The organism is Balneolaceae bacterium (assembly GCA_034521445.1).
GTDB lineage: Bacteria > Bacteroidota > Rhodothermia > Balneolales > Balneolaceae > JAXHMM01.
Map to the genome: position 1 here is coordinate 1 of JAXHMM010000007.1, position 57,671 is coordinate 57,671.

General features: G+C 61.6%; 46 protein-coding genes and 2 tRNA genes (1 of these 48 running past the window's edge). 21 read left to right on the forward strand and 27 right to left on the reverse strand.

Translation table 11 applies throughout. The annotated features are described in order from the left end of the window. Positions 1–24: 24 nt before the first annotated feature. The 15 genes from U5K31_10875 to uvrA all read right to left on the reverse strand — a co-directional run bounded on the left by U5K31_10875 (position 25) and on the right by uvrA (position 16,144). Positions 25–98: transfer RNA gene (locus tag U5K31_10875), tRNA-Pro, on the reverse strand. A 93-nt stretch (positions 99–191) separates the two neighbouring features. Continuing rightward, positions 192–596, reverse strand: coding sequence for a methylmalonyl-CoA epimerase (gene mce / locus U5K31_10880; GenBank protein ID MDZ7773223.1), 405 nt, complete (start codon positions 594–596; stop codon positions 192–194). Positions 597–648: 52 nt separating this feature from the next. Continuing rightward, positions 649–2,235, reverse strand: coding sequence for a phosphoglycerate dehydrogenase (serA, locus tag U5K31_10885; GenBank protein ID MDZ7773224.1), 1,587 nt, complete (start codon positions 2,233–2,235; stop codon positions 649–651). A gap of 34 nt (positions 2,236–2,269) precedes the next feature. After that, positions 2,270–2,860 carry a ribosome biogenesis GTP-binding protein YihA/YsxC gene (gene yihA, locus U5K31_10890; GenBank protein MDZ7773225.1) on the reverse strand — a complete coding sequence of 197 codons (591 nt, stop codon included), beginning with the start codon at positions 2,858–2,860 and terminating at the stop codon, positions 2,270–2,272. Continuing rightward, positions 2,860–4,359, reverse strand: a complete 1,500-nt coding sequence (gene purF, locus U5K31_10895; protein ID MDZ7773226.1) for an amidophosphoribosyltransferase — start codon at positions 4,357–4,359, stop codon at positions 2,860–2,862. Before purF ends, yihA begins: the two co-directional genes overlap by 1 nt. Before the next feature lie 94 nt (positions 4,360–4,453). Beyond that, positions 4,454–6,172 (reverse strand): solute carrier family 26 protein, encoded by a 1,719-nt coding sequence (locus U5K31_10900; GenBank protein ID MDZ7773227.1) that lies wholly within the window; start codon positions 6,170–6,172, stop codon positions 4,454–4,456. Positions 6,173–6,314: 142 nt separating this feature from the next. Further along, positions 6,315–6,386 (reverse strand) — tRNA-Gly (locus U5K31_10905). A gap of 39 nt (positions 6,387–6,425) precedes the next feature. Then, positions 6,426–6,908, reverse strand: coding sequence for a cupin domain-containing protein (locus U5K31_10910; GenBank protein ID MDZ7773228.1), 483 nt, complete (start codon positions 6,906–6,908; stop codon positions 6,426–6,428). A 26-nt stretch (positions 6,909–6,934) separates the two neighbouring features. Next, entirely contained in the window at positions 6,935–8,080 is a 1,146-nt protein-coding gene (locus tag U5K31_10915; protein ID MDZ7773229.1) for a RuBisCO large subunit C-terminal-like domain-containing protein, read from the reverse strand. Then, the gene (locus tag U5K31_10920; protein MDZ7773230.1) at positions 8,055–9,335 is read right to left on the reverse strand and encodes an adenylosuccinate synthase; all 1,281 of its coding nucleotides are present in this window, start codon (positions 9,333–9,335) and stop codon (positions 8,055–8,057) included. The genes U5K31_10915 and U5K31_10920 overlap by 26 nt, the downstream gene beginning before the upstream one ends. A gap of 66 nt (positions 9,336–9,401) precedes the next feature. After that, positions 9,402–9,746 (reverse strand): STAS domain-containing protein, encoded by a 345-nt coding sequence (locus U5K31_10925; protein ID MDZ7773231.1) that lies wholly within the window; start codon positions 9,744–9,746, stop codon positions 9,402–9,404. 38 nt (positions 9,747–9,784) lie between these two features. Beyond that, positions 9,785–10,693, reverse strand: a complete 909-nt coding sequence (secF, locus tag U5K31_10930; GenBank protein ID MDZ7773232.1) for a protein translocase subunit SecF — start codon at positions 10,691–10,693, stop codon at positions 9,785–9,787. 53 nt (positions 10,694–10,746) lie between these two features. After that, a complete protein-coding gene (secD, locus tag U5K31_10935; GenBank protein MDZ7773233.1) occupies positions 10,747–12,564 on the reverse strand; it encodes a protein translocase subunit SecD in 1,818 nt (605 codons plus the stop codon). A gap of 87 nt (positions 12,565–12,651) precedes the next feature. Then, positions 12,652–13,182, reverse strand: a complete 531-nt coding sequence (locus U5K31_10940; GenBank protein ID MDZ7773234.1) for a hypothetical protein — start codon at positions 13,180–13,182, stop codon at positions 12,652–12,654. Positions 13,183–13,288: 106 nt separating this feature from the next. Further along, positions 13,289–16,144 carry an excinuclease ABC subunit UvrA gene (gene uvrA, locus U5K31_10945; protein ID MDZ7773235.1) on the reverse strand — a complete coding sequence of 952 codons (2,856 nt, stop codon included), beginning with the start codon at positions 16,142–16,144 and terminating at the stop codon, positions 13,289–13,291. Positions 16,145–16,386: 242 nt separating this feature from the next. On the opposite strand from uvrA, the gene U5K31_10950 reads away from it, so the two are divergent. From U5K31_10950 to U5K31_10965, 4 genes are all read left to right on the forward strand, one after another. Further along, a complete protein-coding gene (locus U5K31_10950) occupies positions 16,387–17,769 on the forward strand; it encodes a 3-deoxy-7-phosphoheptulonate synthase class II (protein MDZ7773236.1) in 1,383 nt (460 codons plus the stop codon). 249 nt (positions 17,770–18,018) lie between these two features. Beyond that, positions 18,019–18,447, forward strand: coding sequence for an Hsp20/alpha crystallin family protein (locus tag U5K31_10955; GenBank protein MDZ7773237.1), 429 nt, complete (start codon positions 18,019–18,021; stop codon positions 18,445–18,447). Positions 18,448–18,645: 198 nt separating this feature from the next. Then, on the forward strand, positions 18,646–20,160 hold the full coding sequence (locus U5K31_10960; GenBank protein MDZ7773238.1) for a Do family serine endopeptidase: 1,515 nt from the start codon (positions 18,646–18,648) through the stop codon (positions 20,158–20,160). Between the two features lie 246 nt (positions 20,161–20,406). Continuing rightward, positions 20,407–21,429: a J domain-containing protein gene (locus U5K31_10965; protein MDZ7773239.1), complete on the forward strand. Its 1,023-nt coding sequence runs from the start codon at positions 20,407–20,409 to the stop codon at positions 21,427–21,429. A 1-nt stretch (position 21,430) separates the two neighbouring features. Here U5K31_10965 and U5K31_10970 read toward each other — a convergent pair whose 3' ends face one another. Beyond that, the gene (locus tag U5K31_10970) at positions 21,431–21,817 is read right to left on the reverse strand and encodes a DUF2784 domain-containing protein (GenBank protein ID MDZ7773240.1); all 387 of its coding nucleotides are present in this window, start codon (positions 21,815–21,817) and stop codon (positions 21,431–21,433) included. Between the two features lie 132 nt (positions 21,818–21,949). On the opposite strand from U5K31_10970, the gene U5K31_10975 reads away from it, so the two are divergent. After that, the gene (locus U5K31_10975; GenBank protein MDZ7773241.1) at positions 21,950–22,720 is read left to right on the forward strand and encodes a S1/P1 nuclease; all 771 of its coding nucleotides are present in this window, start codon (positions 21,950–21,952) and stop codon (positions 22,718–22,720) included. 6 nt (positions 22,721–22,726) lie between these two features. On the opposite strand, the gene U5K31_10980 is transcribed toward U5K31_10975, so the two are convergent. Beyond that, positions 22,727–23,266, reverse strand: coding sequence for a macro domain-containing protein (locus U5K31_10980; GenBank protein MDZ7773242.1), 540 nt, complete (start codon positions 23,264–23,266; stop codon positions 22,727–22,729). A gap of 182 nt (positions 23,267–23,448) precedes the next feature. Here U5K31_10980 and clpB point away from each other — a divergent pair, with 182 nt between their 5' ends. Next, complete coding sequence (clpB, locus tag U5K31_10985; GenBank protein ID MDZ7773243.1) at positions 23,449–26,082, forward strand: ATP-dependent chaperone ClpB; 2,634 nt, start codon at positions 23,449–23,451, stop codon at positions 26,080–26,082. Positions 26,083–26,339: 257 nt separating this feature from the next. On the opposite strand, the gene U5K31_10990 is transcribed toward clpB, so the two are convergent. The 4 genes from U5K31_10990 to U5K31_11005 form a co-directional block, all read right to left on the reverse strand. After that, entirely contained in the window at positions 26,340–27,446 is a 1,107-nt protein-coding gene (locus tag U5K31_10990) for an aminopeptidase (GenBank protein ID MDZ7773244.1), read from the reverse strand. A 118-nt stretch (positions 27,447–27,564) separates the two neighbouring features. Continuing rightward, the gene (locus tag U5K31_10995; GenBank protein ID MDZ7773245.1) at positions 27,565–28,770 is read right to left on the reverse strand and encodes a translocation/assembly module TamB domain-containing protein; all 1,206 of its coding nucleotides are present in this window, start codon (positions 28,768–28,770) and stop codon (positions 27,565–27,567) included. Next, entirely contained in the window at positions 28,727–32,089 is a 3,363-nt protein-coding gene (locus U5K31_11000; protein ID MDZ7773246.1) for a hypothetical protein, read from the reverse strand. The genes U5K31_10995 and U5K31_11000 overlap by 44 nt, the downstream gene beginning before the upstream one ends. A 3-nt stretch (positions 32,090–32,092) precedes the next feature. Then, entirely contained in the window at positions 32,093–33,979 is a 1,887-nt protein-coding gene (locus U5K31_11005; protein MDZ7773247.1) for a BamA/TamA family outer membrane protein, read from the reverse strand. A gap of 196 nt (positions 33,980–34,175) precedes the next feature. Between U5K31_11005 and U5K31_11010 the strand changes: the two genes are divergently transcribed. Genes U5K31_11010 through U5K31_11025 form a run of 4 tightly spaced genes read left to right on the forward strand, consistent with a single transcriptional unit; the run spans position 34,176 to position 37,557 of the window. Beyond that, positions 34,176–35,477 (forward strand): M14 family metallopeptidase, encoded by a 1,302-nt coding sequence (locus U5K31_11010; protein ID MDZ7773248.1) that lies wholly within the window; start codon positions 34,176–34,178, stop codon positions 35,475–35,477. 36 nt (positions 35,478–35,513) lie between these two features. After that, positions 35,514–36,461, forward strand: coding sequence for a cation diffusion facilitator family transporter (locus U5K31_11015; protein MDZ7773249.1), 948 nt, complete (start codon positions 35,514–35,516; stop codon positions 36,459–36,461). Continuing rightward, positions 36,458–37,066: an SCO family protein gene (locus U5K31_11020; protein ID MDZ7773250.1), complete on the forward strand. Its 609-nt coding sequence runs from the start codon at positions 36,458–36,460 to the stop codon at positions 37,064–37,066. Before U5K31_11015 ends, U5K31_11020 begins: the two co-directional genes overlap by 4 nt. An 8-nt stretch (positions 37,067–37,074) precedes the next feature. Beyond that, positions 37,075–37,557 carry a copper chaperone PCu(A)C gene (locus U5K31_11025; protein ID MDZ7773251.1) on the forward strand — a complete coding sequence of 161 codons (483 nt, stop codon included), beginning with the start codon at positions 37,075–37,077 and terminating at the stop codon, positions 37,555–37,557. 21 nt (positions 37,558–37,578) lie between these two features. Here U5K31_11025 and pafA read toward each other — a convergent pair whose 3' ends face one another. Next, entirely contained in the window at positions 37,579–39,225 is a 1,647-nt protein-coding gene (gene pafA, locus U5K31_11030; GenBank protein MDZ7773252.1) for an alkaline phosphatase PafA, read from the reverse strand. Between the two features lie 243 nt (positions 39,226–39,468). Between pafA and arsM the strand changes: the two genes are divergently transcribed. From arsM to U5K31_11050, 4 genes are all read left to right on the forward strand, one after another. Beyond that, positions 39,469–40,326, forward strand: coding sequence for an arsenite methyltransferase (gene arsM, locus U5K31_11035; protein MDZ7773253.1), 858 nt, complete (start codon positions 39,469–39,471; stop codon positions 40,324–40,326). A 205-nt stretch (positions 40,327–40,531) separates the two neighbouring features. Beyond that, positions 40,532–41,563: a hypothetical protein gene (locus U5K31_11040; protein ID MDZ7773254.1), complete on the forward strand. Its 1,032-nt coding sequence runs from the start codon at positions 40,532–40,534 to the stop codon at positions 41,561–41,563. Between the two features lies 1 nt (position 41,564). Continuing rightward, complete coding sequence (locus U5K31_11045; GenBank protein MDZ7773255.1) at positions 41,565–42,164, forward strand: choice-of-anchor V domain-containing protein; 600 nt, start codon at positions 41,565–41,567, stop codon at positions 42,162–42,164. Beyond that, positions 42,157–42,786 carry a methyltransferase domain-containing protein gene (locus U5K31_11050; GenBank protein MDZ7773256.1) on the forward strand — a complete coding sequence of 210 codons (630 nt, stop codon included), beginning with the start codon at positions 42,157–42,159 and terminating at the stop codon, positions 42,784–42,786. The genes U5K31_11045 and U5K31_11050 overlap by 8 nt, the downstream gene beginning before the upstream one ends. On the opposite strand, the gene U5K31_11055 is transcribed toward U5K31_11050, so the two are convergent. Then, on the reverse strand, positions 42,773–43,720 hold the full coding sequence (locus U5K31_11055; GenBank protein ID MDZ7773257.1) for a hydrogen peroxide-inducible genes activator: 948 nt from the start codon (positions 43,718–43,720) through the stop codon (positions 42,773–42,775). The two genes, U5K31_11050 and U5K31_11055, sit on opposite strands and share 14 nt — an antisense overlap. 319 nt (positions 43,721–44,039) lie before the next feature. Further along, positions 44,040–44,708, reverse strand: coding sequence for a metal-dependent transcriptional regulator (locus tag U5K31_11060; GenBank protein ID MDZ7773258.1), 669 nt, complete (start codon positions 44,706–44,708; stop codon positions 44,040–44,042). A 173-nt stretch (positions 44,709–44,881) separates the two neighbouring features. Here U5K31_11060 and U5K31_11065 point away from each other — a divergent pair, with 173 nt between their 5' ends. Continuing rightward, positions 44,882–45,439 carry a thioredoxin fold domain-containing protein gene (locus U5K31_11065; GenBank protein ID MDZ7773259.1) on the forward strand — a complete coding sequence of 186 codons (558 nt, stop codon included), beginning with the start codon at positions 44,882–44,884 and terminating at the stop codon, positions 45,437–45,439. A gap of 4 nt (positions 45,440–45,443) precedes the next feature. Here the strand turns inward: U5K31_11065 and U5K31_11070 are convergent, their stop codons facing one another. Then, positions 45,444–48,101 carry a SpoIIE family protein phosphatase gene (locus U5K31_11070; GenBank protein ID MDZ7773260.1) on the reverse strand — a complete coding sequence of 886 codons (2,658 nt, stop codon included), beginning with the start codon at positions 48,099–48,101 and terminating at the stop codon, positions 45,444–45,446. A 165-nt stretch (positions 48,102–48,266) separates the two neighbouring features. On the opposite strand from U5K31_11070, the gene U5K31_11075 reads away from it, so the two are divergent. Then, positions 48,267–49,049, forward strand: coding sequence for an NRDE family protein (locus tag U5K31_11075; protein ID MDZ7773261.1), 783 nt, complete (start codon positions 48,267–48,269; stop codon positions 49,047–49,049). A gap of 9 nt (positions 49,050–49,058) precedes the next feature. Here the strand turns inward: U5K31_11075 and U5K31_11080 are convergent, their stop codons facing one another. Next, the gene (locus U5K31_11080; protein ID MDZ7773262.1) at positions 49,059–50,882 is read right to left on the reverse strand and encodes a Na+/H+ antiporter NhaC family protein; all 1,824 of its coding nucleotides are present in this window, start codon (positions 50,880–50,882) and stop codon (positions 49,059–49,061) included. Between the two features lie 158 nt (positions 50,883–51,040). Between U5K31_11080 and U5K31_11085 the strand changes: the two genes are divergently transcribed. From U5K31_11085 to U5K31_11095, 3 genes are all read left to right on the forward strand, one after another. Next, entirely contained in the window at positions 51,041–52,660 is a 1,620-nt protein-coding gene (locus U5K31_11085; GenBank protein MDZ7773263.1) for a M14 family metallopeptidase, read from the forward strand. A gap of 11 nt (positions 52,661–52,671) precedes the next feature. Then, entirely contained in the window at positions 52,672–54,423 is a 1,752-nt protein-coding gene (locus U5K31_11090; protein MDZ7773264.1) for a M14 family metallopeptidase, read from the forward strand. Positions 54,424–54,653: 230 nt separating this feature from the next. After that, a complete protein-coding gene (locus U5K31_11095; GenBank protein MDZ7773265.1) occupies positions 54,654–55,097 on the forward strand; it encodes a hypothetical protein in 444 nt (147 codons plus the stop codon). A 119-nt stretch (positions 55,098–55,216) separates the two neighbouring features. On the opposite strand, the gene gltX is transcribed toward U5K31_11095, so the two are convergent. Then, positions 55,217–56,701 (reverse strand): glutamate--tRNA ligase, encoded by a 1,485-nt coding sequence (gene gltX / locus U5K31_11100; protein MDZ7773266.1) that lies wholly within the window; start codon positions 56,699–56,701, stop codon positions 55,217–55,219. Between the two features lie 183 nt (positions 56,702–56,884). On the opposite strand from gltX, the gene U5K31_11105 reads away from it, so the two are divergent. Beyond that, the gene (locus U5K31_11105; protein MDZ7773267.1) at positions 56,885–57,559 is read left to right on the forward strand and encodes a WbqC family protein; all 675 of its coding nucleotides are present in this window, start codon (positions 56,885–56,887) and stop codon (positions 57,557–57,559) included. Positions 57,560–57,573: 14 nt separating this feature from the next. Beyond that, positions 57,574–57,671 carry the 5' end (the start) of an aminotransferase class V-fold PLP-dependent enzyme gene (locus U5K31_11110; GenBank protein ID MDZ7773268.1) on the forward strand. It continues 1,090 nt past the right edge of the window, so only the first 98 of its 1,188 coding nucleotides appear in the window; its start codon is at positions 57,574–57,576; its stop codon lies off the right edge, out of view.

The following is a 57,671-nucleotide window of genomic DNA, read 5'->3' on the forward strand; positions in this document are numbered from 1 at the left end:
GACTATCAGAAGGCTTTTTCGAAGTCGGGACGACAGGATTTGAACCTGCGACCCCACGACCCCCAGTCGTGTGCGCTACCGGACTGCGCCACGTCCCGATGTAGTGGTGTAAACTTCCTGACGGGGGCGGGTTTGTCAGGAATCCCAAAGATAGGGCGCAGGGGCTATAAACTCAACTGAAAAGCGCGCACTTAGCCCCGGTCCTGGCACAGTTCCACCAGTACTCCGTGGTTGTCCTTCGGGTGCACAAAGGCCACCCACTTGTTGTCGGCACCCTCCACCGGCTCCTCGTTCAACAAGGTGAATCCCTCCGCGCGCAGGCGCTCCAGCTGGGCGTGAATGTCCTCCACCTCGAAGGCCACGTGGTGCATGCCCTCGCCCCTCTTCTCCAAAAAGCGGGCCACGGGCGAGTCGTCCGCCGTAGCACCCAGCAGTTCCACCTTCGAGTCGCCTGTGGCGAAGAAGGCGGTGTCCACCTTCTGACTCTCCACCTCCTCCCGCTTGTAGCAGGGCGTGTTCAGGAGCCGTTCGTAACTATCGATGGCCTCCTCCAGGTTGGATACCGCGATGCCTATATGCTCAATTTTCAAGTCCATATGTCTGACAGGTCTGAAGGTTCAACAAGTCGAAAAGTCCGGGCGCCGGCGGTCAGAGTTGCACATAGCGCAGGGCACGGACGCCGTCGAGATCCCGGATCGACTGCTGTTCACCGTCGTCCAGGGTACGATCCACCGCCACGGCCGTGATGGCCTCGGATCCCTTGCGGGCTCGCCCGTTGCTAAGGGAGGCGATATTGATGTCGCGCGCCGCAAGGGCACCGCTTACGGCCGCCAGCATGCCCGGACGGTCCTCGTTCTTGTAAATAAGAAAATCGCGTCGAAGTCGCAGTTCGATACCGAAGCCGTCGATGTCCACAATCCGGCTGTCCCCCTCACCAAAGACCGTGGCGGAGATGCTGCCGTAGTCCTCGGCTCCCTCCAGCTTGACGGTCACCAGGTCGCTGTAGGTGCCGGGACGCGAAACGGTGGTCTCACGTATGCCGAAGCCGCGCTCCCCGGCGTAGTGGCGCGCGTTGATCAGATTTACCGACTCGCTTACATGCTGCAGCAGCATGCCCTTCAGCAGGGAATCGGTGAGCACCTCGGCATAGCGCGCGCAGGTCCCCGAATATTCGAAGGAAAATTTGTCGGTGTGTTCAGGGGCCAGCTGCATGGTCACGCTTCCCAGCCGCTCGGCCAGCTCCAGGTAGGGCTGCACCTCGCTGTTGGTGGTCAGGGCGATGGACTTGCCGTTGAGACTGCCCTTGAAATCCTTGCGCTCCAGGGCGTCGGACATCTGCAGGGCAATATGCCGGGCCACCTTTTCCTGGGCCTCTTCGGTGGAGGCACCCAGGTGCGGGGTGGTAACAATGCAAGGGTGGTCCAGCGCCCTTCGGATCTCCTCTCCGGGCGGTTCCTCCGAGTAGACGTCCACCGCAATACCCGCAACGGGCCCCTCCTCAATCATGGCAACCATATCCTCTTCCCTGATAATGCCTCCACGGGCGCAGTTGATCAGCCTTACACCCTCTTTGAACGCAGAAGCATTCTCCATGGAGAAGAGTCCGCGCGTCTTGTCGGTCAGGGGCGTGTGCACAGTCACCACGTCGGCCGCGCCCATCAGCTCCTCCAGCTCGACCAGCTCAACGCCGGCCTGCTCAGCCTTCTCGACAGAGGCGTAGGGGTCATAGGCCACCACCTTCATGCCGAATGCCTTCATGCGGGCGGCCACTTCCGAGCCGATCTTGCCCAGTCCCACCACGCCCAGGGTCTTTCCATGTACCTCGGCGCCCATGTACTTCTTACGGTCCCATCCCCCCTCCTTCACACGCCGGACCGCCTGGGGGATGTTGCGGGACAGGGCGAGAATCATCCCGCAGGTGTGCTCGGCCGTGGAGACCGTGTTCCCGTCAGGGGTGTTCATGACCAGCACGCCCCGGGCGGTGGCGGCGGGAATGTCGATATTGTCCACCCCCACCCCGGCGCGGCCCACCACCTTCAGGCTGCGGGCCGCCTCCAGCACCTCACGGTCCACCGTGGTAGCGCTGCGCACCACAATGCCATGGTAATCCGTAATAGCCTGAAGCAGGGCCGGACGGTCCAGCGACGTCTTGCGAACGGTCTGCATGCCCCGCTCCCGGAAGACCTCCTCGCAGACAGGGTCGACGTTATCCAGTACCAGGATCTTGAAAGCCATAGAGTATGATAGGTATTGGGTGAAAAGGTGCGTCTCAGACGCCCGCAAACTCGGTCAGCAGCTCCTTGAGTCCGTCAATGCCATCCCCCGTTTCGGAGGAGGCGATTACGATGGGCACTTCGATATTCATCTCGTCCAGTATATCAGCCAGCCGGAACTCCGCCTGCTTCTGCTTGTTGCGGGAAAGTTTATCTGCTTTGGCCAGCACCACCACGAATGGCATGCGGTTGGAACCCAGCCAGTAGAAAAAATCCTCGTCCAGCTTGCTGGGCTTGTGGCGGATGTCCACAAGGTGTACCACCAGCCGCAGGGTTTCGCGCCGGAGCAGGTAGTCGCGGATGTCGCGTCCCCAGCGTTCGCGTTCGGCCTTGGAAACCTTGGCGAAACCGAAACCCGGAAGGTCGACGAAATAGGCCTTGTCATCCACCAGGTAGTAGTTCATCTGCTGGGTCTTACCCGGCACATTGGAAGTGCGGGCCAGTCCCCCGTGGTGCATGACGGAATTGATGAGGGAGGACTTGCCCACGTTGGAGCGGCCGGCAAAACAGATCTCCGGGTAACCCGGTTCCGGGCACTGGTCCAGGGTGGGGGCGCCTGTAATGAACTTGGCCTTCTGGAACTTCATCAGACGATTTCGTTCTCTTCCTTGGCCACGCCGTGATTCACCGGCACGGGGTACTCCTCGGTAAAGCAGGCCGTGCAGTACTCCCCGCCGCCGGGGTTGGCCTCCTTCACGGCATTTACCAGTCCCCCGGGCGAAAGGTAGCGGAGGCTGTCTACTCCGATCTCGCGGGCCATGGCGTCGATGTCACGTCCGAAACGGTTGGCCATCAGCTCCTGCGGGTCCGGGAAGTCCATACCGTAGTAACAGGGGCTGATAATAGGAGGCGAGCTCACCAGGAAGTGTACTTCGGCAGGGTCGGCGCCTCTAATCATGTCCACCAGGTAGCGCGAGGTGGTGCCGCGCACGATGGAATCATCCACGATAATCACCGACCGCCCCTTGAGTACGCCTTCAACGGTATTGAATTTGGTGCGCACCTTCTGCTCGCGCTGCTTCTGTCCCGGCGAGATAAAGGTCCTTCCCACGTAGTGGTTGCGGATCAATCCAATTTCAAACTTGCACGGACGGCCCATCTTCTGGTTCTCGTGGACGTAACCCAGCGCGGCCGTGTTGGAGGAGTCGGGTACGGAAATAACGATGGGCTTACGGTCCGACGGATTCTCCTGCAGCACTTCGTCCAGGGGATGTTCCCTGGCCAGGTACTTGCCCAGGTTGCGCCGCACCTTGTCCACGTTCTCCCCGAAAATCTTGCTGTCGGGACGGGAAAAGTAGACGAATTCGAAGATACACTGGCTGGTGCCCGTGCCCTGCTCGGGCTCCAGGCGGTAGGAGGTCAACTCCCCCTCATCGGCCTTGCGGTCGATGACCAGCACCTCGCCGGGCTCCACGTCGCGTACATACTTGGCCCCTATGATATCGAAGGCGCAGGTTTCGCTGGCCACGCACCAGGATCCGTCGATCACGCCGAGGGCGAGGGGACGGAACCCGTTGGGGTCGCGGACGGCGATCACCTCTTCGTCGGTCATCATCACCAGGCTGTAGGCCCCCCTGATGCGGGAAAGCCCGTCCAGGATCTGTTCGATCTTCGTGGGTTTGCGGCTTTTGGAGATGAGATGAAGGATCAGCTCGGTGTCCGAGGTGCTCTGAAAGAGAACCCCCTCCTTGCGGAACTGCTCGCGAAGCTGCCGTGCATTGGCCAGGTTGCCGTTGTGCCCTATGGCCAGGTTGCCCTCGCGGTAGTGCACGCGGAAGGGCTGGATATTGGCCGGGTTGCGGGAGGCACCCGAGGTAGAATAGCGGTTGTGTCCAATAGCCGACTCCCCCCGCAGCTCGTTCTCAAAGATCTCCTGGTCGTCGAAGACCGAGAGCACCAGGCCGAAATCCTTGTGGGCGGGCATGGTCCAGCGTTCCATGTCGGCGTCGTACCAGGAAGTGACGATGCCTGCGGACTCCTGACCCCTGTGCTGTAGGGCGTGCAGGCCGTAGTAGGAAAGAAGAGCTGCGTTGGGATGCCGGTGAACGCCGAAAATGCCGCAGTGGTCGCGAGGCTTGTCAATCATCGAAATGGGTGAGGTTCCCGGTTACCAAAAGGTAAAATTACAAAATTCGGCAGGCATATAGAAGCTGTAAATTGCCCATTCAGGGGAGCGGCCATCAGGCAAGGTGCGAGACCTCCTCGGACTCCCGATCCAGGCTCTCCACCGCCTTGCTGATATCAAGATAAAATTGCTCGGGTCCCACCACGTCATCCAGCCCGGAACGGCTGAACATGTCGCGCACGGGTCCCTTCACCCCGGTGAAGATCACCTTGATGTCCCGCTCGCGGTAGTCGTCGATCACATCCTTCAGGGCGTGCAGCGCGCTGGCGTCCACGTCGTTGATACCCACCGCATCGATGATCACCTGCCGGAGCTGTTTGCCGCTCTCGTATTCAAGCTGCTCCAGCTTCTCTTTCAGGTAGGAGACATTGGCGAAGTAGAGGGAGGAGTCGATGCGCACGATGATGGTGTTGGTCTGGGTGAGTCCCTGCGGGTAGCGCTCCAGGTCACGATAGGTATCGGAATCGGGGATGCGTCCCAGCATCACAATATTGGGATAGGAGCTCTGATAGATGACAATGCCCAGGGAAATGAGCACACCCACGCCGATGCCCTCCAGGATGCCCAGCGCCATGGTGGCGACAAAGGTGAGCAGCATGAGACGAAACTCGCGCCTGCGCACCCTCCACAGGAAGCGCGCCTCGCCCACCTCCACCAGGCCCGGCACGGCCGTAATAATGATGGCGGCCAGTGCGGCATAGGGCAGGTAATGTATCAGTGGAATCAGCAGAAGCAGTGCGAGGGCTACCATCGCGGCGCTTATAACCAGGGCCATGCCCGTACGGGCCCCGTTCTCATCGTTGACAGCGGTCCGCGAAAAACTGCCCGCAACGGGATAGGCATGAAAGAGGGATCCGGCCATGTTTGCCAGACCCATGGCAAACAGTTCCTGGTTGGAATCCACCTTATAGCTGCGCCGCCTGCGCTCAATGGCTTTTGCCAGTGCGATGGAGGAGGTGAATCCCAGAAATGCCACGGCCAGTACCGTGGGCATGACCTGCCACCACGGCAAGCCGGCGAGCGCGGGAAGGGAGGGCACCGGGTAACCCGCCTGCACCGATCCCACGATCTCCACCCCGTAGCGGTCAAGCCGCATCATCCAGGCTACCAGGATGGCGCCTACCACGGCCAGGAGCTGGGCCGGAAGGCGGGGCGCCCAGCGACGCAGGGCGACAATGACCAGGATGCTGCCCAGGCCGACCGCCAGCGTAGGGCCATGAAACTGTCCCATCCGGGAAAGGGCTTCGGTAAGCATCACGTAGGCATACTTGCTTCGCGCCACCTCCACGCCCATCAGATCGCCCAGCTGGCTGAAGCCGATAATAAAGGCAGCGGCCGACGTAAAGCCGCTCAGCACGGGTTTGGAGAGGAAATTCATGAGAAAACCCATGCGGAAGAGTCCCATAAGAAACTGGGTGACTCCCACCAGAAAACTGATGGCAAGCACCAGGGTAATGTAGATCTCCGTACCGGCGGATGCCAGGTTGGCCGCCCCGGCCGCCACCATGATGGAGACAATGGCCACGGGACCCACGGCCAGCTGCCGGGAGGTGCCAAACACGGCATAGATTACCAGGGGCACGATGGAGGCGTAGAAACCGTAGACCGGGGGCATGCCTGCCAGCAGAGCGTAGGCCATGCTCTGGGGAATGAGCAGGATTCCAACCGTAATGCCCGCGCGCAGGTCGCCCCGCAGGGCCGGCATCCCGTAGTCCCTCAGCCAATCGGTAATGGGAATGAAACGACGGATCGGGGACTTTCGGTTGTTGTTCATGATCGGAACAGCCTGAAAAGATCCCGGATGTTAACTGCGGCGGCATCCGCCGTCAACTTCCTACAAAACAATGAAATATGGTGCGAATTCCATTCCAAATCCAAAAAAGGCCGGCCCGGCTTACGCCGGACCGGCCTTGAAGAGCGGGAAACGAGATTCGAACTCGCGACCCCAACCTTGGCAAGGTTGTGCTCTACCACTGAGCTATTCCCGCTTTTGAGTAGGCCAATATAAGACTTGTGGGCTATATACTTCAACTATAATTCCCCTCGCGCCGTATCCTGGCGCGCACCTTCTCGTCGGGTATCTCACGCTGGAGGGTCTCCCTGTCGGGCAGCTCGGGGCGGTCGCGGTAGCGGTCCACGGTGCAGAGAAAGCCCAGCTCCTCTCCCCGGTCGGCCTGGAACTGGTGCAGGGTGCCAGAAGCGACATAGACCACGTCGTGCAGGTCCAGCTCATGCACCCCGTTGCCCAGGATGAGGGTACCCGAACCGCGGATGACCACCACCGAATGGGGATGGCGGTGGCGCTCCAGGGAGGTATACCCCCCTTCGGCCACTTCGAAATAACGCGTCTGAAAGGTCAGTCCCCGCTCATCAGGCGCTTCGCCCAGCAGACTATAGCGGCTCACACCCGCGTGGCTGCCGGGATCGTCCTTGTAATCTCGGCGCTCGATATCGGGCCAGCGCGGCTCGCCGCCGCCGGCCTTGAGTATTTTGGAGCGGTCTTCGGACATGGTTCGCAGCAGTTGAATGAGGGTGCCTATTCGGAACCTTTAAGCATGGCGGCCAGCTCGCGCGCCGCCTCGCGCACCCCGCCGGGGTGCTCATAGAGACTTGTGCCCAACAGGAACACGGTATCGGGACCGTAGGTTTCCATCCAACGCGGTATATTTTCGAGCCGCATGCCGCCCCCTGGCATGGGAAAGGCGGAGGGAAAGGGCAGGTCGCCGCGGCGGGCCGCCTTGTTGATGGACTCGCACTCGGCCAGGCTGAAGGAGAAGCGTCCCCCCGTGTTGGGATAGACCACCAGGTCGGCCCCCAGGGCCCGCCAGAGTTGTCCGTAAAGCAGGTCGGGGGTGAGTCCCTGATGCGGGTGCGTGGTGAGTCCCCCGGAAAAGGCGGGGTGGGCGATAATGGGCAGAGACAGGTCCATGCGCGCCAACTGGTGCATGGTCTCCATGCCAGCGATGTGGGGACAGACCAGCGCGCCGTCGGCGCCCAGCTCCGCCGCCCGGCGGTAGCGCTCCACACATCGGTCGGCGCGGGCGGTGATATGGGCAAAGTAGCGAGCTCGGTGGCCTGTCTCCTGCTCGGCGTGGCGCACTCCCTCCACGCATCGGCGTACCCGCTCGCCGAAAGGCGCCCACGCCTGGTCGCTTACTCCGTGGTCATCTTTCATGATATCCATGCCACCAGCCGCGAATGCACGGCAGAGTTCCCCCAGCTCTTCGGCGGTGGAGCCCGCCGGCTTGAGGGAGGTAGCGCAGAGGGGGCGGCCGTCCAGGTCCCATGACTCACGCAGGACCCCGATACCGAAAGCGGGTCCCCCGAACAGCCCATCGGGCAGGGAGTTCCAGTCCACCGCCGCCACCCGTATGCCGGCCTGCAGGGAGATGTTGCCGTAGAGCGTATTCAGGAACTGCGAGAGGTCGCCCCTGGTCAGCTCGGGATTCCAGCCGATGGTAACGCGGTGGCCTTCCTCCTCCAGGGCTTCGGCATCCAGCGGTTCGCCCACCACCTCCCGGGCGATCCTTCCGGGCAGCACCCTGCGCGGCAATTCCACGCTCTGCTCCAGGCAGATGCTCTCCACCTTCTCTTCCAGGCTCTCGTCTTCGGCGGGGAAAATATGGTAGGTCACCTTCATCATGGCGGGCCTCCTGTCAGGCGTCCATCGGGATGGTCTCATGGCGCGCGGGACCCGTGGAGAGGATCTTCACGGGCACCTGCAGGTATTCTTCGACAAAGTCGATGTACTCGCGGGCCCGGGCTGGCAGGTCGCCGGGGCGCGCGCAGCCGGAGAGGTCGCTCTCCCAGCCCTTCAGGGTAGTGTATTCGGGCGTAATGCCGCCGTGGTCCGACAGGTCCAGCGGGAAGACGCGGGTCTCCTCTCCATCCACCCGATAGGACGTGCAGAGGCGGATCTCTTCAAAGTCGTTGAGCACGTCCAGCTTGGTCAGGGCCAGCTCATTCACCCCGTTCAGGCGTACGGCATAGCGCAGGGCCACCAGGTCGATCCAGCCGCAGCGCCGGGGGCGTCCGGTAGTTGCGCCGAACTCCTCCCCCTCCTCGCGCAGCCGGTCCCCGGTAGCGTCCTTCAACTCGGTGGGAAAGGGACCGTTGCCTACGCGGGTGCAGTAGGCCTTGGTGATGCCCATCACATGGTCGAGAGCGGTGGGAGGAATGGCCGAACCGGTACAGGCGCCGCCCGACGTGGGATTGGAGGAGGTCACGTAGGGATAGGTGCCGTGATCCACATCCAGCAGACTGCCCTGGGCGCCCTCCAGCAGAATGTCGCTCCCCTCCGCCACCGCGTCGTGTAAAAGCTCCGAGGTGTTCGTGATATAGGTACACAGCTCGTCGGCGGCCCTGCGGGTACGCTCCACCAGGGGGGCGGCTTCCAGGGGCTCCTCCCTGTAGATATGCTTCAGGGCCTTGTTGATGTCGGCCAGGTTGCCCTCCACCTTTTCGCGCAGGCGTTCAGGATGGAAGAGATCGCCCATGCGGATGCCCACCCGCGAAATCTTACTAACGTAGGCGGGACCGATGCCCCGGCCCGTGGTGCCGATGGCGTCCTCGCCCCGGCTCTTCTCCTTGACCCGGTCCAGCAGCTGGTGATAGGGCAGGATAACGTGGGCGGCGCTGCTGATAAAGAGGCGCCCGGCCAGGTCCACCCCCATCTCCTCCACGCTGCGAATCTCCTCCAGCAGGGCGAAGGGGTCGATGACCACCCCGTTGCCAATCACGCATCGGGCGTCGCCGTTGAACATGCCCGAAGGGATGAGGTGCAGAACGATCTTGCGCCCGTCAAACTTGAGGGTGTGGCCCGCGTTGGCTCCGCCCTGGTAGCGGACTACGTAGTCCGCCTCCCGGCTGAGCAGGTCCACGATTTTGCCCTTTCCTTCGTCGCCCCACTGGGCGCCAACTACTACTCGAATCGACATGGCGGATAAGACACAAAAAAAGGGGTGGCGGCCACCCCTTTTTCTCGGTTAGACTTTACTTGCGGATCAGTTCTCCTCGTAGGACGCCACGGCCTCGTCGAGGTTCTTGTAGTTCTTGAAGACCGTGATAAGCTTGGTGACGACCAGGAGACTCTCGATCTTGTCGGTGGCGTTGGCGAGGCGAAGGTCGCCGCCGGACTTGCGCATGGTGGTCAGCGCTCCGATGAGCATGCCAAGGCCGGAGGAGTTCATGAACTTCACCTTTCCGAGGTCGACCACGACGTTGGTCTTGTCCTGTTCAATGAGCTCGTGCAGTCTCTCGTTGAGACTGACCGCGTCGGGTCCTCCCATCACCTTCCCCTTGAACTCGAGGATCACGCAGTTGTAACGTTCCGAAATATTGAAATTCATGCTCAGATCTCCTGGTTTGGTTTAGGGTTGGGCTGAAATCACAACTCCAGCCTCTTTTTCAGTTCAACCACTGCGGAACTGGCCACAAAGAGGGAGCTGTAGGTTCCGATGATCACGCCCAGCATGAGGGCAAAGGAGAAGCCCTTCAGCACTTCCCCGCCAAAGATAAAGAGCACGGTTACCACAAACAAGGTGGTTACCGAGGTGATGACGGTGCGGCTGAGCGTGTCGTTTAGGCTTCTGTTGACCATCTCGCCGTGCTCCATGGTCTTGTAAATCAGGGAGTTCTCCCGGATGCGGTCGAAGACCACCACAGTGTCGTTGAGGGAGTAACCCACAATGGTGAGAAAGGCCGCGATGATGGCCTGATCTATCTGCATGCTGAAAGGTACCAGGTCGGCCAGCAGGGTGAAGACCCCCAGGACGATAATCACGTCGTGGAAGAGGGCGGCCACTGCTCCCAGTGAGTAGGTCCAGTTCTTGAAGCGGATGAGGATGTAGACGAAGATCACCACCAGTGCGAAAAGGATGGCGTTCAGCGCCCCCCGCTTGAGATCCTCCGCAAAGCGGGGACCCACCACGTTGGTCTGCTGCACCGTGGCCGGGTTGTCGGGGTAGAGATCCTGCAGGTTGGAAGCGATGGTCTGCTGCACGGCATTGATGTCGCCGGGGTTGTCGGTGCGGATCAGGATGTCGGTGGGGTCGCCATATCGCTTGACCTCCGGTACGGAGCCAAGCGGACCGCTGAGCTCGCTGCGCACCTCCACCGCGTCCACGGGCTGCTCAAAGGAGTAGACAAACTCCTTGCCGCCCTTGAAGTCTATTCCGTACTGCAGGCCCTTGGTTGTGATGCCGATGAGGGAGGCCAGGATCAGCACGCCAGAGAGCATGTAGGCGGCCGTGCGGCCCTTGCTGAAATCAAAACTTGGGGTTTCAAACCATCTCATAATTGTTGGTCCTCGTCAGGTTAAATACTGGAATTTCATTGGTTGGGAAGCACCTAGCCAAAGCTGATGGTGGCATCGCGGTCGCGGGTCAGGTAGTCGACCACCACGCGTGTGATCACGATGGCGCTGAAGAGCGATGCGGCAATTCCGGCCATGAGCGTGACGGCAAAGCCTTTAATGGGACCTACCCCGAAGCTGTAGAGGATGATGCCCACGAAAAAGGTGGTCACGTTGGCGTCCATGATGGCACTCATGGCATTGGAGTAGCCCCCGTCGATGGCCGCACGGAGGGTCTTGCCCCCGCGCTGCTCCTCACGTATGCGGTCGAAGATCAGCACGTTGGCATCCACTGCCATACCGATGGTGAGCACGATGCCCGCTATGCCGGGCAGGGTGAGCGTGGCCTTGAAGGCCGCCAGGATGCCCAGGATAAAGAAGATATTGAGGATCAGCGCCAGGTCGGCGATGGCCCCGCCCTTGTGGTAGTAGACGATCATGAATACGGCCACGATAAACAGTCCGATGACCGTGGAGTAGAAACCGGCCTGGATGGAGGCCTCGCCGAGGGTGGCGCCCACCGTGCGTTCGTTGACGATATCCAGGGGCGCGGGCAGGGCGCCGGAAAGCAGGATGTTCACCAGGTCCTGCGCCTCCTGCTGACTCTCCAGTCCGGTAATGGAGGAGCGTCCGTTGGAAATCTTGGAGTCCACATTCGGGTAGGAGTAAACGTAGCCGTCCAGCACGATGGCGATGGGACGGCCGATGTTGGCGCCGGTGATGCGCGACCATACCCTTGCACCCTCACTGTTCATATTCATGGAGATGCGGGGCTCGTTGGTGGCCTGGTCGAAATTCACGCTGGCCTCCTCAATCACCTCGCCGGTAAGCTCCACCTGCTCGCGCACTCCGATCAATTCGAAGAACTCCAGCCCCTGCTCCTCGTTCGTCGAGAAAGGCGCGGCGCCCCACATCAGCTCGGTGTTGCGGGGAATCATGCTCTGTACCTCCTCGCGTGCGAGCAATTCATTCACCCGGGCGGTGTCCACGCCGGCCGCGTAGCCGAAGACGTAGGAGTTACGCACCTGCTGGGTGTTCATAACCTGCAGCAGGGGATTGGCCCCGGCGTTCTGGCCGGTGGTGTCCTGCTGGGCCTGCTGGTTATAATAGGAGACAATTTGTTCCTTGGCCGTCTGGATGTCGTTGGCGTCGGGCGTCAGGCGGAATTCCAGCCGCGCGGTGCCTTTCAGCAGGTTGCGCACACGCTCCTGGTCAGAGACGCCGGGCATCTCCACCACCACGCGGTTGTTGCCCTGCACAAAGATGGAGGGCTCGGTCACCCCGTAACGGTCCACCCGCGAGCGAACGATGTCCATAGCGCGGTCCACCGCCATGTCGCGCTGATTCTTCAGATACTGCACAATCTCCTGGTTGCTGGAGCGCCGGGTGATGTCCTCGGTCTCCGAACGGTAATAGCGGCTCAGCATTCCGTCGGGGAAACGGTTCTCGAACTCTGATGCCATCTCGTCGATGAAATCGGTGTCGTTCTGAAGGGCGCGCTGCTCGGCTACGTTGATGATGTTCTGCAACGTGGAGTCGGCATATTCGCCCGCCAGCTCATATAGAAACTGGGGCGTGCCCAGCTGCAGGGTCACATGCATGCCGCCCTGCAGGTCAAGTCCCAGCGAAAGGGAATTCTGCCGGAGATCCTGCAGCTCCGCACGGTTCTCCTCGCGGTACTGCTCGGCCTCCGCCTGGGGCAGCGATTCGATGTAGTTTCGCTCCAGCATGAGCGCGGCCGAGGGCCAGAGGTAGTAGATCGACATGGCCAGGAAGACCACGATAAAAGCGATTTTTGTTCCGTTGTTCTGCATGGAAATAAAACCTAAGGTGTTTACGATTGGCACGGGCAGCTTGACGCCCGGCGATACTGGGATGGCAAGAAAGGGGGGCGGGCGGCGTCAGGGTGCGCCGATAGCGATGCCATGTATCATGGCTTCGACCGCCGGCACCTGCAGGGGATCAGCGTAGAGCAGGTCTGGCCCGGTGTGGCGTGAAGCCGTGAGTCCGGTCGACCGATCGGCCGCCGAAAGGTTGAAACCCGGGGCCTGGTCGGTTTTTTGAGGACCGAATAACTTTCCGCTGTCGGGCAGGGGCACCGCACTCATGGCGTTGCCTGTCTGATAGTGGCTCCACTCGGCCAGCAGCAGGTGGTAGACCTGCGCGGCGGCGGCCGACTCTTCCAGCGGGAGATTGAATTCTTCGTTGTTGCGTGTCACGATCTCCGAAGCCTCGCTTACCACGCGGCTGAAGTCCATGCGCGACTGGCGCAGGCGGTTCAACTCACGGCGTACCTGCTGGTCGTCCGCCTCACGCACCACCGAGCTGAGCCAGTCGGCAAAGGACTGGGTCCGGTGGGCGGCCTGCAGGGGACGGGCCATGCAGGCCAGCATACCCCCGCAGATCACAAGCACGGTGAAGCGAGCAGCCATATGTGAACGCAGTAAATTCATAGCAAACGGAAAATAGCCAGAATGACAAAACGGGACAAACGGTAATTGCCCGGCCACAGCTGGAAGCGCCACAAGCGGCGGCAACTCAGGCGGTGGCCCTGCTGTGCGCCTCCCGCTCAAATTCCTCGCGCAGGTACTGTCCGGTGTAACTGACCTCTGCTTCGGACACCTGCTCGGGGGTGCCCTCGGCGATGATCTCCCCTCCCTCGTGACCGCCTTCCGGGCCGAGATCGACGATCCAGTCCGCCGCCTTGATCAGATCGAGGTTGTGCTCGATCACGATCACGGTGTTGCCCTTCTCCACCAGCTGCTGGACCACGTCCACCAGCATACGCACGTCCTGGAAGTGCAGGCCGGTTGTGGGCTCGTCCATGATATACAACGTATCGCCGGTGCCTACCTTGGCCAGCTCACGGGCCAGCTTGATGCGCTGCGCCTCGCCCCCGGATAGGGTAGTCGACGACTGTCCCAGCCGCAGGTAACCCAGTCCCACGTCACACAGGGTCTGCAGGATGCGGTTGATGGCGGGCACCGAGTCAAAGAAATCCAGCGCCTCGGCGGCCGACATGTCCAGCACGTCGGCAATGTTTTTGCCCTTGTAGTAGATCTCCAGGGTCTCGCGGTTGTAGCGGCGGCCGTTGCAGGTTTCGCAGGTTACGTAGACGTCGGGCAGGAAATTCATCTCGATTTTGCGCATGCCGTCGCCGTTGCACGCCTCGCAGCGTCCTCCCTTCACGTTGAAGGAGAAGCGGCCCTGGTCGTAGCCCCGGATCTTCGACTCGGGCAACTCGGCGAAGAGGGAGCGGATGTGGTCGAACACCTTGGTATAGGTGCCCGGGTTGGAGCGCGGGGTGCGACCTATGGGACTCTGGTCTACCGAAATCACCTTGTCCAGGTTGTCCAGTCCCTCCACGGTGTCGTAGGGCAGCGGCACCGACTTTGAATTGTAAAAGTAACCGCTGAGAATGGGCTCCAGGGTCTGGTTGATGACGGAGCTCTTGCCGCTGCCACTCACCCCGGTTACGCAGATGAAGGTGCCCAGGGGCAGTGACAGGTCCATGGACTTCAGGTTGTGTCCCCTGGCCCCGCACAACTCCACGGTCATGCCGTTGCCCTCACGTCGGGAGTCGGGCCAGGGAATGCGCTCGCGGTCGGTCAGGAACTTTCGTGTCATCGAATCGGGGTCCAGCTCGCCGGGCGCCCCCTCGGTCACCACCTCGCCCCCGTGCTCGCCGGCGCCGGGCCCCATGTCAAGCACGTAGTCGGCGTGCTCGATGGTCTCGCGGTCATGTTCCACCACAATCACGCTGTTGCCCAGATCGCGGAGAGTTTCCAGGGAGCGGATGAGCTTGATGTTGTCGCGCTGGTGCAGCCCGATACTGGGCTCGTCCAGGATGTAGAGCACTCCTACCAGCTGCGTGCCGATCTGGGTGGCCAGCCGGATGCGCTGCGCCTCACCCCCGCTGAGGGTCTGCGCCTCGCGGTCCAGCGTAAGATAATCGAGTCCCACATTCAGAAGAAAATCCACCCGGTCGCGCACCTCCTTGAGCACCTGGCTGCCGATCTTCTGCTGGCGTTCGGTGAGCTCCATGCTGTTGACCGCGCCGCGGAGGCTGCGGATGTCCAACTGCACCAACTCGTCGATGGTATACCCGTCGATGCGGTAGGAGAGCGCCTCACGGTTGAGTCGGCCGCCCCCGCAGGACTCGCAGGTGACCCGTGCCATGAAGGCCTTGGCCTTGTCGCGCTGCTTGGAGGACGAGCTCTCCTCGTACTGGTCGCGGATAATCTGCCGCAGCCCCTTGAATTCGTGCTTGTAGGTGACGTTGTCGTCACGGAAGTCGTAGCTTACGTCGTACTTCTTCTCTCCTCCCCCCTCGAAGAGCACCTCCAGAGCCTTCTCGGAAAAATTCTTTATCGGGGTTTCAAAATCGAGGTCGAAGGTATCAAGCACCGCCCTGAGCTGCTTGAAGGCAAAGATGTCGCGCGGCTCACCCAGGAAGCGGAGGGCCCCCTCGGCGATGCTCTGCTCGCGGTTGGGGATTACAAGGTCGGGGTCCACGTCGTTCATGTAACCCAGTCCGTCACACATCGGACAGGCCCCGTAGGGGGAGTTGAAGGAGAAGATATTGGGGGCAGGGTCCTCGTAGGCCAGCCCGCTCTCCGGGTCGAATAAGTTCTGTGAGAAAAGGTGGTCGGTATACTCGCCCTCGGAGGGGTCGCCCTCCGGTACGCAGACGATTACGTTGCCGTCGGCCATCTCCAGGGCCAGGCGCACGCTTTCGGCGATGCGCTTCTCACTCTTGGGGTTGATCACGAAGCGGTCGACCACCACCTCGATATCATGGGTCTTGTAGCGGTCGGCCTTCATGTCCTCTTCCAGGTCCATGAACTCCCCGTCCACGCGCACCTTGATGAAACCCTGCTTCATAGTCTGCTCGAAGAGCTCGCGGTAGTGGCCCTTGCGGCCCCGCACCACCGGGGCCAGGCAATAGGCTTTGGTGCCCTCGGGCAGGTCCATAATGGAGGCCACCACCTGGTCGGCGGTCTGTTTGGCCATTTTATTGCCCGTCTTCCAGGAGTAGGGCACGCCGATCCGTGCATAGAGCAGGCGCAGAAAGTCGTAGATCTCGGTGACGGTGCCCACGGTAGAGCGCGGGTTACGGTTGGTGGTCTTCTGATCGATGGAAATAACCGGTGAGAGGCCGTCGATAAAATCGACGTCGGGCCGCTCCATCATGCCCAGGAACTGCCGGGCGTAGGCGGAGAGAGACTCCAGGAAGCGCCGCTGCCCCTCGGCGTAGATGGTGTCGAAGGCGAGTGAGGATTTGCCCGATCCCGAAATGCCGGTGACCACCACCAGCTTCTCCCGGGGAATGTCCACGTCAATGTTTTTGAGATTGTGCTCACGCGCGCCGCGAATGACAATATGTTCCCGCAAATCGAAAGATGTTTTTAGGATGAACGACAAACTGTTAAAGGTAAGCATTTATAGAGACTTTTGTAGCCTGCCGAGGGAGATTTTCTTCCCTCCTCTCCCGTGAATTTACGCCGGGGCGAGTACCTTCGGCAGGCATGTCAGCAAGTCCGCCAGCCAGCGCGGCAGGTCGTTCGCGTGTTGGCAGAGACCCCGTTTTTATGGTATCTTTGTCGCTTGCAGTTATGATTCAATCGACCTTCCCCATGTTTAATGAGAAAAGCGTGTCTCCCGAAATCGCCAACCCGAAGGACTGGACGCCTGTTTCGTGGAAGGATTTCCCGGTCAAACAGCTTCCTGACTATCCCGACCGGGAAGAAATCGAGCAGGTCTACGAGGAGCTGCGCAGCTACCCGCCCCTGATCACCTCCTGGGAGGTGGAGGCTCTCAAGAAAAAACTGGCTGACGTGGCCGCCGGCAACGGTTTCCTACTGCAGGGGGGCGACTGCGCCGAGAGTTTCGCCGACTGCAAGGCACCCAAAATCGTAAATCTGCTGAAGGTGCTGCTGCAAATGAGCTTTATTCTCATCCACGAGATGGGCACGCCGGTGGTGCGCGTGGGCCGCATCGCGGGACAGTACGCCAAGCCCCGCTCCAGCGACTTTGAGGAGGTGGACGGCAAAAAGATTCCCAGCTACCGCGGCGACCTCATCAACCGCATCGCACCCTCCGCAGAGGCGCGCCGGCCCGATCCCCGACGCCTGCTGGAGGGCTACAACAAGGCGGCCCTCACGCTTAACTTTCTGCGGGGGCTCTCCGACGAGGGCTTCGCCGACCTCCACCATCCCGAGTACTGGGAGCTCGATTTCATGAAGCAGAACCGCTATTACAAGGAATACGAGGCGATGGTCAACTCCATCCAGAAGGCGGTGAACTTCATGGAAACCATCACGCCCAATGAGTTCAGCACCCTGCAGAAAATCAACGTCTATACTTCGCACGAGGGTCTCCATCTCTGGTACGACGCCGCGCAGACCCGTCGGGTGCCCCGTCGCGAAGGCTGGTACAACCTGAGCTCCCACCTGGTCTGGCTGGGCAACCGCACCCGTGATATTGACGGGGCCCATGTGGAGTACCTGCGCGGCATCCGCAACCCCATCGGCATCAAGATGGGACCGGATTTCGACATGGAGGAAACCCTGGCGCTCATCGAGAAACTGAACCCCGTGCACGAGGCAGGCAAGATCGTGCTGATCACCCGCTTCGGAGAAGAGAAGGTGGGCGACCGTCTGCCCGAACTCATCGGCGCCCTCAAGAAGGAGGGCATGCCCGTGGTCTGGAGCTGTGATCCCATGCACGGCAACACCTTTGCCACCGACGACAACATCAAGACGCGGAACTTCGACGACATCCTCAGCGAGATTCAGCAGACCTTCGCCATCCACCGCGAGCAGGGCAGCTACCTGGGCGGGGTGCACCTGGAACTGACGGGCGACAACGTCACCGAGTGCGTAGGAGGTGCTGAAGGCCTCCACGAAGGCGAACTGCACCGCAACTACGAGAGCTACTGCGACCCGCGCCTCAACTACCAGCAGAGCCTCGAGATGGCCTTTCTCATCGCCAAGGAGTGGAACCAGAGTTACGAGTAATCCCGACGGCGCTGTAACCCTGCCTATACCGCCTGCAACTTTTTCAGTCCGGCTGACGCTTTGACCATCGGCCGGTGACAAAAGGTACCGCCTTTCTCCCCTCCCCTGAAAAAAGCGCAGTCACCTCTTGGCTGAATGACAGTAATACCCCCGCTGCGTCCGGCTGGCACGGGTGTTGCACCTCACAGAGGCGAGACTCGAAACATTCGAACCATCCAACATGTACAAAAAACCACAGGAGGTAACACCATGACACTTATACGATATAATCGACCCTCTTCCGACGTGATGTCCCGGAACTTTTCCGACCTGATGGACGAGTTTTTCAACGACGTCGTCCAAAATCGCCGCAGCTCCTTTACGCCCGGCATCGACATCTCCGAGACCCAGGAGCAGTTCCTGATCTCGGCCGAACTGCCCGGCATGAGCAAGAACGACATCAACATCAGCCTGGAAAACGGCCGCCTCTCCATCAGCGGCGAACGCAAGTTCGAACGCGAGGAGGACGGCAAAACCTACCACCGGGTGGAAACCCGCTACGGATCCTTCAACCGTTCTTTCCAGCTGCCCGACAACGTAGACGAGGAGAGCATCAACGCCTCCTACTCCGACGGGCTGCTGAACATCAGCATCGACAAGCAGGAAGACAAGGTCAAAAAACAGATCGAAATCAACTGACCATCCCTGCGTCCGGAGGTTATCCCGCCCCGGGCGCCCTATGACCACAGCCGGGGCGGCAGTGATATGCCGCCCACGGTCTTCTTTTGTCCCCTTCGGCCTTCCGCGCGTACAATATTTTTAGGCCGCCCGCTGTTTTAGCATACAACGAAAAGCGCATACGGAGTTAACCTGTAGACATATTCAACAGAGAATACCATGATGCATACTCTTAAGAAGTCGCACATTTTTACCGCCCTGCTGGCCGTCTTGCTGGTGGGCTTCTACACTTTTGAATTCTCTTCCGGCGAGGCTTCCCTGATACAGATGCCGGACTTTGTTTCCAACACCGACATCTCCCCGGCCAGCCAGAAGCCGGTGGGCACCCTGGCCGATTTCAACGACGCCATCGTGGATGTGGCCACCAAGACCCGCCAGGCCGTGGTTTCCATCGAGGTCACCCAGACGGTAGAACGTCCCCAGACGCCCATGTCCCGCTTCTTTGACATCCCTGAGAATTATCAGCGGCAGGGACTCGGATCGGGTGTGATTGTCTCGCAGGACGGCTACATCCTGACGAACAACCACGTGGTGGCCGGAGCCAGCTCACTGAAAGTGCACATGCAGGACGGCAGCGTGCACGAAGGTGAAATCATCGGGCGCGACCCGCGCACCGATATCGCGGTGGTTAAGATCGATGCGCAAAACCTTACGGCCCTCGCCTTCGGCGACAGCGAACAGGCCCGCGTCGGCGAGATGGTGCTGGCCATCGGGAGTCCCCTGAACCAGAACCTGGCGCAGTCGGTCTCCATGGGCATCATCTCCGCCAAGGAACGTTCCATCGGCATACTGCGGGAGACCGGCGGCTATGAGAACTTCATCCAGACCGACGCCGCCATCAACCCGGGCAATTCCGGGGGCGCGCTGGTCAATATGGACGGCGAGCTCATAGGCGTGAATTCCGCCATCGCCTCAGCCTCGGGCGGAGGCAATGACGGCATCGGATTCGCCGTACCCTCCAACCTGGCCAGGTATATTATGGAATCGCTCATCGAACACGGTGAAGTACGCCGCGGATACCTGGGCATCCAGCAGGGAGGCCAGGTGGACGCCACCATGGCCCGTGCGCTGGGACTCGAGCGCGCCCAGGGCGTGATCGTGGGCTCGGTCGAAGAGGGAACGCCCGCCGAAGAAGCCGGCCTCCAGGAAGGCGATGTAGTCATCTCTCTTAACGATAACCCGGTGCGCGACTGGATGAGTTTCCGTTCGGCCATCGGCACCTCCCAGCCCGGCGACACTGTCATCCTGATCGTCAACCGCGACGGCGAGGAAATGGAGGTGGAGGTAACCCTCGGCGAGCTGCCTGATGAGCTGCAGGCTGAAAACATGCGCGACCAGCAACAGCAGCCCAACTCCCAGCAGCAGATGCAGCAGGAACTGGGCTTCGGCGTGGACCAGCTGACGGCGCGCATCGCCCAGCAGCTCAACCTGCCCCAGGGTACCGAAGGCGTGCTGGTCTCCGCAGTGCGCCAGAACGGACAAGCCGCCCAGCAGGGCCTGCAGCGAGGCGACGTGATCACACGCGTCAACAGCCAGGCCGTTACCAGTACTTCCGAGCTGCAGGAGGTCTTCCGCTCCCTGCAGGACGAGGGTACGGGATACGCACGCCTGCGCGTACTGCGACCCGTACAGGGAGGCAGCCCCACCGTGCAGTTCATCGCACTGGAACTCTGAGACATTCATAGAAGGACAGGTTACAGAGGATCTGGCCCGAACGGTTCACAGCCTGAAGGCTGATTCCCGGCCCCTCCGGCCTCCTCCGCCCTTAACGGCGTGAGGCGGGCGGAGGGGCTTTTATTTGCGACAGGGTGGCGAGCAAAGCTTGTCAAATCGTACCATTCCGCTACGTGGCACCTTATTTGCTTATATTGCATATGCTTTGCAACATAGTGCACCAGAAGCACGTGGCAACCTGAGGATATGGAGTACAAAAACTATTACGACATACTGGGCGTAGGCAGAAACGCCTCGCAGGACGAGATCAAGAAAGCGTACCGCAAGAAGGCGGCCAAGTACCACCCCGACAAGAATCCCGACGATCCCTCCGCCGAGGACCGGTTCAAGGAGGTGGGCGAGGCCTACGAAGTGCTGAAAGATCCCGAAAAGCGCAAACTCTATGACCGCGTAGGCAAGGACTGGAAGAAGTACCAGCGGGCCGGCGGATCATCCGACGGCTTCGACTGGTCGCAGTATGCCGGCCGCGGCGGCCGGGGCGGAGCCGGTGGCTACGGCGGTGGGCAGCAGTCCTATCGCGTGAACTTTGACGTGGACGACCTGTTCGGCGGCAGAGGAGGCCGCCAGGGCGCAGGAGGAGGTGGATTTTCCAGCTTCTTCGAGACTCTTTTCGGAGGAGCCGGCTCTTTTGGCGGGGCCCAGCAGCAGGCGCAGCGCGGACCCGGAGCAGGCGCACAGGCCAGGCGCCAGACCGATACCGGAAAAGACATCAACGTGGAGGTGACCATCCCGCTGAAGCAGGCCTCACAGGGCACCACCCGCACGGTACGCGTGGGAGACGAAAAGATGAAGATCAAAATTCCCGCCGGCATCGCTGACGGCAAGCGTCTGAAGCTCAAGGGGAAGGGCGGCAACACCCGCGCCGGCGGACCGCGGGGCGACCTCTTCCTGAAGGTGAACGTCGACATGCCGGAGGAGTACCAGCGCAAGGGCGACGATCTCTATCTGGACCATCCCGTCGACCTCTACACGGCGGTGCTCGGGGGCAAGACCGACGTCTCCACGCTGGACGGCAACGTGCGGCTGAGCATTCCAGCGGGCACTTCCAGCGGCAGGCTGTTCCGGATGAAGGACATGGGCATGCCCAACTTCAACAGACCCTCAAAAAAAGGCGACCTCTTTGTGCGGGTGCAAATCCGGACGCCGGAGGATCTCAGCGAGGAGGAAAAGAAACTTTTCCAACAGCTCTCCGACCTGCAGGAGCAGTAGCTCATTCTCCCCCTTCCCTCCTTTTCATAGGCCGGGGCCTGAAGTTCACCCAAAGCGAGCAGGCGACGGCCGCCGCGAAGAGGGCAACCGTCCAGAAATCGACCAGGCCTGGATCAGGCGACCAGCCGGTAAGCTCTTCCGCCAGGAAGGCGGTGTAGCTGTGGGGCAGTTCGGCATCTCCCAGCCGTCGACGCACCTGCCAGTGCCAGTCTGTGCACAGGCAATAGCCCCATCCGTAGTACCAGCCCATCCCAAGCCAGGAAAACATGGTGATGCCCACGCTCCAAAGGTGCAGCCTGCGGGTCCTCTTCCAGACCCATCCGGCCAGGTTGAAGAGGATGAGACCGGTATGAAAGAGTATCAAAAAAAGGTCGAGTGCGACATACATGGGCTTGAATCCTTTGCCTCCGGTGAGGCTGCGCCCGCCCGGCGGCTGTTATGATTTTGTTAAGCCCTTACGAACTCCCTGAAAAATGCAGATATTTAGGCTTCGCACCAAGGCACCCCAAAACGAAGGACCATGAAAGCCACCCCGCTGCTGCTAGCCGCCGCTATCCTGCTGCTGCCCGCCAACGAGGCCCCCTGGGGCCAGACCGGACACCGCGTCGTAGGCGAAGTCGCCGCCGACCACCTCGACCGCCCCGCCCGCAGGGCCGTGAACCGGGTGCTGGGGGACACCTCCCTGGCCATCGCCAGCACCTGGATGGACGAAATCAAGTCCGATTCGGCCTACAACCACACCCACGACTGGCACTGGGTGACCATCCCGGAGGGCATGACCTACGCGCAGACCGAAAAGAATCCCAACGGCGACCTGGTCGGCACCCTCGAGCGTCTCATTACCGAGCTTAAAGGGGGCGGGCTGAGCGTCCGGCAGGAATCTGAGCATCTTAAAATGCTCATTCATTTGATGGGCGATCTCCACCAACCCCTGCATGTGGGCACCGGCGAGGACCAGGGCGGCAACCAGGTGAAGGTGGAGTGGTTCTACGAGCCTACCAACCTGCATCGGGTGTGGGACACCCACATGATCGACGATTCCAAGCTGAGCTACACCGAGCTCACCCGCGCCGTAAACCATCCCTCACGGCAGGAGATTCGCAGCTGGCAGGAAGGCACGGTGCGTGACTGGGCCCATGAAGCCATGGAACTGCGGGGGGAGGTGTACGACCTGCCGGCTGACAGCAGCCTGGGCTACCGCTACGACTACGAGAACTGGGACCTCCTGCAGCGGCAGCTCCTCAAGGCCGGGGTACGCCTGGCCGGGGTGCTGAACGAAATCTACGGTTAGGTCCCATTAGCCGCCGGCCACCTCGCGCAGCGCCTCCTCATGCACTGCCAGGGCTTCCTCGCCCCACAGCACAAAGCGGACCATGCGCACCGACTCCAGTCCGGGCATCTCATCCAGTACGGTGCGCAGCGCCACACGGGCCGCCGCTTTCATGGGATAGCCGAAAGCGCCGGTGGAGATGGCCGGGAAGGCCACGCTCCTGATGCCGTGGTCTTCAGCCTGGCTGAGGGCGTTGCGGTAGCAGTCGGCCAGCAGCTTATCGGATGGTTCGTCCCGCCCGTAGACCGGTCCCAGGCAGTGGATCACGTAGTCGTTGGACAACTTGTGAGCTCCGGAAATCACCGCCTGCCCAGGATTGATGGGCGCCATGGAACGCGTCTCCTCCGCAAGACCCGGGCCGGCCGCGCGGTGGATGGCCCCGGCCACGCCTCCACCGATGCGGAGCTGCGCGTTGGCGGCATTGACCACCGCCTCCATATCGCCCTGGGAGGCGATGTCGCCCCGCCTCAGTTGCATCGTTACACCCTTCAGCTCGATCTCTGTCATAACAGCCTCCGTTCGGTCTTTTTATGACATGGTAAAGCCCAGAGCCGGCCGGGTCAAATCGAATCGTCATAGGGGATTCCTCCTCATCTGTCAAATAGGCATACCTTGCAGGTCGGTACAGTATTCGCATTTATCTTAAGCGAAACGATCAAACAGCGTATTTCAACACAGACGGACGACCTATGAATCTGAACAAACTTACTCTCAAGGCCCAGGAGGCCGTACAGAGCGCGCTGGAGATTGCCTCGGGCAACAATCACCAGGCGGTGGATCCCGCCCACATCCTCCTCGCCCTGCTCTCCGACAGCGAGAACGTGGTCAACACTATCCTCAACAAGATCGGCGTGCGCATTCCGCAGCTCCGCAAGGAGCTGGAGCAGCGCATCGACAAGCTGCCGGTGGTCAAGGGCGCCTCGGTCAGCGGACAGTACCTGTCCAACGATTCCAAGGAGCTCTTCGACGCCGCCCAGAAACAGGCCGACGAGATGGGCGACGAATACATCAGCTCCGAGCATATACTGATCGGCATCGTGGAGACCAAGGGCGAGACAGGCAGCCTCCTCAAGCAGCACGGCGCCGGCAAGAAGGCCATCATGAAGGTGCTGGAGGACGTCCGCGGTTCCCAGAAAGTGGACGATCCCAACGCCGAGAGCCGCTACAACGCCCTTGAAAAATACGCGCGGGACCTGAATGAGCAGGCCGAAAAGAACAAGCTGGACCCGGTAATCGGGCGCGACCACGAGATCCGGCGCGTCATGCAGATCCTGACCCGCCGCAAGAAAAACAACCCGGTGCTCATCGGCGAGCCCGGCGTGGGCAAGACCGCCATCGCCGAGGGACTCGCCCTGCGCATCGTGCGCGGCGACGTGCCCGAAAGCCTCAAGACCAAGCGCATCGTGGCCCTGGACATGGGCGCGCTGATGGCCGGCACAAAGTTCCGCGGTGAGTTCGAGGAGCGCCTGAAGGCGGTGGTCAACGAGGTGACCGAATCGGACGGGGAGATTATCCTCTTCATCGACGAAATTCACACCCTGGTCGGCGCCGGCGCCTCCGAGGGCTCCATGGACGCCGCCAACATCCTGAAACCCTCACTGGCCCGCGGTGAGCTGCACGCCATCGGCGCCACCACCCTGACCGAGTACCGCAAGTACATCGAAAAGGACAAGGCCCTGGAACGGCGCCTGCAGACCATCATGATCAAGGAGCCGTCGGTAGAGGACACCGTTTCCATCCTCCGTGGACTGCAGGAGCGATACGAGCTGCATCACGGGGTGCGCATCACCGACGCCGCCATCGTGGCTGCCGCTGAGCTCTCCCACCGCTACATTACCGAACGCTTCCTGCCCGACAAGGCCATCGACCTGATCGACGAGGCCGCCTCCCGGCTGCGCCTGGAGATCGACTCCATGCCGGAGGAACTGGACAGTATCGAGCGGCAGATCCGCCAGCTGGAGATCGAGCGTGAGGCCCTTAAGAGGGAGCAGGACCAATCCAAGATTCAGAGCATAGAGAAAGAGCTGGCCAATCTGGAGGAGACGCGCAACTCCATGCGCAACCAGTGGGACACCGAACGGGAGCTGATCAAGAAGACCCGCGACCTGAAGAAGGCCATCGAGACCGCACGCAACCAGGCAGACAAGGCCGAGCGGGAGGGAGACTATGAGAAGACCGCCGAGCTGCGCTACGGCACCATCAAACAGCTGGAGTCCGACCTGGAGGAGGCCAACGAGAACCTGGACGAGATTCAGGAGGGGCGCGCCATGCTGAGCGAGGAGGTGGAGGCCGAGGAGATCGCGGATATCGTTTCGCGGTGGACCGGCATCCCGGTGCGCAAGATGATGCAGAGCGAGCGCGATAAGCTGATCCACCTGGAGGACGAGCTCCACAAGCGCGTGGTGGGACAGCATCCCGCCATCGAGGCGGTTTCCAACGCCGTGCGCCGCTCACGCGCCGGCCTGCAGGACGAGCAGCGGCCCATCGGCTCCTTTTTCTTCCTGGGCTCCACCGGCGTGGGCAAGACCGAGCTGGCCCGCTCGCTGGCCGATTTCCTGTTCAACGACGAGGACGCCATGGTGCGCATCGACATGAGTGAATACATGGAGCGCCACAGCGTCAGCCGACTGGTCGGGGCCCCTCCCGGCTACGTGGGCTACGACGAGGGAGGCCAGCTCACCGAGGCGGTGCGCCGCCACCCCTACTCGGTGATCCTGCTCGACGAGATCGAAAAGGCCCACGCCGACGTGTTCAACATCCTGCTGCAGGTGCTCGACGAGGGACGCCTGACCGACAACAAGGGCGTGACGGTGGACTTCACCAACACCATCATCATCATGACCAGCAACATAGGCTCCCACCTGATCTCCGAGAAGATCGAGGAGACCGGCGGCACGTTCACCGACAAGGTTTACAACGAGCTGCAGAACCAGCTCATGGAGCAGCTCAAGAAGAGCATCCGCCCGGAATTCCTGAACCGCGTGGACGACATCATCGTCTTCCACCCGCTCAACGAAGAGCACATACGCGAGATCGTGGACATCCAGCTGAAGCGTGTGCACAAGATGCTGGAGCGGCGCAAGGTAAAGCTGAACGTCTCCGACCCGGTAAAAGACTGGCTGGCCGAGCGCGGCTACGACCCGGTCTACGGCGCGCGCCCGCTTAAGCGGCTGCTCCAGACGGAGATCGTCAACCGCCTGGCCTCCCAGCTCATCATGCGCGAGGAGGACGAACCGGTGGAGTACGAGGCCACCCTGGGCAAGAACCGCGAGAAGATCGAGTTCGCGGAGGTATACCAGGATGCCGACGCCTGGGCGGAGTAAGGTTACCGTATGGCCGTTCTTCGGTTTGTGGTAATTGGAAACCCGTCCTGCCAACCAGAAAGCTTTATTACCAATTACCTAAGACCTCAGAACGGCCATACGGATAACCATAAATAAGACAGTAATGGCATTTCCTGGCTGAGGCGGATGAGGGTGCTTCTCAGGCCTTGGAGGTTTTGGGAGGGACTTGAAAACCGGAAGGAGCTGGGTCCAAAAGCTCACCAGCCTGGGAAGCACCCTCACCCGCCTCCATATGGCTACCCCAGAAGTGCTTCGGGGTTCAGCCCCTGCAGATCCTCGGCGACGAATTTGCGGCCCTCGCGGACCTTCTCCCCGTCCAGGTAGACATCCGCCCCGATGCAGACGAGGTCCCAGTGAATGTTGCTCTCGTTGCCGTTGGGAGCAATCTCGTAATCGTTGCCCAGGGTCAGGTGGTTGGAGCCGTAGATCTTCTCGTCGAACAGGATATCACGCATGGGCGACTCGATGACCGGGTTGAGCCCGAAGCTGAACTCCCCGAAGCGGCGGGCGCCGTCGTCGGTGTCCAGGATCTCCTCGAGCTGCTGGTTGTTGGAGGAGTCGAAATCGATGACCACCCCGTCACGCACCTCCAGCTTCACATAGTCGAAGGGCTTGCCCTGGTAGACCGAAGGGGCGTAGGTGATGTGACCGTTGACCGAATGGAGCAGGGGCGCCGAGAAGAGCTCCCCGTCGGGGATGTTGCGCTTGCCGAAGCAGGGTATCCAGTTCTGCCCCTCCACCGAAAATTCGATGTCGGTCCCCTCTCCTTCCAGGCGGATTGTCTCGGTGGCGTGCAGGCGTTCCTCCAGTGGCTTCATGGCCTCAGCCAGCTCGCGGTAGTCAAGCAGGCATGCCTTGTAGTAGAAATCGCGGAAATCCCGGGTGGGCATACGTGCGTTCATGGCGAAGGATTCCGAGGGATAGCGCAGCACCACCCAGCTGGTGTTGTTGACCCGCTCCTCGAAATGCACCGGCTGCAGAAAGTGGTCGGAGTAGGCCTTGTTGGCCTCCTTGCTGACCTGCGAGGTTTCGTAGATGTTGAGGGAGGCGCGTACGCCCACGAAGGCGTCCATCTTCTTCATCAGGGGAAGCTGGTCCGCCCCGGCCTGATTTTCCCAGAAGTCGGCATCGCCCTTTTCCATAAGGGTGCGCTGCACTTCCGTGTCGTTGATCTGCACGAAGGGATGGGCCTTCATATCGCGGGCCGTCTCCGCCAGGGCGCGGATCAGTCCAATGCCGTTGAGACCGGCCAATTGCAGCATGACGTTCTGCCCCTCCTTGAGCTCGCAGCTGAAGGAGAGGATTTTTTCGGCGAGTTTTTTGTCTCTAACTTCGTAAGTCATAAAAGTCTTTAAAGTCTGAAAGTCTAATAAGTCGAAAAATCTTGAAGTCGAGGAGTCTGGAAGTCCATTGCCCGACTTTCAGACTTCGGACTTTCTGACTTGTTGGACTTATTAGACTTTAATAGTCGTAATTCCATTTGAGGTCGATGCCCTGCCGGGAATCGTTGCCCTGCGAAATAATGAGTTTCAGGTTCTCTCGCAACAGGTATTCCAACAAAAAGCTGGTATCGGGCGTTGCGTCGGTGATCACGTTCTGGATGGCGAAGAAGACCCTGGAGTTGAGGTACCAGCCGGTAGTCACGGCGGTGCCGCTCTCCCCGCCCACACGCGTGTTGTCGATCCGCACAACGTCAATCCCCAGGCGCTGCGTGGCGAGGGTCTCCACCCGGTCCAGCAGCACGTCCAGGGCCACGTCAGCCGCAGAGGCGTTGGAGCCGGTGCCGGCCACCACCTGCTTCCACGAGTCGAGGGCGTAGAAGGGCTGCCCGAAGAGGGTGTAGCTTATGATGTTCTCCAGTTCCATGGACGGGGTGCTCTCGTATTTGAACTGCGGGTCCTCCACCGTGCCCTCAATGACGTACCAGATGCGGATGTCCTGGCGCGTCTGGGGCGGCACATAGAGGGAGCGAACTCGCATCTCCGGATTGTAGGGATCGCCGGAGAAGGTGAGCATGCCCTCCTCCAGGCTGAACCGTTTGCCCAGGGGACGGGCATAGCCGCCCACCGAGTTGAGCGTGCCGAAAATCTGCATGGGAGACCCGGGATCCTTCAGCAGGTCCACCTCGCCCTGCAGTTCCAGCTCCATGTCGAGGTAGCGCCGGTTGCGGACGAAAAAGCGCCGGTTGAAGCGCACATCCATATCCAATCCCAGCGAGTCGTAGAGGGCCACGGAGTAGTCGACCATATCCACGGAGTCGAGCTGCACGGACTCCACCGATCGCTCTCCGAAGTTGTCCATCGTTATAAATCCATTGAGCAAATCCAGGGTGCCGCTCAGACGGGGACTGCCAGGCGTGCCGCGGGCGTGAGCGTCGAGATTGACGCTGGCGTTGTAGCGCGCGGTGTTGGCCGCCCGGAAATTACGGGCGGTAATGGAAACATCCATTTCGCCCGGGCGGAGCTGGTCCAGGTTCATGGCGCCGCTGGCTGTGAGAGTCCCATTGCCGCTGCGCGCGCTGAACCGTCTGAGCACCACGCTGTCCCGCTCGAAATCGAGGGTGGAACCGACGCGGTCCACCTGGATGCCGGCGTCCACCAGCCGGAAGCGCCCGTTCCGCAGGTTAAGCTGTCCCCTGGCCTGCAGGTCCTCCACCCTGCCGCTCACATGCAAGCATGCCGTTCAACTCGCCCCCGATTTCACGCACCGTCCGGCGGTCTACGAAATCGTTGAGCGCGGCCATGTTGAAATTGTTGGTTACCACATCCACCTCGACACTGTCCCGGGGCTGCGGGAAATGGGCGGTGAATGCGCGAAAGTCTACGTAGAATGGCGCACGCGCGGTGATCTCGGCCGCCGTCTGTCCCAGTGAACTCACCGAAGCGTCAAGGGTCACCCGCGAGAGGCGGTGGCTGTAGTCCAGGCGGGCCTGCACCGAATCCACCGCAACGCCGGACAGCACCGCACGGTTGAGCACGGCGTCCGCCTGAATGTCCGGATCACCCGCCGTACCCGTGAGCGTGCCGCGGAAGTTGAATATGCCGCTGGTGCCAGTGATACCCGCCTCCGCCAGCAGCTTCTCGCACCAGTCGAGGTCCACCGAATCCACTTCCAGATAGCCCTCTACCTTCTGCTGGAAGAAGCGGTCGGAAAGTGTGGCGGGGTCCTGCAGGTTAAAGGGCGCATGCAGTTCGCCGTGGACCAGCTCATGTCCCCCGTTTCGCATGCTGATATTTCCGTCAAAGCGTTCTCCTGCGATATCAAAATCCATCTCCAGGGTATCCAGGCCGGTGTCGTGGTAGGAGAAACGGGTGAGCAGCAGGTTCCCGGCGCCCTGCATGGCCGTATCGCTTCGGCTGACCTGCAGCTCGCCTGAAAGGGTGGCTTCGAACAGCGTCTCGCCCAGCAGGGTGTTCTGGATAACGGTGGTGTTGAGCTCCCTTCCCCGCAACCAAACCTCCTGCCGCAGGGAGTCGGCGTAGGGTACGGCCAGCTCCACAAAGGCCCTGTCGTCTTCGGAGACCAGGCGCATGGTGTCCATGCGCACCGCCCCGGCATGGTAGCGCAGCTGGAAGGGCCGGTCGAGGCGGAGGGTGCGAACCGAGCTGCTCAGCTCATAATCAGTGGTCAACAGGGCCAGGCTGTCCCTGGCCGCCTCGTACTCCCCCTCGTGCACAATCGTACCGTCGGTGGTGCTGCTGAACCGCAGCCGGAAGCTCCCCGAGGCGCGGGCGCTGTCCACCCTGCCGCGGCTCTGCATCTGAAGGTCCTGCAGCAGCACGGAGGCAATTTCCGGTGAGGTGAGCTGCAGGTCGGCCTCGTAGCTGGGCTCCCTGCCCAGACTCAAATCGACGTTGCCTATGGCACTTTCGGCGGTGAAGGTGCTGTCGTAATTCACCTGCCGAAGGTCCACCGACCCGTTGAAGGCCAGCTCGCGGGTCGACACCGGGTGGAGCCGTCCGCTGAGCGTGCCTGTGGCGTAGAGCGAGCTTGCCCCTGCAAGAGTCGCCAGGGATCGGATGTCGATCAGCTCCAGCTCCATGTTCAGCTCGTTGGCCTGGTCATAGGGCCGCGCCAGGTGGAGACGCCCGTCCAGCATCCCCTTGACCATGGTGCTGGCGAGGATTCCCTCGCGCACTACCGCCACGGTGTCCGCCACCTGCACCGAGGCGGTAAAACGGCGCAGCAGCTCCCCGTTCACGACGGAGGAGTCGATCTCCACCTCAGACTGCATCGCAAGGGATTCCAGGGTGGTGCCCGACCCCTCACCGCGCACCGTCATATTCAGGTTGGTGGGGAAATCGCCCAGCTCCGGGAAGGCGGACAGATCGAGTCCATCTGTCTTCAGCTCGTAGCGGAATCGCGGAACGCTGGACAGGCCGGCCAGGCTGCCCCGCAGGTCCACCGCGTTGGAAGCCGAGCGGAGACGGCCGTTTACCTGCACCGAATCGAGCGTAAAGGCGCCCTTCAGACCGCCCTCCAGGGGAGGGACAGTCCCGCCCGGCAGGACGAGACCGGACAGCTGGAGCTCGTAGTTCCAGGGGATGCCTTCGGGAGTCCATCCCCTGCCCTGCGTGCGCAGGTCCAGGGAGGTACGGCCACCCCATGAGGGATCTCCCAGCCAGTAACCCGGATCGGCGCCCCGCAGGCGGGCACTGAGCCGGTGCGTGATGGAGGGCGACCAGATCTCGTCCAACTGCAGCTGCACGTCGGCCGACTGGACGCCCATGCGTGTCGAAAGATCGGCCCGGGCGGAGGCACCCTCCAGGCGGAAGGTGCCGCCCAGGGTGTCGGCCGTGTGGGAGGTCCCCGGGATACGGGTGGATCCCAAGCCCAGGCTGCCCTGAAGCTCTCCCTCCCGGTGGCGCTGCAGGGGAAGACGGCCTTCGGCCTGCAGGCGCAGATTGCGCAGGGTTGGCAGGGTGGCGTCGCCCGCCAGCGCGGCCAGATCGGCGTGGACGGCCTGCAGATGCACCCGCTCCAGCACCGGCTCCTCCCTCCATGAAATACGCCCCTCCAGCTCCAGTCCCCTGAAATCCCGGGAGGAGGCCGACATTCGGAGCGTAAACTGCGATATGGTGCCCGACAGGCTGAGTTCGGCGTCCAGGGAGGGATCTGCCGCCAGGGGCAGGTCTGCCGCCCGCCGCAGGTCGGCCAGCGCCAGGGGACTGGCCCGGAAAGTGAGATCGGCGGAGCTGTCGGGTAGTCCCACGCGGCCGCTGCTGTGCACAAGACTGCGTCCGGTGGCCAGCACCAGCCGCTCCAGGGTGACACGCCCGTCGGAGACCCCTGCCGCCGCCTCCACCCGGAGCTCCTCGTCCGGCATGGCGCCCTGCACCTCAAAGGACAGTTCGCGAAGGTCAACCCGCCAGGAGCCGCCGCCGTAGCGGAAGGCGCTGTGCAGGCTGAGGTCCGCCATCGTCAGGGAGGAATCGGAGAGGCCGCCGACGCCACGAATCTCCACCCTCCCCTCCTCCAAACGGATCTCCTCCAGGTTAATCCCGTAGCCGCTCCCCGAGGTGTCGGCCGGCCCTGTTTCGCGCAGCAGCCCGGAGGTGTTCCAGCGCCCCCCCTCTTCCTCCCTCAGCAGATGCAGGCGGGGGGCGGTCAGGCGCAGTTCACGGACATGAAATTCCGCACCCAGGAGCGAGAGCAGGTCGTAGCGCAGCACCAGGGAGTCGGCCTCAAAGAGGGGGACCTTCTGCCCGGACTCCAGGTGCAGATCGGCCAGGCGCATCTCCTTCCACAGATCGCCCTGCATGGAGCCCGCACGGAAGTCGCCGTGGATGCGGTCGTTGACCTGCCGCACCAGCTCGGCCCGCACCCAGCCGCGAACCAGGTCGGTACGCAGGGAGAGGCGTGCGGCGGCAGCCAGCAGGCCGAGGGCAAAGAGCGCCAGCAGCGCCCGCCTCCCCCAACGGAGCAGCCGGGAGGGTCGACCGGGTCCGGCCTGTTGTGCATTGCTATGTGTTTTTCGATCGCTCACGGTTCAGAATGCCTGTCCTATGCTGAAATGAATGCCTATACGGTCCCAGGCGCTGCCGTAGTCCACCCCGCGGTAGCGGTTCAGGTCCTCATCGGTGGGATTGAGCTTATAGCCTATATCCACGCGAAGAGGACCGAGGGGCGACCGGTAGCGAAGTCCCCCGCCCACACCTAACTGCAGGGGACGCGAATCCAGCCGCCGCAGGGTATTCCATACCTGTCCCCCGTCCAGAAAGGCCGCGACACCCAGGTTGCGGATGAGTGCGTCGAGATCCTGGCGAATCTCGATGTTGAAACCCATCATGGCGCCTCCCCCGGTGGGAATATAGCGCAGAAAACCGGTGCTGTCGGTACGTGCACGCTTGGGACCCAGCTGCTGGCGGTTCCAGCCGCGCACGGAGTTGGTGCCTCCCTGGAAGAAACGGATGTTATTGGGCAGGGAGTCGGCGGCCAGGTCGCGCAGCGCCCCCACCTGTACGCGCGTGGCCAGCATGGTGCTGGAAGTGAGGCGGGTGAAGCGCCGCAGGTCAAAGGAGATCTTCTGGAAATTATAGGTGGCCAGCCCGAAGGGTCCCGACACCTCGGCATAGGGCTGGAAAAACCACCCCTCCTGATCGCGTCCGAGGCTCTCGTTGTAGTAGGCCGAGACCTGGAACGTGGAGAGGTCGTATTCCTGGGTGGAGTCCGGCAGGCTGGCGTCGAACTGCTTGGTCAGTTCCAGGTTGCGGGTAAACTGATAGGTGGCCGAACCGGTGGTGTGCTGGTTGTAGCGATAGAGAAAGGTATTGGTGAGGCCGGCGCGAAAGAGCTCGAAACCCGACTCCAGCAGGTGCTGTGCGAAGGGGGAGATGACAATGCTGCTCTTGGTGTTGTAGACGTAGGGAAAGAGGTAGTCCAGCCCCAGGGTCTGCTCGAGAAAGGAGGCGCGCGCGGAGGCTGTAAAACGGTGGCCCTCACCGAAAGCGTTGCGGTGAATCCAGCTGAGCTGTCCCCGCAGTTTCTCCTCGTTGCCGAAGCCTGCGGAGACCTCCACCGTTCGCAGGGGATTCTCGCGCAGGCGCACCAGCAGCTCCAGGGTGGAGTCCTGCGGCTGCTCGGGCAGGCTGATGGTGGCGAATCGGAACAGGTGGTGATTGAACAACTCCTGCTGGGCATCCTGCAGCCCCGTAAGGCTGTAGGCCTCACCCTCCTCCAGGCCGGCCTCTCTCGTCACAAAGGCGTCGGATACCGTCTCGTTGCCCTCCACACGCAGGTCGGAATAGTAGGTGCGCGGGCCGGGTTGGAAGCGCAGGATCACGTCGGCGGTCAGCCGCGCCGAATCGATGCGCGCCTCCACGCTCACCTGCGAGAAGGCGTAGCCCATGTTCTTGACCAGATCGTTGAAGCGTCCTATGACCTCCGGCTCGCGAATACTCTCGTAGCGCATGCCCGGCCGGTAGGCGTGGCGCTGCACCGCCTCGCGGAATGTTCTCGATTCCCGTATCGCAAAGGTATCATTCCCGCCGCTGGCAAAATGGTAATCCACCTCGCGGATGGTCACCGGTACTTGCTCGTCCACCGTAAAGACCACCCGCTTCTTCCACTCGGGTCCCAGCGTCTCCACCCGGTGGTTCACCCGCACGTTGATAAAGCCACGGCGCCGGTAGTAGTTGCGCAACCGGATCACGTCCCTGCGCACGTCCAGCTCGACCAGGGGATGTCCCCCGCGGTTCCAGAAACGAAGCTTTTCCCAGAGATTGGGCGTCACGGTGGCGAGCTGGTTCTTGAGGACCAGATCGCTGTAGATCTCGTTGCCCTCAATGGCCAGGCTCCACACCTGCTCCCGGTCGGGCTGCGCCCGTGCATCGGAGGGGAGCGCGGCGCATGCGGCCAGTACCAGGCAGATCGTCATAAGCGGGGCGATATGCTGCCGGGAATAGGTCAGACCGTCGGTGGAGTCGGGTTCACTGGATGCGCGTTAAGATTTGTTCGGGTCCCTAAGAATACAAAATATCCCTCTCGAAACATACGCCCGGGTCTCGTCAGGCCGCCCGTCATTTGCTATATTCATACGAAACCGAAGGTTTAAGAAACCAAAGTATATGCTGATGCGCCACCTCGCAACCGTTTCATGCGTCCTTCGCACGCCGATCCCGGCCTTTCTGCCGCTGTTGGTCCTTCTGCTGATCACCGGATGCGGCACTTCGGAGGAGTTCACCGGTTTCTCCTACGATCCGGAGGGCGTCACCGAGACCGAAACCCGTGACGTGCGTCCCATGCACCGCCGCACCATAGGTATCGCCTCCGAAGACCTCTGGGTGGGCAGCGAGTTCGAGGGGGCGCGCATGAGTGACTTCTACAAGGCGGGCGACTCCCTCTACCGGGTGGTGATCCGTCCCGAGAACGCCCCCATCAACAACAGTCCCTGGTACGCCTTCCGCATCTGGAGTTCCGAGAAACGCGAGCTGCGCCTGCAGCTCAGCTACGAGGACGGCGAGCACCGCTATCTCCCCGAGCTGAGCCGTGACGGAGAGCGTTGGCGTCGCATCGAGGCCTCCCGCTACGAGACCGACACGGCGGAGGGGACCGCCACCCTCCGCCTGGAGGTGGGTCCGCGTCCCCTCTGGGTCAGCGCCCAGGAGCTGGACACCTACGGGCGCTACGCCTCCTGGGCCGATTCGCTCACCGGCACAGCCGCGGTGACGCGCGACACCGTGGGCCGCTCACACCTTGGAAAGCCCGTGGAGAAGCTGACCCTGGACGAGGTGTCCGGGGAGGCTGGCAAACCCGCGGGCGTGCTGGTGATCACCGCACGGCAGCATCCCCCGGAGGTGACCGGCAGCATGGCCTTCCGCGCCTTTTTCGAGGAGCTGGCCGGCCACAGCGAGCTGGCCAGGCGTTTCCGGGCGCGCTTCGCCGTCTGGGCCTACCCCTTCCTGAATCCCGACGGGACGGACCGGGGACACTGGCGGAACAACGCGGGCGGGGTGGATCTAAACCGCGACTGGCGTCCCTTCAATCAGCCCGAAACGCAGGCCGTGCGCGACGACTTGCTGCCGCTTGCCGAGCGCCGGGACCTGCGCGTGTACTACGGCATCGATTTCCACTCCACCGACGAGAACATTTTCTACCCCATCGAGCGCCAGGTGGAGACCTTCCCCGACGACTTGACCTACCGTTGGACCGACGCCGTCACTTCCTCCTTTCCGGAGATCGATTTTGTGATCGACCCCTTCGACACCTCCTCCCCCATCATGAAAAACTGGATCTGGCGTACGTTCGGGGCCGACGCGGTCACCTACGAGGTGAACGACAACGCCGACCGCGGGGAGCTGCGCAGGGTGGCGCGCACCTCCGCCCGCCTCCTCATGGAGCAGCTCCTGGAAGCGTGGGAGTCCAGGGGTTCATAAGGGCTTTATATTCCCTGTATATCCTTATCTTTGGATATGGGACACAACCACGCACATCATCACCGGCACGGCAGCGACCAGACCGAGGGGCGCCTCTGGATCTCCATCGGCCTGAACGCCCTCATCACCCTCGCCGAGTTTGTCGGGGGCATTCTCTCGGGCAGTCTCGCCCTGCTGTCGGACGCCCTGCACAACCTCAGCGACACCGCCTCGCTGGCCATCAGCCTGGTGGCGCGCAAAATTTCCGGGCGGGAGGCCAACCGACGGAAGACCTTCGGCTACCGGCGCGCAGAGATCATCGGAGCCTTCATCAACCTGGTCACCCTGGTACTCATCGCCCTTTTCCTGATCAAGGAGGGCGTGGAACGCTTCTACAATCCCCAGCCCATCGACGGCATGGTGATGTTCGTGGTGGCCATCGTGGGGCTGCTGGGCAACGTGATCACCGCCCTCCTCCTCTATCGCAGCTCCAAAGAGAATCTCAACATCCGAAGTGCCTACATCCACATTCTCTCCGACGCCCTCTCCTCGGTGGGCGTGATCGTAGCGGGCTGGCTCATCCTGCGCTACGGATGGTATATTGTGGATACCTTTCTCACCCTGGTGATTGCCGGCTACATCCTCCTTCAGAGTTACCATATGCTGCGCCAGACCATCGACATTCTGATGGAAGGCACCCCCGCCGAAATTGACTTGCAGGAGCTTACGGCCGGCATGCAGCGGGTGAAAGACGTGCAGGAGGTACACCACATGCACGTGTGGCGGCTGGACGAGCAGAATATTCTGCTGGAGAGCCATGTGGTGATTGACGAGGAGGACCTGCCGCGCATGGAGGTGATCAAATCGCGGCTGAAAGAGTTGCTCGCCACGGAGTACGACATCCGTCACTCCACCCTTGAATTCGAGTTTGAACCCTGCGGGGAGCCGGGTCAACGCCCCTGCAACGAGCTGGAAACCGCACCCGCCAACCACACCGTTTCATGAGTCTTTTACATCTACTGCCTTCCGACGCGCGCCGCCTGCTCCCCTTCCTGGTCCTGCTGTTCGCCGGAGGTGTGCTCTCCTCCTGTGACGCACCGCCGGTGATCCACGACCTTGAGGGACAGTCCTACGGGCTGGTGGACCAGGACAGCAGCGGAGTCTCCTTCCCGGGCGACTTTTCCGGGCAGATTGTGGTGTTGGGCTACATCTACACGCACTGCCCCGACGTCTGTCCCGTCATCACCGCCAACATGAGCAACATCCGCCGGCAGCTGGAAGACACCACCGGGGTGCACTTTGTGGGCATCAGCTTCGACCCGGAGCGCGACACTCCCTCCGCCCTCGCACGGTACATGGACTCCTTTGAGCTGGACCCCGCCCATTTCACCTTCGTGACAGGCGATACCGCAACGGTGGATTCCCTGCTTTCCGCCATGAAAATTTTGGCCCGCAAAAGCTATCCCGACAGCACGCGGACCGGCAGCTACCTGATGCAGCACACCAATCGCATCGCGGTGATGGACCGGCGGGGACGCGTGCGCTTCGAATATCCCGGCAGCGTGGTACCCCCCCAAAACGTCATCGAAGACATCAATAAACTGCGCTGACCGACGCCATGAACACCCTGCGCACCATGCTGTCGCTCATCTTGCTTGCGGTCCTGCCGGCCGCCTGCGGCTCGCCCGACAGGGGTGAAACCGGAGAGGGCACAAGCAGAGAACTGCCCGAAGGACAGATCAGCGTCACCGGGGCCTGGGCGCGTCCTGCCGCACAGGGCATGACGGGCGGGGCCTACCTCACGCTGCACAACCGCACGGCCGCAGACGACACCCTCACCGGCGCCTCTGCCTCTGCCGCTTCCCGGGCCGACCTGCACCGCTCCGTCAACAACGGGAGCCTCAGTGGAATGCGACCCGCCGGACCCCTTGCGATTCCGGCCGGCGACAGCCTCCCGCTGGCACCCGGCGGCTACCATCTGATGTTTATGCGCATGGAGCGCAGCACGGAGCCGGGAGACACCCTTGGGCTGGAACTTCACTTCGCGAGCGGCGACACCCTCCTGGTGCGCCTGCCCGTAAAGCTGAGCGGGGACTCCTGAGCGGCCAGCCTCCCCTTCAGCCTAGTTGAAACGAAGTACGTCGGCCTCCGAGCCGCTGGGAAAGGAAATGCCCAGCATGGCCGAGACGGTAGGTGCCAGCTGGGATATGCTCACCTTGCGCCAGGTGGCGCCCTGCGGCACGCCGGGTCCCATAAAGATCAGGGGCACATGCGTGTCGTAGTTCCAGGGCGAGCCATGCGAGGTTCCGGTGGGATAGCCTGAGTCGAGCCATCCGGGCGCCAGCTGCAGGAAGACGTCGCCGGAGCGGTCGTGATAGAAACCCCGCTGGAACATGGCCTGCACGCCCCCGGTGTAGGAGCGGCGCAGGAAATTGTATGCGGTGTTGGTGGCCTGCACTCCCTCGTATCGCAGCAGGAAGTCGGCGGCGCTCCGCTGCATGCTTTCCAGATCGATTCCCCGCTGCGCGACGAGCGCGCGGTCAAGATAGACCTGCTGGTTGGTGTAGGACTCGATCCAGTCGCCCTCCCCGTAGGTCTCCTCGAGGTGGTTACGCAGGCCGGTCAATGCGGCCTCCCGGTCGAAGCTCCCCCCCGGCAGGCCCCTGTCCACCAGCTCGGCGGGCACGTCCACCACCCCGTGGTCAGAGGTAAAAAAGACCATGTAGTTTCCCTCTCCCACCTGGCGATCCAGGAAATCGAAAAGGGCGGCCATTTCGCGGTCCAGCTTCAGGTAGGTGTCGGCCAGCTCCAGGGAACGCGGACCGAACTGGTGTCCCACGTAGTCGGTGGAGGAGAAACTGACGCCCAGGAAGTCGGTGACGGCGTCAGCGCCCAGGTTCTCCTCCGTCACAGCGTGCTCGGCCAGCGTACGCACAAGGGTGTTGCCAAAGGGCGAGGTGCGGATGCGGGCGGGGTCGCCACCCATGGCGTGCGGGAAAACCGGCCGCTCCTCTCCGTCGAAGGTACCCTCGTAGGGGGTGTCGTCAGGGTTGGCGGCCGCGTAACGATCAGCCGGCATCGCGAGGGTCCACGTGCTGTCGGAGAAACGGCGAGCGAGACCCTGTTCGTTAAAGTTCTCCACCCAGTCCGGCAGGGCGTCCATGTACCAGGAGCTGCTGATAAAACGGCCGCTGTCGGAATCGTACCAGTAGGCCGCGTCGCCCACGTGTCCCGCGGGAATAACCGCCCCGCGGTCCTTGATGGAGACCGCCACCACGTTGGAGGCGGGATCGGCCGATTTTATCTCGTCGGCCAGGGTTGTGGCGCGCAGGTTACGCGGCGACATCTGTCCCACGCTTCCCACGGAGCCCACGGCGGACACCGAGGTGTCTTCCACCACGTACATCGAACGTCCCAGCTTCCGGTCGTACCATGCGTTGCCCACGATGCCATGCACGGAGGGCGTGGCGCCGGTAAAGACCGAGGCATGACCGGGTCCGGTATAGGTAGGAAAATAGTTGAAATGGGCGTTGTCAAAGCTGAAGCCCTGCCGTGTCAGGCGGCGGAAGCCGTCTTCCCCGTAGAGTTCGCGGTAGCGTTGCAGGTACTCATAGCGCATCTGGTCTACCACGATGCCCACCACCAGGCGGGGCCCGGCCTCCTCCACGGCGGGAGAGGCTTCAGACTGCGCACCGGCGGGATTGGGCGCAAGGGTCAGACAGAGAGCAAAGGCGAGCAGGGGCGTCAGGAAAAGGCTGCGTCTAAACATGGTACGGTCGATGTAGGGTTCGCTTAGGTTTGTGTAAACATAGTAATAATTACGCGGAGGAGCGGTAAAGAAATCGTTACCATCCGACGCTTCGGGCCCGAAAAAAAATTGGGCTTGCCCCTTGCATCGAACCGTCGGAGACCCTACATTTAATCGTATATTTACGATATACGATTTTGTCACAGGGCAACGCGACCCCAAAATTCAAAACGTACACAACATAACGCTTTATTCCCTACCGCCATGAACACCAAAACCAAGACCCCCGAAGAACTGAAACAGGCCGTCAAGGAAAAATATGCGCAAATAAGCCGGCAGTCGCGCGAAAAGAACACTGCCTCCTGCTGCGGGGCGGGCTGCGGATGCCGTCCCGGCGCAGAGACCGAGTCCGCTCCCGAAACGGTGGAGTATTCCGTCTTCGCCGACTCCTACGAAGACCTGAAGGGCTATAACCGCGAGGCCGACCTGGGACTGGGATGCGGGCTCCCCACCGAATACGCCCGCATCTCCGAAGGCGACACCGTGGTGGACCTGGGCTCCGGGGCGGGCAACGACTGCTTCGTCGCCCGCTCAGTGACGGGCGAAAGCGGGCTCGTCGTGGGCCTGGACATGGTGGAAGAGATGGTCGAAAAGGCCCACGCCAACGCCGAAAAGCTGGGATACGACAACGTGGAATTTGTGCTGGGTGACATCGAGGCGATGCCCCTGGAGGATGGCATGGCCGACGTGGTGGTCAGCAACTGTGTACTCAACCTGGTACCCGACAAGCGAAAGGCCTTTGCTGAGACCTTCCGCATTCTGCGCGGAGGGGGACACTTCAGCATTTCCGACGTGGTGACCCGGGGCGAGCTGCCCGTCGCCCTTCAGCAGGACGCGGAGATGTATGCCGGCTGCGTATCAGGCGCTATCGACATCGATGAATATCTCGGCATCGTCCGCGAGACCGGCTTCCGCCACCTCGCCGTTCAGAAGGAGAAGGAGATTACCCTTCCCGACGAGATCCTGCGCAACTACTTCGGCCGGCAGGAGCTGGCGGACTTCCGCAATTCCGGCACCGGCATCTACAGCATTACCCTCTATGCAGAAAAACCTGAAGCATGAAATCGCCCTCTTCAGCGACATACGCACCTGCCGGGCCGGGCTGACTGCAGCCTGCTCGGCATGGTGCAGCGGGCCGATGCCCTTCTATTGCTTATTTTTACATCTGAATTCTTGCAATGAGGCCGGGGACGGATTATATATACTTAAGATGTTGATTCTACTTGGGTGATGCTCGTGCTCGAATACCAATTCAAATTGCCGGATTATGAACAGAACAATGATCGTTTCCTTTGGTACCCTGCTGGTCCTGATGCTCTGTGCCTGCAGCGGGGAACAGCAGCCGGAACAGACCGTTCCTTCCTATTCGGCAAACACCATCGCCGACATACAGGAGTGGCAGGTTCCCTGGGAGGACAGCCGTCCCCGGGACCCCTACGTGGCTCCGGACGGTGACGTCTGGTTCGTGGGTCAGCGGGGTGACTACATCGCCGAATTCAATCCCGACAATCAGCAGTTCCGCCGCATCGACCTGCCGGAGGGCGCCGGTCCCCATAATTGCATCGTGGATGACGAGGGCTTTATCTGGTACGCCGGCAACCGGGCCGCGCACATTGGACGCGTGAACCCGGAAAACGGGGAAATCGAGCAGATTCCCATGCCCGACGACCAGGCCCGCGATCCCCACACGCTGGTTTTCGACCGGAACGGAGACATCTGGTTCACCGTGCAGGGCGGCAATTTCGTGGGCAAGCTGACCGTGGCTGACCGCAGCGTGGAGCTCATCGAGGTACCTACCGAGCGGGCGCGGCCCTACGGCATCGTGGTGGACGAGGACAACCGCCCGTGGATCGCCCTTTTTGGCACCAACAAACTGGCCACCGTGGATCCCGAAACGATGGAGCTTACCGAAATTTCCCTGGAGCGAGAGGATGCGCGTCCCCGGCGCATCGAATGGACCTCCGACGGGCGCGTCTGGTATGCGGACTACGCGCAGGGCTACCTGGGCGCGTACAACCCAGCTGACCAGAGCTTCAGCGAATGGGTGATGCCCGACAGCGCCGACGCCAATCCCTACGCCATGGTTTCCGACGACCAGGACAACCTCTGGATGGTGGAGACCGGCGTGGAACCCAACATTTTCCTGGGCTTCCATCCCGAGTCGGGCGTGTTCCACAGCCAGGAACCCATCGAAAGCGGAGGCGGCACCGTTCGCCACATGTTCTATCACCAGCCCACCAACTCCATCTGGTTCGGCACCGATACCAATTACCTGGGACAGACTACACTCGAGCAGTAGGTTGCGCGGCTCCCTGCGGAACATAGGACTCTGCCTGCTGGCACCTTTCGCGGTACTATGGGCGGTTCCCGAAGCGCCGCCGAAGCACGCCGATCTACTCGCGGAACCGGTCCACGCCCCCTTCCCGGAGCAGCTCACCGGGGCCTTTACCGGCGACTTCGGCGAGGATACCTGTCGGAGCTGCCACTTTGACTACCCGCTGAATCCCGAGGGGGGCTCCCTGGAGCTGAAAGGCATACCCGAACGCTTCGCGCCCGGCCAAACCTATACCCTGCACATCATTCTGCGCCGGGAGAATCTGCGCCTGGGCGGCTTCCAGCTGACGGCACGCCATTCCGACAGCAGCCAGGCGGGACGCTTCTCGGTGGATTCCCCCTCCCTGCAGTTCACCAGGGGTCTTGGCGGTGTAAACTACGTGCAGCACACCCCCTCCTCCACCGAGCCGGCGGAGGAGGGCCTCATCCGCTGGGAGGTGCCGTGGACCGCACCGGCCTCAGGCGAAGTGCGCTTCTCGCTGGCCGCCAATGCCGGCAACGGCGACGCCTCCGCCTTCGGCGACTACATCTTCAGTCTCAGCCGCAGCGTCGCACCTGATGAGTGATTCCACCCGCCAGACCGTGGACCGCTACGACCGTCGGGCCAGCCGCTACGAACGCCGCTGGGCTGCCTACCTCCGGCATACCCACGGCCGCTTCATGAAGAAGCTTGACTTCGGCAAAAACGACCGCCTGCTCGATCTCAGCGCGGGCACGGGACTGCTGGCCTCGGATCTGCTGTCCTCGGGCCGGTCCTTCGGCAGCCTCACTCTCAACGAACCTTCCCGCGGCATGCTCGACCGTGCCAGGAGCCGGCTGTCCGGGCGCGACGACCTCACCTTCACCTCCTATGCAGCGGAAAACTTTCCCTGGGAAGAATACCGTTTCGATGCCATTTTCATCCTCAACGCCCTGCACTTTTACCCCCGTCAGCGGGAGATTCTGCGAGGCGCCTATGAAGCGCTGGCCGGCGGAGGACGCCTGTACCTGTTGGACTGGGACCGAAGCGGCTGGTTTCGTCCCATAAACGCCTTTATCCAGGTAACTATGGCGGAGTATATTAACACGCGCTCGCTGGAAGAGATACGCGGGATGCTGCAGGAGACAGGCTTTGCCGTGCGCGGGATGCGGTCCTGGCGATTCAGATGGTGGAAACTCTGCTACGCGGAAGGTTTCAGGGAAGGTTGACCTCCAATACGCGCCGCCCCTCCGGCGCCAGGGTGGGTCCCCCGGGCAGGCACTCAAGAATGGCCTCCCTCAGCGCATCCACCAGCCGGCGCTTGAGATAGGTGCGATGTATGGCCAGGCTTACCTCGCGAACAGGCTCGGGTTTGTGAAACGAGCGCAGACGGGCCCGGTGCTCCTCCCTCATGTCCACCGTTGCCAGCTCCGGGAGAATGGTGATGCCGTTGTTGCGTTCCACGAACTTTCGGAGGGTTTCGATGCTGCCGGCCTCGTACGTGAAGGAGGCCTCCTGCACCTGCGAGCGCTTCAGCTCGCACAGCTCCAGGATCTGGCTGCGGAAACAGTGGCCCTCCTCCAGCAGCCACAGCTGGTTCACGTCTATGTCCTCCGCCAGGATGTACTCCTTGTCGAACAGGGGATGCGAATGCGCCAGGTAGGCGTAAAACTTCTCGTAAAAAAGAGGGATCTCTTCCAGGGCGGCGTTATCCAGCGGTGTCACCAGCAGACCGGCATCGATGCTCCCCTCGCGAAGCTCCTCCTCGATGCGTCCGGTCACCATCTCCGACACGGCCAGTTTCACCTCGGGATGGTCCCGAACGAAGGACGGCACAAAGTGAGGCAGAAGGTAGGGCGCCAGAGTGGGAATGACGCCGAGCCGAAGCTGCCCCCGGAGAGTGCCCCGCTCCGCCTCGATGACCTCGGGGATCTCCTCAGCGTGCCGCACCGCAGCGCGGGCCTGGCGGATTACCTTGACGCCTATGCCGGTGGGCACCACCGGCTGCCTGTTGCGGTCGAAAAGTTTCACCCCCAGCTCCTCCTCCAGTTTCTGCACCATCATGCTCAGGGTGGGCTGGGTGACGTGGCACGCTTCGGCCGCCCGCCCGAAGTGGCGGTGGTCGTCTACCGCAATGATATACCTGAGCTGCTGGAGGTTCATGAAAGGCCGGAGCTGAGAAAGCAATAGATGCTGTCTATGACGCAATAAATATAATTGTTTTTACTTATTGGGCCAAAGAGCCCTATCTATGCTACAGAGACAAAAGATGCGGCCGTTGCCGCTTTTTCCAGAGCGTGCACCCTCCGCAGGACCGTATCGAAGATCACGACCGTATCATGCAACGAGATTGACAAGGCTTGGGAATGAAGGTCGCCGGACCCTCCCGGGTCTACGGCTGACATTCCCTTTCGTGATCAAGGAAGGCAGGTTCGTGGAAGCGGGCCTGCCTTTTTTTTGATCAAAGAAGAGGCTTGGCGGGTTAATCCTGGTCGGGCATCTCGGCCAGGTAGATATGCTCCCCCAGATTGCGGCCGACGGTCTGTTCGGACTCTTCGATAAACAGGGTGACGGGACCCTCAAAGGGGGCTTTTTCGTGGATGGTTACCTTGACGCCCGGCAGCAGGCCGATCTTTTCAAGGTAGCGCAGCACTTCAGGATCCTGGTTTTTTACACGGGTGACAATGTACGTGACGCCTTCGCCCGCCTCGTTGAGCGGCGTGTCATCCATGACGGGCATGATTCCATCCTTGCTGGGGATGGGATCGCCATGAGGGTCGTGGGTAGGGTGGTCCAGAAGCTCGGCGATCTTGTCCTCAAACTGCTCGGAAATATGGTGCTCCAGCTTTTCCGCCTCGTCATGCACCTCATCCCAGGAGTAGCCCATCACCTCCAGCAGGTACAGTTCCAACAGGCGGTGGTGGCGGATAATCTCCAGTGCGATCTTGCGTCCGGAAGAACTCAGCGAGGTACCCTTGTAGGAGCGGTAGTTCACCAGGCCCATCTTGGCCAGACGCTTGACCATATTGGTGGCCGAGGCCGACGAGACATCCAGTGCCTCGGCGATGCGGGTGGTGGAGGCTCCTTCGCCCTCCGTCTCCAGCTTGTATATGGCCTTGAGATAATCCTCTACAGCCTGGCTGAGTACCATAGGCAGGTGCGTGAAATAGGACGGTGTAAAGTTTCGGGGCGTAAATATATTAATTCTGCCCGTGGAATACAGTAGGAATAGCAGCACGGCCGTACGAACTTTCGGGCAATATGCCTATGTTTAGCCCTGTTATACACCACGCATTAGTCTCTTAATTCATGTACCAACTCAACGTGATTAAACCAGTCGTTCTCTCCCTCGCACTGGCGCTGATGCTCCTGGTGACGGGCATCCCTGCCGCCGCGGCCCAGCCTGCCGGAGAGGTCCAATCGGAGGCTGCGGCTGACTCCTCCTGGGGTATCGGCTGGCACGCCATGCAGCAGGCCCAGAAACTCGCCGCCGACCGCGGACGCAAGGTACTGGTCTACGCCCGGGCCGAGTGGTGCACCTACTGCAAGCGTATGGAGAAAGAGGTGCTTCCCGACGGGGAGGTGGGCGCACTCATCGACCGGCATTTCCTGCCGGTAAAGATAGATGTGGAGTCCGATTCACTTATGCATTTCAACGGGCGCAGCCTCAGCCAGCGACAGTTCAGCAACGAGATGCGCGCGGTGGCGACCCCCACCTTCGTCTTTATCTCCGGGGAGGGCGAGGTACTGGGCATTCAGCCGGGTTTCCTGCCCAAGAATACGTTCATGGCCCTGCTCACCTACGTGGGAACCGATGCCTACCGGGAGATGGACGCAGGCGCATTTATCAAACAATGGAAAGAGGAGCACAGCGGCAGGTAGGTCCTTACCCGTATCGGATGACCACCATGGTCATGTCGTCGTGCTGCTTGGCCTCCCCTACGAATTCCCGCACGTCCTCGAAGAGGCTGTCCAACACCCCTTTGGAAGTCTGTCCCCCATGGGCCTTCAGCAGCTCGCGCAGCCTCACCGCCCCGTAGAAGCGGCGTTCCTCGTCGAGGGCCTCCACGATGCCGTCGGTGTAGAGCAGCAGGATGTCGTCCTTCTCCAGCTCCACGGTCGTCTGGTGGATATTCAGGTCAAAGGATTCCTCGCGGGTAAGACCGATGCCCAGTCCGCCGGGCTGCAACTCGCGAATGCGGTCTTCCGAGCGGTCGTAGTGCAGGGCGGGATTGTGGCCGGCGCGTGCAAAGGTGAAGGTGCGCGAACGGGTGTCGATAATGCCGTAGACCAGGGAGATGAAGGTGCCCTTCTGGGCGTTGTCAAAAAAGAGGCGGTTGGTCTTCTTGAGAAGGTCGGCCGGGGAATCGGTTTCCCGGCAGAGGCTGTGGATGATGCCCTTGATGAAGGTCATGTAGAAGGCGGCCTGAATTCCCTTGCCGCTCACGTCGCCTATGGCCACTGCCATGCGGTGCTCGTCCAGCGGGATCAAATCGTAGTAGTCACCCCCGGTCTCGTGGGCCGGCTGGCAGATGGCGGCCAGGTCGAGGGAAGCCAGCCGCGGGATGCGCGTGGGCAGGAAGGACTGCTGTACTTCGCGGGCGATGACCAGCTCCTGTTTAATGCGCTCCTCCTGGGCCAGCTCCTCCACGTACTCGGGCACATAGCGCGGGAGCACCCGCTCCTCTTCACCCATAAGAATGGCCAGGCTGGCCGCGCTGATTAACAGAAGCACAAAGACTAGAAAGGTGACGAAAACGTAGAGGTCGGGAGAGTCGGGAGCCACCCAGCCGGAGGCGGTGCGCACCAAGCCCAGGAAAAGGAATAAAGAGATCAGCAGCGTGGAAAAGTCCCACTTCAGGTAGATAAGCGTCAGGGCCAGCCCCACCAGGCAGCCCGCCAGGAATTCCGGTCCCGCGGGTCCCGCGGCAATGTTCAGCGGGAAGAATACCCCGCAGGCCAGCGTCATGGCTGCGCCGGTCCAAAGGCGGCTGCGCGAGCGCGACCATACCAGGCTGCCCAGGATGAGAAAGATGCCCAGCACCGCGGTAAAACTGAACCAGCTGTTGTGAAGCATTACGTAGAAGGGCGGCCAGCCGGCGGTGCCATCCAGGAATACGCCCCCTTCGGGTATGCCCAGGTAGAGACCCTGCATGGCCCACAGAAGAAGCGTCCAAATGCCCGCAAGGACCAGCGAGAGGGTGACCGAGCGCAGTACTACCGATCCCACGGGTTTGTTGAAGACCGTGCCCTGCCGGATATAGTCGTAGGTGGCAAGTTTCTGCGGCCAGTGCTGTCGGGTCACCGAGTCACTGGTGGCAAACAGGATAAAAAATCCCACCGAGGCCGCTGCCGCCATGATGCCGGTGCCGATGAGCAGAAAGATGGCCTCGAACTGCCCGCCGGCATCGCCGAAGAGGTCGAAGCTCGCAATATTCTGCAGGATAAAGAACCCGGCAATACCCAGGCCCGATAGTATGGCCACCACCAGGGCCGACCGGGTGTCAATGGCCCGCGCGCGAAGTCGGTAAAAGAAGAGTATAAGGCAGCCCAGCAGGAAAATGACGACCACGGCGTTCTCCACCGTTCCGGCCACCGTGCCCCAGGTGGCGCCATTCGGCCGATCGGGATTCCAGGCGGCATTCATCTGCAGCAGAGACCCGGTGGGCGCAATCTGCACGTCCAGTCGCAGTTGCTGGCCCTCGACCGGTGCGGAGTGGAATCTCACCACGGCGGAGTTGGTGCTTTCAACGCGCCGGATGAAGACCGTATCCCGTGCGAAGGTACTCCGGGCCCAGCCGCTTTGCTCCATAAAATGGCGTGCCATGCGCTCAGCCTCAAGCCGATTGATCCGGAAGGGCTGGCCTCTGCTGAAATTTTCCCTCATGGCCTGCAGGCGGGATGGTCCGCCCTCCACGGGCTGCTCAAGATCGAAGTAGAGCCGGCGGGTAAGGGCCGAGTCGGTCTGCCCCTGGATGGGGAGGGAGACAAGGGTATCGTCAATGCGCTCGCCGAAAGCCCTGGCCAGGGCCTCACGGTCAAGCAATTGCCGGGGCAGACGGTTGAGACTGTTGCGCAGCTCAAGGAAGTTGCCCTGCGGGTCGAAGCGGACACGGATGCCTGCATTCTCGCCCGGCGACGGAGGATCTCCGCTGGAGTTGACGCTCATCTCCACGTTGCCATCCTCCTCGCTGAAGGGATCGTAGAAGGCCACCTCCCAGTAAAAAGCCTTTAAGCCGGGATTCGTGTCCGCGCGCAGGACCTCCACGGCGCGCTGCCTTCCCATCTCCCGCTGCAGGCTGTCCAGCATCACCGAATAGGGCCGCAGATGCACCTCGGTCCGGTAGTCGCTCAGGCTATAGCCCAGGCTGGAGAGCTGCTCCACCGACCGCAGCTCAATTTCGTCGGCCTCCGTGGATATCTCCGCCGTGGAGAGGGGATGCTGGGATGGGTAAAGCAGGAAAAAGACCACCGCCCCCGCCAAACCCAGCAGCAGCAGGAGCACGTCCCGCGAATCAGAGCTGAATGAAAAAATCCCGGCCATAATCAGGTGCCTGACCCGTTTGAATTATAACGTCCAAAATAGTACAAAATCCCGTATTTTTTTAATGTTCCCCCCATAATATAGTGCGACGGAAGTCGAATGATTCGCCCAAGGGGTCATGTTTCGCCTATATGGTACTCATTTGAACGGAAATCGTTGCAGTCTATGTGCCTCATCGCCTTCTCCTACCGCAATCACCCGCGCTACGACCTGGTCTTCGCCGCCAATCGGGACGAGTTTTACGAGCGCCCCACCCGCGATGCGCAGTTTTGGGAGGAACGTCCCCGTCTGCTGGCGGGCAGAGACCTGAAGGCGGGCGGCACCTGGATGGGCATCACGCGCGGGGGACGCCTGGCCGCCCTCACCAACTACCGCGACATGGACAACCATAACCCTGAGGCCGCCAGCCGGGGTGAACTGGTGCTCGAGGCCCTGGCGTACGGGGGCGATACCGCGGAGCTTCTTCGGGAGATCGACGCGCGCGCCGGCCGTTACAACGGATTCAACCTGCTGGCAGGCAGCGTCTGCCGGCTGCACTACTATTCCAGCCGCGAGAGACGTGTCCGCGAGTTGGATCCGGGTCTCTATGGACTGAGCAATCACCTGTTGGACACCCCGTGGCCCAAGGTGCGCTGCGCCAAGTCGGCCCTGGCAGAGATCCTGGCCGGGGAGGATCCCGACAGGGAGGCGCTGTTCGGGATGCTGCTGGACCGAAAGGAGGCGTCCGGAGAACAGCTCCCCGACACGGGACTCCCGCCGGAGCGTGAGAAGGCGGTCTCCCCGGTGTTCATACGCTCGGAAGGCTACGGCACGCGCTGCTCGACGGTGTTGACGGTGGACAAGAAGGGACAGGTATACTTCGAAGAGCGGGTCTATCGGCCGGGAAGCCTGGAGGTGCAAAGTCGCAACCGGTACGAATTCACCCTGGAGGCGGAGCTGCAGAGCTAGGCCTGCAGCCTACCCACCGTCTGCAATCTGCGTGCGGGCGGGTTCGGCACCCTCCGGGGTGTAGTCCGCAGGATCGGGCGTCTTGCCAAATTTCCAGATAATGGCCACGATGAGGGCCACGCCGGTCGGGTAGATGATCCACCAGGGGATGCCCGCCACCAGCAGGCCGATCATGGCCGCCACGCTGATTCCGCCCACGATCATGGCGTAGGGAAGCTGCGTGTTGACATGCTCCACATGGTCGCACTGTGTGGCGATGGAGCTCAGTATGGTGGTATCCGATATGGGCGAGCAGTGGTCGCCCCAGACTGAGCCGGTCAGCACCGCGCTGACACTGGCGTAGATAATCTCCGTCGTCATGTTTACGTCCAGCCCGCTGCTGCTGCCGATCTCCCAGGCCAGCGGCACTACGAGCGGCATGAGGATGCCCATGGTACCCCAGCTTGAGCCGGTGGCAAAGGCCGTCAGGGCGGAGAGTACCAGCACCAGGGCCGGCATCCAGTAGGGATTGAGGGCGTCGCCGAAGACCGACATCAAATAATCGGCCGTACCCAGCTCCACGGTGATGGCGCTCAGCGCCCAGGCCAGCACCAGGATGAGCAGACCGTCGAACATAGTGTGCATGCCCTCCATCATGCCCTCCAGGGTCTCGTCCACGCTCAGCAGCTTCTGTGACAGGGTCATGCCTACAGCGGTGAAGAGCGCAATCAGGGAGCCCCAGAGCAGGGCTGCGTAGGAGTCGGCCGACTGAATAACGTTCTGAATGCGCTCGCCCAGGCCCGCCCGCTCGAGGAAAGCCGCCGCCTCGGCCGTGCCCGCCTCCACGCCGGAAGGCAGCACCGAGCCGGTCACGAAAAGACCGGCCACGCATCCGACCACCAGCACCGCGATGGGCACGACGGCGTTGATCCAGTGGGAGACCTTTTGGGTCTCCTCCTCCTGCTCCTCCAGCTTTTTCTTGTAGATGTTGTAGGTGTCCAGGGAGGGATCATACTTCGCCTTGTAGAGATTGATGCGCGAGGTGAGCATGGTGGCGAAATCCTTGCCCGACCAGGCGATGAGAATCACAAAAAGAATGGTGAAAAAGGAGTAGAAATGGTAGGGAAGGGAGTTGATGAAGACCGAGTAGGCCGCCTCGTTGAAGTCGGGCATCTTCGCCTGGGCGTCGGAGATAAAGCCCACCATGGCACCGATCCAGGTACTTACCAGGGCGATGGTGGCCACGGGCGCCGCGGTGGCGTCCACCAGGTAGGCCAGCTTGGCCCGGGAGATGCGCAGGCGGTCGGTCAGGGGACGCATCATGCTGCCCACCACCATGGTGTTGGCGTAGTCATCGAAGAAAACCACGAATCCCATAAGCGAGGTGGTGAGCTGCCCCTGCACCTTGGTCTTTACGAAGCGGGTGATGGTGCGGATCACCCCGCGGGTGCCGCCGTTGTCGGTGATCACCCCCACCATGCCCCCGATGAGCAGAGTGAAGATAACGATGCTCATGTGACTGGCGTCGGCTGTGGCCGGGACGATGTAGTCGCTGAGAGCGGAGAAGAAGGAGGCGAAGAAATTTTCGAAACCGGGTCCCATAGCCAGGAAGGCCCCGCACCAGATGCCCAGGAACAGGGCGAATAGCACCTGGCGGAATAGAAGGGCGATACCGATGGCCACCAGGGGCGGCAGAATACTGGTCCAGCTCACCCCGGCGTTGCCGGCGCCCGTTCCGCTCCCCTCCTGGGCCAGCTCCGCGGAACCGGAGAGGGCCAGCGAGGGATCCATCCAGAGTGCGACCAGAGCGGCGGCCGCTACAAACAGGAGGATTTTCTTTGTTATGCCGTTCATCATACCGCCTGGAAAATACAATCTGCTGGCTTTATTGCCAGTGTCATTTTTATACGCCCCCTTTTAATCTTTTTACAGATACAATTTTGAAATGTGCGCTGAGCCGGTAACTTATGAACTCTGATATCATTTTAATAACCACGCAAGAATCAAGATCCATGAATAGCATACCCAAGAAGTGGACGGTGGCTGTGGTGACCCTGCTCTGCCTGGCGACAGGCGCCTACGCGCAGGACGACTACAGCTCCTATTCGGAGATGACCGACCGCCTTCAGGCGCTCGAGAGTTCTCATTCCGATTACGTGCAACTGGAATCCCTCACTGAAACGCTCGGCGGCAAAAACGTCTGGCTGCTGACCCTCTCCTCCGGCGATCCCTCCGCCAAGCCCGCCATCGCGGTGGTCGGCGGATCGGAAGGCTCCCATATCCTGGGCAGCGAGCTGGCGGTGCAGTTCGCCGAAAAACTACTGAACGGCACGCCGGGGGACAGCCTCGAGAGCCTGCTCTCGCGCACCACCTACTACGTGGTGCCGCGTCTGAACCCGGACGCCACCGAACAATATTTCGCCGACCTGCGCTACGAGCGCAACGCCAACGCCAGGGACACCGACACCGACCGTGACGGCCCGGTGAACGAGGACGGCTACGAAGACCTTAACGGCGACGGGCTGATCACCATGATGCGGGTCAGCGACCGCACCGGCGACTGGATGCCGCACTCCGACGATCCGCGCGTAATGGTGGAGGCCGATGCCAGCGAGGGCGAGCGCGGCGCCTGGAGGATTTACTCCGAGGGACGTGACAACGACCGCGACGACGCCTTTAACGAAGACGGGGCCGGCGGGGTGGATCTGAACATGAACTTCACCTTCGACTACCCTGCCTTCGAGCCGGGAGCCGGCGCCTTCATGCTTACCGAACGGGAGAACCGGGCGCTGCTCGATTTCCTCATGGAGGAGGCCTGGAACACCTATGCGGTGGTCTCCTTCGGACCGGCCAACAACCTCTCCGAGCCGATCTCCTTCAATCCCGGCGGCATCTCACAGCGCGTCATCGACGGCTGGTACCGCGAGGACACCGAGCTGAACGCCATCGCCTCCGAGCTGTACAACGAGGTGACCCGGCTATCGGGCGGAGAGAACGTATCCGGCGACCCCGGCGACTTCTTCCAGTGGGCCTACTTCCACTACGGCCGCCTCAGCCTGAGCACGCCCGGGTGGTGGACCTCCGGCGAATCGGGCAACGACCAGGCGGACTACCTGGCATGGGCAGACGGCCAGAACCTGGATGCCTTCGTGCCGTGGACAGAGATCAGCCACCCCGACTTCCCCAACCGCACGGTGGAGGTGGGCGGCATCAAGCCATTCATGATGCACAATCCCCCCTACTCGGCAGTGGATACGCTGGCGGACAAACACACCGCCTTCCTGGCGCAGCTCAGCACGCTTCAGCCTTCCGTGGAGATCACCAACGTGGAGGTGGAGGAGGCAGGCGAGAACCTGACGCGCGTGACGGTCGATCTCTACAACCCCGGCACGCTGCCCACGGCCACGCGCCTGGGTGAGCGTACACGCTGGGTTCGCGACGTAATCGCCGAGATCAGCCTGGGCGATGGACTCTCCCTGGTCAGCGGCGAACGCCTGAGCAACTTCGAATCCATCGGCGCTGACGCCAGCGAACGGCTGAGCTGGCTGGTGCGCGGAAGCGGTACCTTCTCGCTGAAGGCCGGCGCGCCCAACACTGGATTCACCACCATCGAGCAAAGCATTAATCAGTAACAGATATCACTATGAAGACGCTTAACACACTTTGTACGCTGCTACTGACCTGCGCCATGCTGGTCGTCCTGGCCCCCGATCCGGCCGGCGCCCAGACCTCCTCGGAGGGATTCTTCCCGGCCGCGGGCACTCCGGCCAATCCGGAGGTGCAGGCCAGCTGGAACCGCTACTACAACTACCAGGGCTACACCGAACTCATCAACCAAATGGCCGAAGCGCATCCTGACCTGGTGCAGGTGCAGTCCATCGGGCAGTCCTACGAGGGACGTGACATCTGGCTGGTGACGGTCACCAACTTCAACGAGGGCGACCCCGACCGCAAGCCCGGTATGTACATCGACGGGAACATCCACTCCAACGAGATCCAGGGTACGGAAATGTCCCTCTACACCATCTGGTACCTGTCGGAGCAGTTCGGCAACATCGAGTACATCACCCAGCTGATGAACGAGAAGGTGTTCTACATCGTCCCCTCCATCAACCCCGACGCCCGGGAGAACTTCTTTGACGAGCCCAACACAGCCAGCTCCCCACGTTCAGGCATGAAGCCCCTGGACGACGACGGGGACGGCCGCGTGGATGAGGACAACCTGGACGACCTGAACGGCGACGGCTCCGTCACTCTGATGCGACGCAAGAACCCGCGCGGGGAGTACCGGGTCGACCCCGACTATCCCAACCGGATGGTGCAGGTGCCGGATGATCAGTTCGGCAACTACGAGATCCTGGGGCGCGAGGGTATTGACAACGACGGCGACGGGGAGGTCAACGAAGACCGCCCCGGCTACTACGACCCCAACCGCGACTGGGCCTGGAACTGGCAGCCCGACTACATACAGGGCGGAGCGCATAAATATCCCTTCTCCCTGCCCGAAAACCGTGCAGTAGCTGACTTCGTGATGGAGCATCCCAACATTGCGGCCGCCCAGAGCTACCACAACAGCGGCGGTATGATCCTGCGTGGACCGGGTGCTGCCGAGGATGTAAGCACCTACAACTACCAGGACATCCAGGTCTACGACGCCATCGCCGAGAAGGGCGAGTCCTTCATGCCCGGCTACCGCTACCTGGTGGTCTATGACGACCTCTACACGGTATTCGGTGGCGAATTGGACTGGTTCTACGGCAGCCGCGGCATCTTTACCTACTCCAACGAGCTGTGGACCTCCTACCTGCAGTTCTACTCGCAGGACCCGCCGCAGCCCGACGACTACGTCTTCAACCAGAGCCTGCTCTTCGGCGACGCCCACGTGGACTGGGAGTCCTACGACCATCCCACCTACGGGGAGATCGAGATCGGCGGCTTCAAGAAAAACTACGGCCGCGCCCACCCCGGCTTCCTGCTGGAGACGGACGCACACCGCAACATGGCCTTTACCCTATACCACACCTGGAACACGCCCCACCTTGTAATCGACGAGATCTCCACGCGGGATCTTGGCGGAGGGCAGCGCGAGGTCACCGCGGTGGTCACCAACACGCGCCTGATCCCCACCCACGCCAGCCACGACGTTCAGAACAACATTGAGCGGCCCGACTACATCCGCATCGAGGGCGTGGACGTGGAGGCCGGCATGATCGTGGACGACCGCGACATGAACCAGACGGTCGAGCAGAAGGTGAACCCGCAGCAGCTGGAGGTGGAAAACATTCCCGGCATGGATTCCGTCGTGGTACGCTGGATTGTCAGCGGCAGCGGTGACTTTACCGTCACGGTCGACAGCGAGAAGGGCGGTGTGGCCAGCCGCTCCAGCGACGGGTAACAGGTTGCGGGGCGTTCTTGCTCTCGCCGGCCCTCACCGTTGGCCTGCACAAATTGATCTGAAAGGAGTCGCCTTCGGGCGGCTCTTTTTTTTGGTAACAGGTCGACGCCCAATGTGAGGCAGCCGGGTATTGTTCACGGCCGCGATAATAATTTCAGGCATCGGACTGTTTGATGTTTGAAGGCAGACATAGCATTTGGCAACCAGGGACTCACAAGCGAGGGCAATTCATGTCTCCCATACTTTCCACCCACCGTCTGATCGCAATGCTTACACTCCTGCTGGCAGGACTCCTGTTTCAATCCTGCCTGGAATCACATTCGCCCCCTGTCTGCACATTGCAATTTGAAGTCCACCAGGTAACGGTACTGAATGCTGAGGGCGAGGCTGCCGATTCCGTCCAGATCCAGATCACCAACCAGGAGAACGGGGAGTCCTTCAGGCCCTGCGAAAGGGAATCCTACGACTGCCCCGTCGAAGGCTTCGAGGGGAGGTACACCATCATCCATGACGGCTATTTTGAGCATTCCGAAGAGGGAAAGGAGTTCAACCTGCGCGTGACCGGACAGAAGGATGAGATGAGTTTCCAGGCTGACTACACGTTTCGCAATGACGGCTGTCATATCCGCAAGGTGGCCGGCCCGGACAGCGTTTCGCTGGAGGCCTCCAACTGATGGTTCAATGCACCCAGGCGAGCACCGGCGCCCTGGCGGATTCCTACCCGCAGCAGGGCCTGGCCGAGCAGATACGCATACTCCGGTAGCCCGGCACAGATGGCCGCTGGACTATGGCCCTAGCCCAACTCGTCGATGGCCGCACGGATACGCCGCACCGTGGTCTCGCGGCCCAACAGCTCGAGGGTGGGAAATAGATCGGGTCCGTAACCCTGGCCGGTGACCGCGATCCGCAGGGGCATCATGATGGGGCCCCAGCCAATGTCGTGCTCCTCGATGAGTTCTTTGATGTGGTCTTTCAGCGTGCCGGCCGTGAATTCGTCCGCCGCAAGATCGCCAATTCGCCCAAGGTAGTCCTCCAGCAGGCCGGCGCTGTCCTCCTTCCACTTCTTGAGGGCCTTCTCATCGTAGCTCTCCGGGTCCTCGAAGAAAAACAGGCCCTCGGTGACGAAATCCTCCACCTTGCTGGCGCGGTCCTTCATCAGCGGGATGACCTCCCTGAGGTAACCCTCGTCGGGATTGTGGCCGTACTCCCCGGCGATGACCTGCACGCGCGGGTAGAGCTCCTGTACAGACTTCTCGCGCAGATACTGCTCGTTATACCAGATCAGTTTCTTGTAGTCGAAGACCGCCCCGCCCTTGCTGACGCGGTCCAGCGAGAAGAGCCCGGTCAGCTCCTCCATGGAGTGGATTTCGCTGTCGTCGCCCGGGCTCCAGCCCAGGTAGGCCAGGAAGTTGACCAGGGCCTCCGGCTCGAACTTCTGCTCGCGGTAATCCCGGGTGTTGATGGGAATGCCCTCGCTTTCGGCCTTGCGCTTGGAGAGCTTGCCGCCGGAAGGCGACATGATCAGGGGCAGGTGTGCCATGACGGGCGCCTCCCATCCCAGGTATTCGTAGAGCAACATGTGCTTGGGCGTGCTGCTGAGCCACTCCTCGCCACGGATCACGTGGGTGATCTCCATCAGGTGATCGTCCACCACGTTGGCCAGATGGTAGGTGGGCATGCCGTCCGACTTGAGCAGCACCTGGTCGTCCAGGCCCTTGCTTTCGAAGGAGACAAAGCCGCGCACCTCGTCCTCGAAGCGCACCGTCTCCCGGCGCGGCACCTTGAGCCGGATGACGTAGTCTTCGCCCTCCTCCAGCAGCCGGTCCACTTCCTCCTGCGGCAGGGTGAGGCTGTTTTTCATGGACATGCGCGTGATGGCGTCGTACTTGGGCGAGGGGTTGCCCGACTTCTCCAGGCGCTCCCGCATCTGGTCCAGTTCCTCCGGGGTGTCAAAGGCGTAGTAGGCGTGGCCCGATTCCACCAGTTTCTCGGCGTACTGGGCATAGATGTCCTTGCGCTCGCTCTGGCGATAAGGACCGAATTCGCCCGGCTTGCCGGGTCCCTCGTCGAAATCCATGCCCGCCCACAGCAGGGAGTCCACGATGTCCTGCTCGGCCTCCTCCACGTAGCGGGACTGGTCGGTGTCCTCGATACGGAGCACAAACACGCCGTCGTGGTGACGTGCGTAGAGGTAATTGAAAAGGGCGGTCCGGAGTCCCCCGACGTGCAGGAGTCCGGTGGGAGAAGGGGCAAATCGTACGCGAACGGTGCCTTCCATGAATGTGGGCTGTAGGTTAGGGATGCGGTTGGTTGGAAGTCAGGAAAAATAAGGTATTGCGGGGAGGAGTGCTAGTCATCGGGAGAGCATACGGGACCCGCCGGCGCTCCTTCCGGCAAGGTTTAACCCCGGGATGCGAGCCCGATCTGTACTCTATCCGGACAAATCCCTATTCTGGTGTCAATGACCCTTGCACTGCTATATCCCCAGCTGGCCCCCAACCTCTACGACCTGGCCCTGATGATGCGAGCCGACCGGGTAGTGCTGCTGGATACCGAAACGTGGTCGCGCAAAAGCCGCATCCACCGCACCCGCATACGCACCCCGCAGGGCACGCAGTGGATCAACATCCCGGTGCGCACCGATGACCGCGACAAGCCGGTGCGCGCCGTGCGCATAGACCATGCCGAAGAGTGGGCCACCCCCCTGCTGCGCAGCCTGACCTACAACTACCGCAACAGTCCCTACTTCGACTTCTACGAGCCGGAGATCCGCGCCGATTTCGAGGCCGCCGCCGACTTCGAATTCCTGATGCCCTTCGTGCTTCACGTGCAGGAGAGGCTGCTGCGTTTTATGGAGCATCCGGTGCACTACGACCTGGCCTTCGGGCTGGAGGACTACACCTCCGATCCCGACGAGCTGGCCCGGAGGCTGGGCGCCGACCGTCTCTGGCAGGAACACGACAGCCGCCACTACATGCGACAGGCGGAAAACGCTACAGTGCTTCCGGGCTTCCGCCATCCCCGCTACCGCCAGCACTTCGAAGGCTTCGAGCCCTGGTGCGGCCTCTTCGACCTGCTCTTTCAATTCGGGCCCGAAAGCTTTAAGATTACGGACCGCATCCGCGAATCCGCATAAAAACGACATCGGACATGGAGTGTCAAAAGAACCTGTTCCACCTGGAGGAGGGCCACCACTACCTGAACTGCGCCTTCCTCTCCCCCCTGCTCAAGAGCGCGGAGGCGGCGGG

Coding starts and splice junctions, on each gene's coding strand:
- mce (MDZ7773223.1), bottom strand. CDS start 596: ATGGACTTGAAAATTGAGCATATAGGCATCGCGGTATCCAACCTGGAG.
- serA (MDZ7773224.1), bottom strand. CDS start 2,235: ATGGCTTTCAAGATCCTGGTACTGGATAACGTCGACCCTGTCTGCGAG.
- yihA (MDZ7773225.1), bottom strand. CDS start 2,860: ATGAAGTTCCAGAAGGCCAAGTTCATTACAGGCGCCCCCACCCTGGAC.
- purF (MDZ7773226.1), bottom strand. CDS start 4,359: ATGATTGACAAGCCTCGCGACCACTGCGGCATTTTCGGCGTTCACCGG.
- U5K31_10900 (MDZ7773227.1), bottom strand. CDS start 6,172: ATGAACAACAACCGAAAGTCCCCGATCCGTCGTTTCATTCCCATTACC.
- U5K31_10910 (MDZ7773228.1), bottom strand. CDS start 6,908: ATGTCCGAAGACCGCTCCAAAATACTCAAGGCCGGCGGCGGCGAGCCG.
- U5K31_10915 (MDZ7773229.1), bottom strand. CDS start 8,080: ATGAGACCATCCCGATGGACGCCTGACAGGAGGCCCGCCATGATGAAG.
- U5K31_10920 (MDZ7773230.1), bottom strand. CDS start 9,335: ATGTCGATTCGAGTAGTAGTTGGCGCCCAGTGGGGCGACGAAGGAAAG.
- U5K31_10925 (MDZ7773231.1), bottom strand. CDS start 9,746: ATGAATTTCAATATTTCGGAACGTTACAACTGCGTGATCCTCGAGTTC.
- secF (MDZ7773232.1), bottom strand. CDS start 10,693: ATGAGATGGTTTGAAACCCCAAGTTTTGATTTCAGCAAGGGCCGCACG.
- secD (MDZ7773233.1), bottom strand. CDS start 12,564: ATGCAGAACAACGGAACAAAAATCGCTTTTATCGTGGTCTTCCTGGCC.
- U5K31_10940 (MDZ7773234.1), bottom strand. CDS start 13,182: ATGGCTGCTCGCTTCACCGTGCTTGTGATCTGCGGGGGTATGCTGGCC.
- U5K31_10950 (MDZ7773236.1), top strand. CDS start 16,387: ATGTTTAATGAGAAAAGCGTGTCTCCCGAAATCGCCAACCCGAAGGAC.
- U5K31_10955 (MDZ7773237.1), top strand. CDS start 18,019: ATGACACTTATACGATATAATCGACCCTCTTCCGACGTGATGTCCCGG.
- U5K31_10960 (MDZ7773238.1), top strand. CDS start 18,646: ATGATGCATACTCTTAAGAAGTCGCACATTTTTACCGCCCTGCTGGCC.
- U5K31_10965 (MDZ7773239.1), top strand. CDS start 20,407: ATGGAGTACAAAAACTATTACGACATACTGGGCGTAGGCAGAAACGCC.
- U5K31_10970 (MDZ7773240.1), bottom strand. CDS start 21,817: ATGTATGTCGCACTCGACCTTTTTTTGATACTCTTTCATACCGGTCTC.
- U5K31_10975 (MDZ7773241.1), top strand. CDS start 21,950: ATGAAAGCCACCCCGCTGCTGCTAGCCGCCGCTATCCTGCTGCTGCCC.
- U5K31_10980 (MDZ7773242.1), bottom strand. CDS start 23,266: ATGACAGAGATCGAGCTGAAGGGTGTAACGATGCAACTGAGGCGGGGC.
- clpB (MDZ7773243.1), top strand. CDS start 23,449: ATGAATCTGAACAAACTTACTCTCAAGGCCCAGGAGGCCGTACAGAGC.
- U5K31_10990 (MDZ7773244.1), bottom strand. CDS start 27,446: ATGACTTACGAAGTTAGAGACAAAAAACTCGCCGAAAAAATCCTCTCC.
- U5K31_11005 (MDZ7773247.1), bottom strand. CDS start 33,979: ATGACGATCTGCCTGGTACTGGCCGCATGCGCCGCGCTCCCCTCCGAT.
- U5K31_11010 (MDZ7773248.1), top strand. CDS start 34,176: ATGCGCCACCTCGCAACCGTTTCATGCGTCCTTCGCACGCCGATCCCG.
- U5K31_11015 (MDZ7773249.1), top strand. CDS start 35,514: ATGGGACACAACCACGCACATCATCACCGGCACGGCAGCGACCAGACC.
- U5K31_11020 (MDZ7773250.1), top strand. CDS start 36,458: ATGAGTCTTTTACATCTACTGCCTTCCGACGCGCGCCGCCTGCTCCCC.
- U5K31_11025 (MDZ7773251.1), top strand. CDS start 37,075: ATGAACACCCTGCGCACCATGCTGTCGCTCATCTTGCTTGCGGTCCTG.
- pafA (MDZ7773252.1), bottom strand. CDS start 39,225: ATGTTTAGACGCAGCCTTTTCCTGACGCCCCTGCTCGCCTTTGCTCTC.
- arsM (MDZ7773253.1), top strand. CDS start 39,469: ATGAACACCAAAACCAAGACCCCCGAAGAACTGAAACAGGCCGTCAAG.
- U5K31_11040 (MDZ7773254.1), top strand. CDS start 40,532: ATGAACAGAACAATGATCGTTTCCTTTGGTACCCTGCTGGTCCTGATG.
- U5K31_11050 (MDZ7773256.1), top strand. CDS start 42,157: ATGAGTGATTCCACCCGCCAGACCGTGGACCGCTACGACCGTCGGGCC.
- U5K31_11055 (MDZ7773257.1), bottom strand. CDS start 43,720: ATGAACCTCCAGCAGCTCAGGTATATCATTGCGGTAGACGACCACCGC.
- U5K31_11060 (MDZ7773258.1), bottom strand. CDS start 44,708: ATGGTACTCAGCCAGGCTGTAGAGGATTATCTCAAGGCCATATACAAG.
- U5K31_11070 (MDZ7773260.1), bottom strand. CDS start 48,101: ATGGCCGGGATTTTTTCATTCAGCTCTGATTCGCGGGACGTGCTCCTG.
- U5K31_11075 (MDZ7773261.1), top strand. CDS start 48,267: ATGTGCCTCATCGCCTTCTCCTACCGCAATCACCCGCGCTACGACCTG.
- U5K31_11080 (MDZ7773262.1), bottom strand. CDS start 50,882: ATGAACGGCATAACAAAGAAAATCCTCCTGTTTGTAGCGGCCGCCGCT.
- U5K31_11085 (MDZ7773263.1), top strand. CDS start 51,041: ATGAATAGCATACCCAAGAAGTGGACGGTGGCTGTGGTGACCCTGCTC.
- U5K31_11090 (MDZ7773264.1), top strand. CDS start 52,672: ATGAAGACGCTTAACACACTTTGTACGCTGCTACTGACCTGCGCCATG.
- U5K31_11095 (MDZ7773265.1), top strand. CDS start 54,654: ATGTCTCCCATACTTTCCACCCACCGTCTGATCGCAATGCTTACACTC.
- gltX (MDZ7773266.1), bottom strand. CDS start 56,701: ATGGAAGGCACCGTTCGCGTACGATTTGCCCCTTCTCCCACCGGACTC.
- U5K31_11105 (MDZ7773267.1), top strand. CDS start 56,885: ATGACCCTTGCACTGCTATATCCCCAGCTGGCCCCCAACCTCTACGAC.